Annotated in this window: 54 protein-coding genes and 6 pseudogenes (1 of these 60 only partly in view); 25 read left to right on the top strand and 35 right to left on the bottom strand. The window is 70.0% G+C overall.

The genetic code is table 11. The features are described from left to right. The 9 genes and pseudogenes from ACIBAF_RS37335 to ACIBAF_RS37295 all read left to right on the top strand — a co-directional run. On the top strand, positions 1-533 hold the final stretch of the coding sequence (locus tag ACIBAF_RS37335) for an NAD(P)-dependent alcohol dehydrogenase (protein WP_399469124.1). It extends 541 nt beyond the left edge of the window; the window shows 533 of its 1,074 coding nt (coding positions 542-1,074); its start codon lies beyond the left edge, outside the window; its stop codon occupies positions 531-533. Between the two features lie 118 nt (positions 534-651). Beyond that, positions 652-2,010, top strand: coding sequence for an FAD-dependent oxidoreductase (locus tag ACIBAF_RS37330; protein WP_399469122.1), 1,359 nt, complete (start codon positions 652-654; stop codon positions 2,008-2,010). A gap of 159 nt (positions 2,011-2,169) precedes the next feature. Next, positions 2,170-3,039, top strand: a complete 870-nt coding sequence (locus tag ACIBAF_RS37325; RefSeq protein ID WP_399469120.1) for a branched-chain amino acid ABC transporter permease — start codon at positions 2,170-2,172, stop codon at positions 3,037-3,039. A gap of 12 nt (positions 3,040-3,051) precedes the next feature. Next, a complete protein-coding gene (locus ACIBAF_RS37320) occupies positions 3,052-5,574 on the top strand; it encodes an ATP-binding cassette domain-containing protein (protein ID WP_399469118.1) in 2,523 nt (840 codons plus the stop codon). A 24-nt stretch (positions 5,575-5,598) separates the two neighbouring features. Next, on the top strand, positions 5,599-6,807 hold the full coding sequence (locus ACIBAF_RS37315; protein ID WP_399469116.1) for an ABC transporter substrate-binding protein: 1,209 nt from the start codon (positions 5,599-5,601) through the stop codon (positions 6,805-6,807). Between the two features lie 117 nt (positions 6,808-6,924). Next, a pseudogene (locus ACIBAF_RS37310) lies at positions 6,925-7,236 on the top strand (catalase-related domain-containing protein); the annotation flags it as partial. A gap of 184 nt (positions 7,237-7,420) precedes the next feature. Continuing rightward, positions 7,421-7,687 carry a transketolase C-terminal domain-containing protein gene (locus ACIBAF_RS37305; protein ID WP_399469114.1) on the top strand — a complete coding sequence of 89 codons (267 nt, stop codon included), beginning with the start codon at positions 7,421-7,423 and terminating at the stop codon, positions 7,685-7,687. A gap of 166 nt (positions 7,688-7,853) precedes the next feature. Beyond that, positions 7,854-8,687, top strand: a complete 834-nt coding sequence (locus ACIBAF_RS37300; protein ID WP_399469112.1) for a sulfurtransferase — start codon at positions 7,854-7,856, stop codon at positions 8,685-8,687. 42 nt (positions 8,688-8,729) lie between these two features. Further along, positions 8,730-10,496: a nitrite/sulfite reductase gene (locus ACIBAF_RS37295; RefSeq protein ID WP_399469110.1), complete on the top strand. Its 1,767-nt coding sequence runs from the start codon at positions 8,730-8,732 to the stop codon at positions 10,494-10,496. Here the strand turns inward: ACIBAF_RS37295 and ACIBAF_RS37290 are convergent. The 9 genes from ACIBAF_RS37290 to ACIBAF_RS37250 are packed head-to-tail and all read right to left on the bottom strand — an operon-like array spanning position 10,489 to position 18,818. Next, entirely contained in the window at positions 10,489-11,592 is a 1,104-nt protein-coding gene (locus ACIBAF_RS37290) for an MSMEG_0565 family glycosyltransferase (protein ID WP_399469108.1), read from the bottom strand. The genes ACIBAF_RS37295 and ACIBAF_RS37290 overlap by 8 nt on opposite strands. After that, positions 11,589-12,425: a carbon-nitrogen hydrolase family protein gene (locus ACIBAF_RS37285; protein ID WP_399469106.1), complete on the bottom strand. Its 837-nt coding sequence runs from the start codon at positions 12,423-12,425 to the stop codon at positions 11,589-11,591. The genes ACIBAF_RS37290 and ACIBAF_RS37285 overlap by 4 nt, the downstream gene beginning before the upstream one ends. Next, complete coding sequence (locus ACIBAF_RS37280) at positions 12,422-13,288, bottom strand: carbon-nitrogen hydrolase family protein (protein ID WP_399469104.1); 867 nt, start codon at positions 13,286-13,288, stop codon at positions 12,422-12,424. The genes ACIBAF_RS37285 and ACIBAF_RS37280 overlap by 4 nt, the downstream gene beginning before the upstream one ends. After that, a complete protein-coding gene (locus tag ACIBAF_RS37275) occupies positions 13,285-14,724 on the bottom strand; it encodes an MSMEG_0567/sll0787 family protein (RefSeq protein WP_399469102.1) in 1,440 nt (479 codons plus the stop codon). Before ACIBAF_RS37275 ends, ACIBAF_RS37280 begins: the two co-directional genes overlap by 4 nt. Continuing rightward, positions 14,721-15,806, bottom strand: a complete 1,086-nt coding sequence (locus ACIBAF_RS37270; protein ID WP_399469100.1) for an MSMEG_0568 family radical SAM protein — start codon at positions 15,804-15,806, stop codon at positions 14,721-14,723. Before ACIBAF_RS37270 ends, ACIBAF_RS37275 begins: the two co-directional genes overlap by 4 nt. A gap of 10 nt (positions 15,807-15,816) precedes the next feature. After that, a complete protein-coding gene (locus ACIBAF_RS37265; protein WP_399469098.1) occupies positions 15,817-16,341 on the bottom strand; it encodes an MSMEG_0572/Sll0783 family nitrogen starvation response protein in 525 nt (174 codons plus the stop codon). A gap of 35 nt (positions 16,342-16,376) precedes the next feature. Next, entirely contained in the window at positions 16,377-17,192 is an 816-nt protein-coding gene (locus tag ACIBAF_RS37260; protein ID WP_399469096.1) for an amidohydrolase family protein, read from the bottom strand. A 7-nt stretch (positions 17,193-17,199) separates the two neighbouring features. After that, positions 17,200-18,516, bottom strand: coding sequence for an MSMEG_0569 family flavin-dependent oxidoreductase (locus ACIBAF_RS37255; protein ID WP_399469094.1), 1,317 nt, complete (start codon positions 18,514-18,516; stop codon positions 17,200-17,202). Continuing rightward, positions 18,513-18,818, bottom strand: coding sequence for an MSMEG_0570 family nitrogen starvation response protein (locus ACIBAF_RS37250; protein WP_399469092.1), 306 nt, complete (start codon positions 18,816-18,818; stop codon positions 18,513-18,515). Before ACIBAF_RS37250 ends, ACIBAF_RS37255 begins: the two co-directional genes overlap by 4 nt. Positions 18,819-19,683: 865 nt before the next feature. Here ACIBAF_RS37250 and ACIBAF_RS37245 point away from each other — a divergent pair. Continuing rightward, positions 19,684-20,124, top strand: coding sequence for a GntR family transcriptional regulator (locus ACIBAF_RS37245; protein ID WP_399469090.1), 441 nt, complete (start codon positions 19,684-19,686; stop codon positions 20,122-20,124). A 96-nt stretch (positions 20,125-20,220) separates the two neighbouring features. Here the strand turns inward: ACIBAF_RS37245 and ACIBAF_RS37240 are convergent. From ACIBAF_RS37240 to ACIBAF_RS37230, 3 genes and pseudogenes are all read right to left on the bottom strand, one after another. Then, positions 20,221-20,711, bottom strand: a pseudogene (locus ACIBAF_RS37240) (transposase family protein); the annotation flags it as partial. A gap of 405 nt (positions 20,712-21,116) precedes the next feature. Continuing rightward, positions 21,117-21,953 carry a class I SAM-dependent methyltransferase gene (locus ACIBAF_RS37235; RefSeq protein WP_399469203.1) on the bottom strand — a complete coding sequence of 279 codons (837 nt, stop codon included), beginning with the start codon at positions 21,951-21,953 and terminating at the stop codon, positions 21,117-21,119. 277 nt (positions 21,954-22,230) lie between these two features. Then, positions 22,231-22,497, bottom strand: coding sequence for an alpha-L-rhamnosidase C-terminal domain-containing protein (locus tag ACIBAF_RS37230; protein WP_399469201.1), 267 nt, complete (start codon positions 22,495-22,497; stop codon positions 22,231-22,233). On the opposite strand from ACIBAF_RS37230, the gene ACIBAF_RS37225 reads away from it, so the two are divergent. Further along, positions 22,486-22,677 (top strand): hypothetical protein, encoded by a 192-nt coding sequence (locus ACIBAF_RS37225; protein WP_399469207.1) that lies wholly within the window; start codon positions 22,486-22,488, stop codon positions 22,675-22,677. The two genes, ACIBAF_RS37230 and ACIBAF_RS37225, sit on opposite strands and share 12 nt — an antisense overlap. A gap of 395 nt (positions 22,678-23,072) precedes the next feature. On the opposite strand, the pseudogene ACIBAF_RS37220 reads toward ACIBAF_RS37225, so the two are convergent. Both ACIBAF_RS37220 and ACIBAF_RS37215 read right to left on the bottom strand, forming a co-directional pair. Beyond that, positions 23,073-23,306, bottom strand: a pseudogene (locus ACIBAF_RS37220) (beta-galactosidase trimerization domain-containing protein); the annotation flags it as partial. A gap of 49 nt (positions 23,307-23,355) precedes the next feature. Then, positions 23,356-24,627 (bottom strand): MFS transporter, encoded by a 1,272-nt coding sequence (locus ACIBAF_RS37215; protein ID WP_399469088.1) that lies wholly within the window; start codon positions 24,625-24,627, stop codon positions 23,356-23,358. Positions 24,628-24,997: 370 nt separating this feature from the next. Between ACIBAF_RS37215 and ACIBAF_RS37210 the strand changes: the two genes are divergently transcribed. Further along, positions 24,998-25,375 carry a hypothetical protein gene (locus ACIBAF_RS37210; RefSeq protein ID WP_399469086.1) on the top strand — a complete coding sequence of 126 codons (378 nt, stop codon included), beginning with the start codon at positions 24,998-25,000 and terminating at the stop codon, positions 25,373-25,375. Positions 25,376-25,678: 303 nt separating this feature from the next. On the opposite strand, the gene ACIBAF_RS37205 is transcribed toward ACIBAF_RS37210, so the two are convergent. Continuing rightward, positions 25,679-26,245, bottom strand: coding sequence for a TetR/AcrR family transcriptional regulator (locus tag ACIBAF_RS37205; RefSeq protein ID WP_399469084.1), 567 nt, complete (start codon positions 26,243-26,245; stop codon positions 25,679-25,681). 132 nt (positions 26,246-26,377) lie between these two features. On the opposite strand from ACIBAF_RS37205, the gene ACIBAF_RS37200 reads away from it, so the two are divergent. Continuing rightward, positions 26,378-27,280, top strand: a complete 903-nt coding sequence (locus tag ACIBAF_RS37200; protein WP_399469082.1) for an alpha/beta fold hydrolase — start codon at positions 26,378-26,380, stop codon at positions 27,278-27,280. Between the two features lie 425 nt (positions 27,281-27,705). Here the strand turns inward: ACIBAF_RS37200 and ACIBAF_RS37195 are convergent, their stop codons facing one another. From ACIBAF_RS37195 to ACIBAF_RS37180, 4 genes are all read right to left on the bottom strand, one after another. Then, positions 27,706-28,407, bottom strand: coding sequence for an alpha/beta fold hydrolase (locus ACIBAF_RS37195; RefSeq protein WP_399469080.1), 702 nt, complete (start codon positions 28,405-28,407; stop codon positions 27,706-27,708). Beyond that, positions 28,404-29,216 carry a citryl-CoA lyase gene (locus ACIBAF_RS37190; RefSeq protein ID WP_399469078.1) on the bottom strand — a complete coding sequence of 271 codons (813 nt, stop codon included), beginning with the start codon at positions 29,214-29,216 and terminating at the stop codon, positions 28,404-28,406. The genes ACIBAF_RS37195 and ACIBAF_RS37190 overlap by 4 nt, the downstream gene beginning before the upstream one ends. Beyond that, the gene (locus ACIBAF_RS37185; protein WP_399469076.1) at positions 29,213-30,436 is read right to left on the bottom strand and encodes a CaiB/BaiF CoA transferase family protein; all 1,224 of its coding nucleotides are present in this window, start codon (positions 30,434-30,436) and stop codon (positions 29,213-29,215) included. The genes ACIBAF_RS37190 and ACIBAF_RS37185 overlap by 4 nt, the downstream gene beginning before the upstream one ends. Positions 30,437-30,607: 171 nt before the next feature. Next, complete coding sequence (locus tag ACIBAF_RS37180; protein ID WP_399469199.1) at positions 30,608-31,417, bottom strand: IclR family transcriptional regulator C-terminal domain-containing protein; 810 nt, start codon at positions 31,415-31,417, stop codon at positions 30,608-30,610. Between the two features lie 245 nt (positions 31,418-31,662). Between ACIBAF_RS37180 and ACIBAF_RS37175 the strand changes: the two genes are divergently transcribed. Next, positions 31,663-32,229 (top strand): VOC family protein, encoded by a 567-nt coding sequence (locus tag ACIBAF_RS37175; protein ID WP_399469074.1) that lies wholly within the window; start codon positions 31,663-31,665, stop codon positions 32,227-32,229. A gap of 49 nt (positions 32,230-32,278) precedes the next feature. Here the strand turns inward: ACIBAF_RS37175 and ACIBAF_RS37170 are convergent, their stop codons facing one another. From ACIBAF_RS37170 to ACIBAF_RS37160, 3 genes and pseudogenes are all read right to left on the bottom strand, one after another. Beyond that, positions 32,279-32,413: a hypothetical protein gene (locus tag ACIBAF_RS37170; protein WP_399469072.1), complete on the bottom strand. Its 135-nt coding sequence runs from the start codon at positions 32,411-32,413 to the stop codon at positions 32,279-32,281. A gap of 389 nt (positions 32,414-32,802) precedes the next feature. After that, positions 32,803-33,075 (bottom strand): annotated as a pseudogene (locus ACIBAF_RS37165) (transposase); the annotation flags it as partial. A gap of 70 nt (positions 33,076-33,145) precedes the next feature. Next, positions 33,146-33,994 carry a helix-turn-helix transcriptional regulator gene (locus ACIBAF_RS37160; protein WP_399469070.1) on the bottom strand — a complete coding sequence of 283 codons (849 nt, stop codon included), beginning with the start codon at positions 33,992-33,994 and terminating at the stop codon, positions 33,146-33,148. A 102-nt stretch (positions 33,995-34,096) separates the two neighbouring features. Between ACIBAF_RS37160 and ACIBAF_RS37155 the strand changes: the two genes are divergently transcribed. Continuing rightward, positions 34,097-34,804: an SDR family NAD(P)-dependent oxidoreductase gene (locus ACIBAF_RS37155; protein WP_399469068.1), complete on the top strand. Its 708-nt coding sequence runs from the start codon at positions 34,097-34,099 to the stop codon at positions 34,802-34,804. 111 nt (positions 34,805-34,915) lie between these two features. Here the strand turns inward: ACIBAF_RS37155 and ACIBAF_RS37150 are convergent, their stop codons facing one another. Genes ACIBAF_RS37150 through ACIBAF_RS37135 form a run of 4 tightly spaced genes read right to left on the bottom strand, consistent with a single transcriptional unit; the run spans position 34,916 to position 36,588 of the window. Beyond that, positions 34,916-35,041 carry a hypothetical protein gene (locus tag ACIBAF_RS37150; RefSeq protein ID WP_399469066.1) on the bottom strand — a complete coding sequence of 42 codons (126 nt, stop codon included), beginning with the start codon at positions 35,039-35,041 and terminating at the stop codon, positions 34,916-34,918. Beyond that, on the bottom strand, positions 35,038-35,460 hold the full coding sequence (locus tag ACIBAF_RS37145) for an arsenate reductase ArsC (RefSeq protein ID WP_399469064.1): 423 nt from the start codon (positions 35,458-35,460) through the stop codon (positions 35,038-35,040). The genes ACIBAF_RS37150 and ACIBAF_RS37145 overlap by 4 nt, the downstream gene beginning before the upstream one ends. Positions 35,461-35,488: 28 nt before the next feature. Further along, positions 35,489-36,217, bottom strand: a complete 729-nt coding sequence (locus ACIBAF_RS37140) for an aquaporin (protein ID WP_399469062.1) — start codon at positions 36,215-36,217, stop codon at positions 35,489-35,491. Beyond that, positions 36,214-36,588, bottom strand: a complete 375-nt coding sequence (locus ACIBAF_RS37135) for an ArsR/SmtB family transcription factor (RefSeq protein ID WP_399469060.1) — start codon at positions 36,586-36,588, stop codon at positions 36,214-36,216. Before ACIBAF_RS37135 ends, ACIBAF_RS37140 begins: the two co-directional genes overlap by 4 nt. Positions 36,589-36,693: 105 nt before the next feature. Between ACIBAF_RS37135 and arsM the strand changes: the two genes are divergently transcribed. Beyond that, positions 36,694-37,587: an arsenite methyltransferase gene (arsM, locus tag ACIBAF_RS37130; RefSeq protein ID WP_399469058.1), complete on the top strand. Its 894-nt coding sequence runs from the start codon at positions 36,694-36,696 to the stop codon at positions 37,585-37,587. Positions 37,588-37,638: 51 nt separating this feature from the next. On the opposite strand, the gene ACIBAF_RS37125 is transcribed toward arsM, so the two are convergent. After that, positions 37,639-37,767: a hypothetical protein gene (locus tag ACIBAF_RS37125; RefSeq protein WP_399469056.1), complete on the bottom strand. Its 129-nt coding sequence runs from the start codon at positions 37,765-37,767 to the stop codon at positions 37,639-37,641. A 444-nt stretch (positions 37,768-38,211) separates the two neighbouring features. On the opposite strand from ACIBAF_RS37125, the gene ACIBAF_RS37120 reads away from it, so the two are divergent. After that, the gene (locus ACIBAF_RS37120; protein ID WP_399469054.1) at positions 38,212-39,138 is read left to right on the top strand and encodes a S8 family peptidase; all 927 of its coding nucleotides are present in this window, start codon (positions 38,212-38,214) and stop codon (positions 39,136-39,138) included. A 561-nt stretch (positions 39,139-39,699) separates the two neighbouring features. Next, the gene (locus tag ACIBAF_RS37115; protein WP_399469052.1) at positions 39,700-40,953 is read left to right on the top strand and encodes an Ig-like domain-containing protein; all 1,254 of its coding nucleotides are present in this window, start codon (positions 39,700-39,702) and stop codon (positions 40,951-40,953) included. 119 nt (positions 40,954-41,072) lie between these two features. On the opposite strand, the gene ACIBAF_RS37110 is transcribed toward ACIBAF_RS37115, so the two are convergent. From ACIBAF_RS37110 to ACIBAF_RS37095, 4 genes are all read right to left on the bottom strand, one after another. Continuing rightward, on the bottom strand, positions 41,073-41,681 hold the full coding sequence (locus ACIBAF_RS37110) for a DUF4291 domain-containing protein (RefSeq protein ID WP_399469050.1): 609 nt from the start codon (positions 41,679-41,681) through the stop codon (positions 41,073-41,075). A 183-nt stretch (positions 41,682-41,864) separates the two neighbouring features. After that, on the bottom strand, positions 41,865-42,257 hold the full coding sequence (locus ACIBAF_RS37105; RefSeq protein ID WP_399469048.1) for a VOC family protein: 393 nt from the start codon (positions 42,255-42,257) through the stop codon (positions 41,865-41,867). Beyond that, positions 42,254-42,556 (bottom strand): ArsR/SmtB family transcription factor, encoded by a 303-nt coding sequence (locus ACIBAF_RS37100; RefSeq protein WP_399469046.1) that lies wholly within the window; start codon positions 42,554-42,556, stop codon positions 42,254-42,256. Before ACIBAF_RS37100 ends, ACIBAF_RS37105 begins: the two co-directional genes overlap by 4 nt. Positions 42,557-42,587: 31 nt before the next feature. Next, on the bottom strand, positions 42,588-43,652 hold the full coding sequence (locus ACIBAF_RS37095) for an LD-carboxypeptidase (RefSeq protein WP_399469044.1): 1,065 nt from the start codon (positions 43,650-43,652) through the stop codon (positions 42,588-42,590). A gap of 76 nt (positions 43,653-43,728) precedes the next feature. Between ACIBAF_RS37095 and ACIBAF_RS37090 the strand changes: the two are divergent. From ACIBAF_RS37090 to ACIBAF_RS37075, 4 genes and pseudogenes are all read left to right on the top strand, one after another. Further along, positions 43,729-44,027 (top strand): annotated as a pseudogene (locus ACIBAF_RS37090) (ISKra4 family transposase); the annotation flags it as partial. Between the two features lie 91 nt (positions 44,028-44,118). Next, positions 44,119-44,808 carry a metal-dependent hydrolase gene (locus ACIBAF_RS37085; protein WP_399469042.1) on the top strand — a complete coding sequence of 230 codons (690 nt, stop codon included), beginning with the start codon at positions 44,119-44,121 and terminating at the stop codon, positions 44,806-44,808. Continuing rightward, entirely contained in the window at positions 44,808-45,380 is a 573-nt protein-coding gene (locus ACIBAF_RS37080; RefSeq protein ID WP_399469040.1) for a helix-turn-helix domain-containing protein, read from the top strand. The genes ACIBAF_RS37085 and ACIBAF_RS37080 overlap by 1 nt, the downstream gene beginning before the upstream one ends. A 15-nt stretch (positions 45,381-45,395) precedes the next feature. Then, positions 45,396-46,454 (top strand): threonine aldolase family protein, encoded by a 1,059-nt coding sequence (locus ACIBAF_RS37075; RefSeq protein WP_399469038.1) that lies wholly within the window; start codon positions 45,396-45,398, stop codon positions 46,452-46,454. A gap of 247 nt (positions 46,455-46,701) precedes the next feature. Here ACIBAF_RS37075 and ACIBAF_RS37070 read toward each other — a convergent pair whose 3' ends face one another. Continuing rightward, positions 46,702-47,319: a GNAT family N-acetyltransferase gene (locus ACIBAF_RS37070; RefSeq protein ID WP_399469036.1), complete on the bottom strand. Its 618-nt coding sequence runs from the start codon at positions 47,317-47,319 to the stop codon at positions 46,702-46,704. Positions 47,320-47,506: 187 nt separating this feature from the next. Further along, the gene (locus tag ACIBAF_RS37065; RefSeq protein ID WP_399469034.1) at positions 47,507-47,944 is read right to left on the bottom strand and encodes a VOC family protein; all 438 of its coding nucleotides are present in this window, start codon (positions 47,942-47,944) and stop codon (positions 47,507-47,509) included. A 751-nt stretch (positions 47,945-48,695) separates the two neighbouring features. On the opposite strand from ACIBAF_RS37065, the gene ACIBAF_RS37060 reads away from it, so the two are divergent. Further along, a complete protein-coding gene (locus ACIBAF_RS37060) occupies positions 48,696-50,366 on the top strand; it encodes a purine-cytosine permease family protein (protein ID WP_399469032.1) in 1,671 nt (556 codons plus the stop codon). Positions 50,367-50,516: 150 nt separating this feature from the next. Here the strand turns inward: ACIBAF_RS37060 and ACIBAF_RS37055 are convergent. Then, positions 50,517-50,895, bottom strand: a pseudogene (locus ACIBAF_RS37055) (superoxide dismutase). 300 nt (positions 50,896-51,195) lie between these two features. Here ACIBAF_RS37055 and ACIBAF_RS37050 point away from each other — a divergent pair. Then, complete coding sequence (locus tag ACIBAF_RS37050) at positions 51,196-51,747, top strand: DUF1707 domain-containing protein (RefSeq protein WP_399469030.1); 552 nt, start codon at positions 51,196-51,198, stop codon at positions 51,745-51,747. Positions 51,748-52,232: 485 nt separating this feature from the next. Here the strand turns inward: ACIBAF_RS37050 and ACIBAF_RS37045 are convergent, their stop codons facing one another. Continuing rightward, positions 52,233-54,152 (bottom strand): ABC transporter ATP-binding protein, encoded by a 1,920-nt coding sequence (locus ACIBAF_RS37045; RefSeq protein WP_399469028.1) that lies wholly within the window; start codon positions 54,150-54,152, stop codon positions 52,233-52,235. 240 nt (positions 54,153-54,392) lie between these two features. Between ACIBAF_RS37045 and ACIBAF_RS37040 the strand changes: the two genes are divergently transcribed. Then, positions 54,393-55,181, top strand: a complete 789-nt coding sequence (locus ACIBAF_RS37040) for a hypothetical protein (protein ID WP_399469026.1) — start codon at positions 54,393-54,395, stop codon at positions 55,179-55,181. The last annotated feature ends 91 nt before the right edge of the window (positions 55,182-55,272 follow it).

The raw sequence follows: 55,272 nt of genomic DNA, 5'->3' as shown, positions 1-55,272 counted from the left end.
ACCCAGCGGCGAGCGTGATAGTGCTCGGCGTCGGCGGTCTGGGGCACCTGGCCGTCCAGATCCTGCGTGCCACGACGAACGCGCAGGTGCTGGCCGTGGACGTACGGGAGGCGGCCCTCGCCCTGGCAGAGGAGTGCGGAGCGCACTTCGGCACGCTCCTGCAGCCCGACACCGCGGCGACCCTGCGGCGCCTGACGGGCGGAGTGGGAGCGGTGGCCGTGCTCGACTTCGTCGGCAGCCGTTCCAGTCTGGAATTGGCGGTGGACGTGCTGCGGACGGGCGGAGAACTGGCCGTGGTGGGCAGCGGTGGCGGGGAACTGGCGGTCCGCAAGCCCGGGGCGCTCCCTCCCGGAGCACGGATCTCGTTGCCCTTCTGGGGGACGCTTCCCGAACTTGAAGCTGTCGTCTCCCTGGCCCACAAGGGTCTCCTGACGGTGGAAGTCGAGCGATTCCCGCTGTCGAGCGCACCGGAGGCCATCGCGAGGCTCCGCTCCGACGAGGTACGGGGACGCGCGGTGCTCCTACCCGACTGACGGTCGACCCGGCTGAAAACGCACTGCAGCACCACATGCCGACCATCCTCTCGACTCCAGAAGTGAGTTCAATTAGCGTCTTGTCTCACTCGGCTACGCGAAGGCGGTGGGACCCGCTATGGATGCGGAGACTGTGGATCTGCTGGTGATAGGCGGCGGTATGGCCGGTCTGACGGCCGCCGCCCAGGTGGCCGCCGAGGGCGGCTCGGTGGTTCTGGCGGAGAAGGCGGAGCGCACCGGCGGCTCCGCACGCTTCGCCGGTTTCGTATGGACGACCCCGACCGTCGAGGAGATGCGCCGGATCAACCCGGACGGCGACCCGGAGCTGGCCACCGCCCTGGTGGACGGGTTCGCCGACGGCGTGGCGTGGATCCGGTCGCTCGGCGTGGAGTGCCGGCCGCCGGTGCCCGTGCTCGGCTTCGGCCGCGGGCACCAGGTCGACACGAACCACTACCTCGATTCCTGCGAGCGGCTGATCCGCGACCGCGGCCAGGAAGTGCTCACCACTACTTGGACCCGCTCCCTCGTGACGGAGAACGGCGTGGTCAAAGGGGCGGAATGTGTCGCGCCGGACGGATCCGTACGCCGGATCGAGGCCGCCTGGACCCTGCTCGCGACTGGCGGCTTCCAGGGGGATCCGGGCCTGCGCGCCGAGCACATCCACCCCAGCGCCGCGGACATCGGACTGCGAGCCAACCCGCACAGCCGGGGCGACGGTCTCACCCTCGGGAGTTCCGCGGGCGCGGCGTTCGGCAAGAAGGACGCGGGGTTCTACGGGCACCTGATGCCGGCCGGCGTCTCGCTGGCCGACCCCGCGCGCTTCGTCGACCTCGCGCTCTACTACAGCGAGCACGCCCTGCTGTTCGACACGACGGGCGAGCGCTTCGTCGACGAGACGCTCGGGGACCATCTGACCACCATGGCGCTGCTCGAACGGCCACAGGCCCGCGGTCTGCTGGTCGCCGACGCGCGGGTGCACCGCGAGTGGATCAGCGCCTCGTACGTGGAGGGGATCCCCGGCGTGGACAAGTTCCAGCTGTGCCATCGCGCGGGTGCCCGAAGCGCGGTGGCGGACAGCCTGGAGGACTTCGCGGCGATGCCCGAGGAGTGGGGCTATCCGGGCACCACGATCCGCGACCGCATCAAGGAGTTCAACGCCGCCACAAGCAAGAACGGCGCCACGACGCCCGGCCGCCGCCTCGACCGGCAGCCACTCGACGAACCGCCGTTCCATGTCGTCGAGGCGGCTCCGGCGATCACGTTCACCTTCGGCGGCCTGCTGATCGACGCCGGCGCGCACACCCTGTCCGCGAACTCTGAGGGACGCACTCCGGTACCCGGCCTGCTCGCCGCCGGCGCGGACGCGGGCGGACTCTACCGGCGCGCCTACGCCGGCGGACTCGCCCCCGCCCTGGTCTTCGGCCTCGCGGCGGCACGGACCGCGCTCACCGAGTCGCCGACGGCCCTCACCCGCTGAGCCCGGCCGGTCGGCGCAAATCCCGTGCACGAGGCTTGCCCTCCCGGCACCGGAATGCCTAGCGTACTGAATTGAGTTCACTTTAACTCTGCGTGTTCGTGAGGTGATCATGCTGCTCGCATGCGTGGCGCGAACGCGCCCTTCCTCGAGGGAGGGACTGTGAGTCAGTTCCTGCTTGTCCTGGTCAGCGGCGTGGCCAGCGGAGCCGTGTACGGCCTCATGGGGCTCGGGCTGGTCATCATCTACCGGGCCACCGACGTCGTGAACTTCGCGATGGCGTCGCTCGCGACCCTGGGCCTGTATGTGGCGGTCTCGCTCCATGACCGCGGTGTTGCCACGGTGCTCGGCCTCCTCGCCGCCATCGCGATCACCGTCGCGGCGGGCCTGCTGGTGCGGGAGACGGTGATCCGGCCGCTGGGTCAGGGCCAGTTGTTCTCCGCGCTCGTCGTGACGATGGGCGTGTCCCTGATCGCGGAGAGCACGGCCGGATCGATCTGGGGCGACCAGCCCAAAGCCTTCCCCAGCCTGGTCGACGGGACGGTGCGCTGGTCGGGCGCCGCGGTGCCGGTCCAGAGTCTGGTGACGATCGCCGTCGCAGCCGTGGCGATGGCACTGGTCGGCTATCTGTTCGCCCGCACCACGCTCGGCTCGGCCATGCGCGCCGTTGCCGAGTCCGCGGACACCGCCCGTGTGGTCGGGCTGAGCGCGCAGCGCCTGGCCAGGATCTCCTGGGCGCTCGGCCTGGGTCTCGCCGCGCTCGCCGCCTGTCTGTACGCGCCGCGGTCCGGCCTGGTGCCCACCGCGCTCGTCGCGCCCCTGTTCCGGGCCTTCGCGGGAATCTTCCTGGGCGGCCTGACCAGTATGTACGGCGCCGTCCTCGGCGGACTGACCATCGGTGTCCTGGACAACCTGGCGGCGAACTACGTCTCCGCGAGCTTCCGGGACACGTTCGTGTTCTCGTTCACCGTGCTGGTCCTGCTGATCCGTCCCCAGGGCATGTTCGGCACCCGCACCTTCCAACGGGTCTGAGGGGTCGCATCCATGGTCTTCAACCGTTCCCTCCTGGCGAGGGCCGCTCTGGTCCCGGCCGCCGGTGCGGTACTCATGGCGTTCATGGCTTCCGGCGCGATCCCGGCGTACCAGATGTACTCGGTGGGGCTCGCGGCCGTGTACACGATCGTCGTGCTGTCGGTGGGGCTGCTCGCCGGCTGGTCCGGCATCTGGTCGGTGGGCCACCCCGCGTTCTTCGCCATCGGCGCCTACTTCGCCGCGTACGGCAGCGGACACGACTGGCCCCTGGAAGCGGTGGTCCTCGGCGCCGTCGCCACCGGGGCCACCCTGGGCGCCTTCCTGGGATACGCGGGCGCCAGGTTCTCGGTGCTCTACATCGCCCTGCTGACCCTCGCGTTCACCACGGTGACCCTGGAACTGGTCAACCGCTGGAGCACCGTGACCGGCGGCGACCAGGGAGTGCCGGTGATCGAGCTGCGCAGCGCCCTCGGCCTGGGCACCCTCGCGGGCGGCGGTGCCGACGCCCAGTACCTCGCGGTCGGGGCCGCCTCCGTGGTGCTCGCGCTGGCGGTTCCGGCCGCCGCCTCGGGACTGCGGATGCGGCTGGTGGCCGCCAAGTCCCACCCTCTGGCCGCCCGTACGATCGGCATCGCGCCGGAGGCGCAGTCGTCGCTGTCGTTCGCGGCGAGCGGGGCGTGCACATGCTTCGCGGGTGTGCTGCTCGGCCTGCTCACCGGGTTCGTCAGCCCGGATCCCTTCTCGCTGACCTTCGGGATCTCACTGATCGCGGCGTGTGTGCTCGGCGGGGTCGGCACCGTCCTCGGCGCGGTGGCCGGCGGGGTCTATCTCACCTGGAACCCCTCGCTGTCGTCCGCCGTCGGGCTGCCCCAGCCGGTCGTGCAGGGCCTCGTACTGATCGCCGTGCTCCTCTTCCTGCCCGGTGGAGCCGTGCCGTTCCTCGCGAGGCTCGTACGGCGGGTGCTGCGACGGCCGGACACCGAAGTCCCGTTGCCCGCCGAGGCGTCGGCGCATCTCTCGGCAACGCCGCCGCCGTCCGAGGCCACGGGCTACGGGCCCGTCCTGCTGCACCTGGAGCACCTGTCGGTCTCGTACGGCGGACTCAAGGCCCTGGAGGACGCCTCGCTCTCCCTGCGGCAGAACGAGATCCTGGCGGTCATCGGGCCCAACGGGGCAGGAAAGACAACCCTGTTGAACGCCCTGTCGGGGCTGACCGGCAACGGCCGGGTGAACGGGACCGCCGACTTCGCCGGCCGGCCGCTGCTCAAGGCCAGGGCGACCGCACGCCGGCGGCTGGGCGTCGGCCGTACGTTCCAGCACGCGGAGGTCTTCTCCGAACTCACCGTCGCCGAGAACGTGTTGTGCACCCGCCGCTGGATCACCGACCGGGCCCGGGCGGATGTCGCGCGGCTGCTGGAGTCCGTCGGTCTCGCAGACGTGGCCGACCGTCGCCCCGGCGAGCTGCCGTTCGGCCTGCAGAAGCGCCTCGACCTGGCGCGTGCGATGGCCGGGGAGCCGAAGCTGCTGATCCTGGACGAGCCGTTCGGCGGCCTCGACGCGGGTGAACGGGCGCTGCTCGCACGGCACATCAGGCGGCTGCATGCCGACGGCACCGCCGTGGTGGTCATCGACCACGTCCTCGACGACCTCTTCTCCGTCGCCCACCGGGTGCTCGCCTTCGACTTCGGCCGCACGATCGGCGAGGGCGCCCCGGACACCGTTCTCCAAGACCCGAAGGTGCGGTCGTCGTACCTGGGATCGGTCGACGGCAGGACCCGGCCGCCCGAGCACGTGGGTGAGCGGAGCATGATCCGCCTGAACGGCGTCGGCCACACGTACGGCGGTGTGGTCGCGCTGCGGGACGTCGGCCTCGACGTCCGCCAGGGCGTCGTCCTGGGCATCGCCGGCGCCAACGGAGCGGGCAAGAGCACGCTGGCCGGCATCCTGCACGGCTCGCTCCAGCCCGCCCGCGGCGACCGGGAGACGGGCGGAGTGGTCCGCACCAGCCTGGCGCCCGAGGGCCGGGCCCTGTTCAAGACGCTGTCCGTGCGCGAGAACCTCGAGGTCGCGGCGTACGCGGCGGGCATCACCGGTGCCCCGCTGCGCGAACGACTGGAGGAGACCGTCCAGTGGCTGCCGGCGCGGCTGCGCGACCGGATGTCCGCCTCCGCCGGCGGACTGTCCGGCGGAGAGCAGCAGATGCTCGCCATCGCCCGGGCTCTGATCGTCGGCCCGGACGTCCTGATCGTGGACGAACCGGCGCTCGGGCTGGCCCCCGCGCTGGTCGACGAGGTCTACGACCGGCTGGCCAGGCTCGCCCACGACGGCCTGACGGTCGTCCTGCTGGAGCAGCTCCTCAGCCGTGCCCTGTCCGTCAGCCACGAGGTGGCCGTGCTGCACGAGGGCGTCATCGCCGCCCACGGGCGGCCTGGCGACCCGGCGTTCGCGGCCCTGGCGGAAGCGGCGTACTTCAGCGGCGGCCTCGAAGCCGCCCCGACCGCGGCGGCTTCCGCCCGGACGCCCCAAGTCAACTGACATCCCTTGTGAACGAGGTGGACCGTGTACCGGATCATCAGAAGATTCCGCCGAGCCGCGGCAACGACAGCCGTCCTCGCCGTGGTGGCGCTGACCGCCAACGCGTGCGGCGGACAGGACTCCGCAGGAGCCGCCGGCAGCTCGTCCGAGATACACATCGGAGCGTGGCTGCCCCTCAGCGGCGCCGTCGCCGCGTACGGCGTGCCCCAGAAGGCGGGCGCCGACGCGTACTTCAAGATGCTCAACGCCAAGGGCGGCATCAACGGCCGCAAGGTCCGGTGGACCGTCAAGGACAACGCGTTCGACCCGCAGCAGACCGTGCAGATCGCACGCGAACTCGTCGGCCAGGACAAGGTCGTGGCGATCGTCAACGCGAACGGCACCTCCCAGGCGGAGGCCGCCTTCCCGTTCGTCCTCACTCAGTCCAAGGTGCCGATCCTCAACGAGCAGGGAGGCGCCGAATCCTGGTACAAGCCTCCGCGCACCGGCCTGTTCGGCACCCAGACCCTCTACGAGGACCAGGCAGCGGCGATCGCCGCCTGGGCGGTGCAGGACGGCGCCAAGAAGATCCTCGTCGTGCACAGTGACCCGGCCGCGTTCGTGAACGTGGCCAAGCAGGTCGAGCCCGTCGCGAAGCAGGTCGATCCCTCGGTCGAGGTGAACCGGCTGGCGGTCAAGTTCCAGACCACCGACTACACACCCGTGATCAGCAAGGTGAAGGCCGACAAACCCCAGGCGGTGATCCTGATCCTGACGTCCCCCGAGGCGGCCGCCTTCCTCAAGGAAGCCAAGCTCCAGGGACTCTCCCTGCCCACCTATGCCTACGCTCCCGTGGCAGCCGAGTCGACGGTCTCACTGGCCAAGGACGCCGCCGAGGGGCTGAAGGCCGTACAACTGGTGAGGGCTCCCTCGGACCCCGACCCCGCGGTGAAGGAGTTCCGGACCGCGATGGCCAAGTACGAACCCGGTCAGACCGCCGGATTCCTCGCCCTGTGGGGCTGGAGCAACGCGAAGGTGTTCGCCGAGATCGCGAAGACCATCAAGGGGCCCGTCACGTCCCAGTCCGTCATCACGGCGTACGAGAAGGCCTCGGCGGTCGACCCCGGGGTGTCACCGGTGATGAAGTTCAGCGCGAGCGACCATCTCGGCACCCGCAGCGTGCAGCGGGTGGTCGTGAAGAACGGCGTCTGGACGTCCGTCGGTGACTTCTACACGCCCCCGGCCCGCGGCTGAGCGCTCTCGGGGCACTGACGGAACTCGCCGGCCAGGACCCGTGCAAGCCCTCACGGAGATCGTCTCCCAGGCTGTCGGTGCGATGTGCCCGCGCCCCTGACCAGCGGCCGTCCTTGCGGCGGCCCCTTCCAGACGGACCGCCCGCTGTGGCAGTCGACTGCGAACTTCACGGCCGGCACCGGCAACCACGAGGCCCCGGTCCACACCGGGGACGACGACTTCACGCAGGCGGGCAACCTCTACCGCCTGATGTCGGAAGGCGAGAAGGAGCGCCTGATCGAGAACCTCGCGGGCTTCATCGCCAAGGTCTCGCGCGAGGACATCGCCGAACGCGCGATCGGCAACTTCCGTCAGGCCGACGGAGACTTCGGCAAGCGCCTGGAAGCTGCGGTCCAAGGCCTGCGCGGCTGCCCCCCCGGGTTGGAGTGAAGGCGCTGAGACCACGAGCCGACGTCTGGCTGCGAGTCGTCGTCCTTTCTCCGCAGGATCCGGGCGAGATCAGCGCAGCGGTCGATGCGATGCTCGGCCACACGGGACCGGTCTACACGAATCGGCGGCCCCCCTCATTCCTCAACAGTTCAACCGGGAGCCGTTCGTCATCCGCAAAGGGCGGTTGACACGAGAAGGCAGTCAGGCCTCGGTCGTCAGTAGAGGTCCCGTGACGACCGAGGCGATACGAGCGGTCGATCAGCTTCGCCTCGAGGGCATCGACCTCGACTTGGCGGCCGCGCCGTCTGCCGAGCCGGTGGACCAAGATCTCATCATGGCTTCGCCAAGCCGCGATCGGCTCCCCCACGAGCACGTCACCACCGGCGCATACCCCGCCCTTCTGGCGCGGTACGGCCTCGACGCCGCCGGCCTGTACAGAGTCTTCGCCTGAATCGACTGCGGCATCGACTTGTCACGCCTTCCAGCCAACCGCCCCACCCGACAGCTCCGCCGGACGCAGCTGAAGGAAATTGCCTGGCAGACAAAAAAATTGCCCAACAGGCAAACCTCCGTCTATACCTGCGAAAAGAGGAGCAGTGACACGCAGGGAGAACACCGTGAGCCGAACCGCCGCACTCGTCAATGCCGACTGGGTCCAGGCACATCTCGACGACCCCGCTGTCGTTCTCGTCGAGGTCGACGAGGACACGACCACCTACGACACCAACCACATCCGCGGGGCCGTGCGCATCGACTGGCGACAGGACCTCCAGGATCCGGTACGCCGCGACTTCGTCGACCAGGCCGCCTTCGAGAAGCTCCTCTCCCAGAAGGGCATCGGACGCGACGACACTGTCGTTCTCTACGGCGGCAACAACAACTGGTTCGCCGCGTTCGCCTACTGGTACTTCAAGGTCTACGGTCACCAGGACGTGCGTCTGCTCGACGGCGGCCGCAAGAAGTGGGAACTCGACGGCCGTGAGCTGGTCGCCGAGACGGTCACCCGCCCCGCCACCACGTACACGGCGTCGGCCCCCGACCCGTCGCTGCGGGCGATGCGCGACGAGGTGCTCTGCGCCATCGGCTCCCACAACCTGGTCGACGTACGCTCGCCGGAGGAGTTCTCGGGCAGGCTCAGCGCCCCGGCCCATCTGATCCAGGAGGCGGCCCTGCAGCGCGGTCACATCCCGACCGCCGTGAACGTCCCGTGGTCGAAGGCCGCCAACGACGACGGCACGTTCCGGTCCGACGAGGAACTGGCGGCCCTGTACGCGGACGTCGATTCCGGGCGGGAGACGATCGTCTACTGCCGTATCGGCGAGCGCAGCGCCCACACCTGGTTCGTGCTCAGCGAGCTGCTGGGACACGACAACGTGCGCAACTACGACGGGTCGTGGGCCGAGTACGGCTCCCTGGTCGGCGTTCCCATCACCCTGCCCACCGCCGACTGACATCCAAGCCTCGTCCCACGACGCCGAAGGAGTGGCGACACCATGGCCAACCCGCCGTATCCCCCGCCCATCGGCCCGGTCGGAGGCCGCACCGATCTCGGTCCGGTACCGGCCCGTTCCGCCACAGCAGGGGCCGGATCCCCGAGTGCGGACAGCCGGGCCGCCCGTACGCCGCGCCCCGAGGGACAGTGGGCGCTGGGTGACCGGACCCCGCTCAACGCGAACGAACGGTTCAAGCAGCACGACGACGGGCTCAACGTCCGCGACCGCGTAGAAACGGTCTACGCCTACAAGGGGTTCGCCGGCATCGATCCCGAGGACCTGCACGGGCGGCTGCGCTGGTGGGGCCTCTACACCCAGCGCCGGCCCGGGATCGACGGGGGCAGAACCGGCACCCTGGAGCCGCACGAACTCGACGACGAGTACTTCATGCTGCGCGTCCGCGTCGACGGCGGACGCCTCACCACCGAGCAGTTGCGCACCGTCGGCGAGGTCTCCCGCGACTTCGCCCGGGACACCGCCGACCTCACGGACCGGCAGAACATCCAGCTGCACTGGATCCGCATCGAGGACGCGCCGGAGGTCTGGCGGCGGCTGGAGGCCGTGGGACTGACCACCGCCCAGGCGTGCGGTGACACCACGCGTGTCTTCCTGGGAAGCCCGGTCGCCGGTGTGGCCGCGGACGAGATCGTCGACGGCAGCCCCGCCATCGACGCCATCCACGAGCGCTGGGTCGGGGATCCCGCGTTCTCCAATCTGCCGCGCAAGTTCAAGACGGCCATCAGCGGGTCGCCGCTCCAAGACGTCGCCCACGAGATCAACGACGTGTCGTTCATCGGCGTACGCCACCCCGAGCTCGGCCCCGGTTTCGACGTGTGGGTCGGCGGCGGGCTGTCGACCAGCCCCATGCTCGCCGAGCGGCTGGGCGCTTTCGCCACGCTGGAGGAGGTCCCGGAGATCTGGGCGGGCGTCGTCTCCCTCTTCCGTGACCACGGCTACCGCCGGCTGCGCAACCGGGCCCGGCTGAAGTACCTCGTCGCCGACTGGGGCATCGAACGGTTCCGCGAGGTGCTGGAGGACCAGTACCTCAAGCGCCCTCTGACCGACGGTCCCGCGCCTCCCCCGCCGGCCGGCCCGCGCGACCACGTCGGGGTCCATCCCCAGCGCGACGGCCGCTTCTACGTCGGTGCCGCACCGACGGCGGGCCGGGTGTCGGGCACTGCCCTGATCTCCCTGGCCGAGCTTGCCGAGGCACACGGATCCCGCCGTGTGCGCACCACACCGCACCAGAAGATCCTGGTCCTCGACGTGCCCGGCGAGGCAGTTGAGGACCTGGTCCGGGGGATGGAAGTACTCGGACTTCAGGCGCGTCCCAGCACCTTCCGCCGCAACACCATGGCCTGTACCGGCATCGAGTTCTGCAAACTCGCGATCGTGGAGACCAAACGCCGAGCGGTCACCGCCGTCGAGGAGTTGGAGCGGCGCCTGCCGGACTTCGACCAGCCCCTCACCGTCAACGTCAACGGGTGCCCGAACAGCTGCGTGCGGTCCCAGATCGCCGACATCGGTCTCAAGGGCCAGCTCGTTCTCGGCGCCGACGGACGCCAGGTCGAGGGTTTCCAGGTGCACCTGGGCGGCACGGTCGGCATGGAGGCCCGCTTCGGCCGCAAACTCCGCGGCCACAAGGTCGCCGCCGACGAACTCCCCGACTACGTCGAGCGCGTCGTACGGCGCTTCGACGCGGCGCGCGCTCCTGGCGAGACCTTCGCCGACTGGGTGGCGCGCGCCGACGAGGACGAGCTCACGTAGCGGCTTCGCCCGGGCCGCGGCCGGGCAGCGAACGGTAGAGGGCCAGGTGCCGACGTGCCGCCGTGTCCCAGGTGTGCCGGGCGGCGAGGTCGCGTCCGGCGTCCCGTCGGGCCGGGTCCTCCACGGTCATGGCGTGGCCGAGTTCGGCGGCCAGGGTGTGCGGGCCGTCCGCGAAACGCGCGGCGGATCCGAACACCTCACGCAGGACGGGCAGGTCCCGCACGACCAGCGGTACGCCGGCCGCCAGGGCCTCCATCGCGGCCAGGCCGAAGCCTTCCTTGAGGGAGGGGAAGGCGAAGGCTGCCGCGGCGCCCACCAGGGCCGGCAGTTCGTCGTCGGCCACCGGTCCAAGCACGACCGGCTCGACACCGAGTTCGCCGGCTCGCGCCTCCCAGCGGGCCCGGTAGTCCCGGTAGTCGAAGAGCGTCTCGCCGCCGGCGATCACCAGCCGCACGTCCGAATGTTCGCTGCGCAGCAGGGCGTAGGCCTCCAGCAGGTCGAGGGAGCCCTTGCGGGGTTCGATGCCGCCCACGGCGAGGACGTAACGGCCGAGGCGTGAGCGCCACCCCGCCCGCGCCGTCGGATCGGGGGTGGCGAAGCGCTCGTACGCCACCCCGTTGGGGATGACCTCCGCCGTCAGACCCCAGCCTTCCTTCAGCTCCTCCGCCACCGACCGTGAGACACAGATGTGTGCGTACGGCTCGACGATCGCCTTCTCGTGGCAGGCGGCGAGTTCGGGGGTGGTGAAGTGGTCGAGGTGGTGGACGGTGCGCACGCAGCGGCCGACGGCGTTGGCGCTGATGCAGTCCTGGGCGTGGATGATGTCGTAGGGGCCCGGGTCGAAGGCGGCGCGGAGGGTGTCGATGGAGCGCAGGATGCGCTCGCCGACGCTCTCACCGGACGGGCCGTCCGGGAACGGCACGATGCACAGGCGCACGGCTGGGTCGACGCGGCGGTAGAAGCCCTCGTCGCCGCCTCGGCCCAGGGTCCACACGGTCACGTCCTCGCCCAGTGCGGCGAATGCCTCCGCGAGGGCGAGGGTGTGGACGACCCCGCCACGCGGCTTGGTGGAGTAGCTGAGCAGTGCGATCTTCACGACGGGGTCTCCCGGTAGGCGGACGGCCGGCGTTCTTCGAGGTGGCGCAGGACGCGGCGGGCCCGGTCGATCTCCTCGGCGACGTCGACCTCGGCCACCGCCAGGCCCGCCTTGGCCCAGGTGCGGGCGAGGATGTCGCCGCCGGGGCCGACGACCTTGGCCTGGCCGAGGAAGCGCATGCCGCCCATGGCGCCGGTCTGGTTGGAGGAGGCGAGGACGACCTGGTTCTCGGCGGCGCGCGCCTGGTCGTAAAGGTCGAAGAGCTTGGCCTGACGGTCCTGTGCCATGCGCGGGGCGCGGTTGGTGATGCTGGTCGGCCAGGCGGAGAGGCAGGCGAGGACCTCCGCGCCGTCCAGCGCCAGCGAACGGGCCGACTCGGGGAAGGTCTTGTCGTAGTCGATGAGCATGCCGAGGCGGCCGACCGGGGTGTCGAAGGCCTCGAAACGGTCGCCCGGCATGTAGGCGGCGGTCTCCCCCGCCGGGAGGTGGACCTTGCGGTGCCGGCCGAGGACGCCGTCGCCGGACACGCAGACGGCGGCGTTGTAGCGGTCGGTGCCGCCGTCCTCGCAGTAGCCGACGCACACGACCATCTCCGCCGCGAGCTGGGCGACCTGGAGGATCAGCGGGTCGTCCGGCTTGAGGGCGGGCGGCAGGGCATCCGGGTCGGGATGGCGCAGATCGGCGAGATAGCCGCCGAGCGCGGCGTCCGGGAGCACCAGGAGTCCGGCGCCGGAGCTGCGGGCGTCGTCGATGAGCTTGGCGATCCTCGCCAGGTCGAACTCCAGGTCGCGGCCGAAGTGGGCGGCCGCGGCCGCGATCCGGATGGTGCTCATACGGTGACTGCTCCTGCGGGTGTGTAGGCGTCCGGGCGCCGGTCGCGCAGGTGCCCCATGGACCGGCGGGCGGTCTCGAGGGCCTGCGTGACGTCGATCTCGGCGACGGCGATTCCGGCCGTCACCCCCGTGTCGGCGATGATCTCGCCGCCGGGGTCGACGACCTTGGCGCTGCCAACGAAGCGTAGCGACCCGAAGGTGCCCGCCTGGTTGGCGGACAGCCACACGATCTGGTTCTCCAAGGCGCGGGCCCGGTCGAACAGGTCGAAGCGGCGCTTCCAGCGGTCCTCCTCCAGGTTGGCGACCGCGCTCGTGCGCGCGCCCGGCCAGGCGGAGACGCAGACGCCGATCTCGGCGCCGTCGAGGGCCAGGGCACGGGCCGACTCCGGGAACGCCTTGTCGTAGCAGATCATCATGCCGATCCGGCCGACGGGAGTGTCGAAGGCCTGGAAGCGGTCACCGGAGGCGTAGGAGGCGTCCTCGCTCAGTGGCTGGTGGACCTTGCGGTGGCTACCCAGGACGCCGTCGCCGGTGACGCAGACGGCACTGTTGTAGCGCCGTCCGTCGGCCGCCGCCTCGCAGTAGCCGGCCACAACGGTCATGTCTCCGGCGAGGGCGGCCAGCCGGCTGATCTCGGGCCCGTCGAGGGCGAGCGCGGGCGGGCCCTCGTCGAGGTCGCCCTCTTCAATCGATGCAGGGTTGTCGAGGCTGAGGAGATAGCCGCCGAGGCATGCCTCGGGCAGCGCCAGCAGATGTACGCCCTCCTCGCGCGCTTCCTTGATCAGCCGTTCGGCGATCGCGAAGTCCTCTTCCAGGTCGCGGCCGAACTCGGCGGCAACGGCCGCCAGGCGCAGGGTGCTCATGCAGGTCCCATCCCGGTCACCGTGGACGTGACCGCTTCAGTGATCTCTCCGTCGGGCCAACGCAGCCCGACGCCTTCTCCAGTGGTCAGCGCGCCGCACACGGCGCCTGTGGCGGGGCCGGCCGCGAGCGGCGGTCCGCCCGCCGTGCCCGCGGTGAGCATGGCGAACCCGGGGAAACAGGTCAGCCAGTCGCCCATGGTCGCCGTGCTCGGCCGGGGTACGGCGGCCACGTCGAGCACCGCACGGCAACCGCCCGCCTCGGCGAGCATGCCGAGCGTCCCGGCGATGCCCGCCATCGAGACGTCCTTCGCCGCGGCCGGGCGGGCGGCGGCCACCGCGCCGGTCATGACTCGCAGTTCGTCACCGTGCCGGTGCGTGGTGGAGTCCCACTGGCGCCCGCGGTACCCCTCGCGCCAGCCGCCGCCGAGGTCCGCGGTCAGCCGCACCAGGTGCCCCGGACGGCCGCCGCCCCCAGGCACGGGACGGTCCGTGCGGCCGAGCGCGGTCACCGACAGGGCTGCCGGGACGCCGAGTTGGGTGTGCCCGCCGAGCACTGGGACGCCGTACGCCCGCGCGGCCCGGCTCAGACCGGCGAGGATCCGCGAGGCGTGCCCCGCGTCCTTCGCGCCGACCGCGTCGAGCAGGCCGACCGGCGCGGCGCCCATGGCGGCGAGGTCGTTGACGTTGACCAGGACCGAGCACCAGCCGGCCCACTCCGGGTCACGCTCGACCATCGACGGCACGATCGCGTCGCACGCGGCGATCATGTCGGTGCCCGGCACGGGCGCGCCGTCGTCGCCGACGAAACCCGCGCCGCCGGGCGCGAGAGACGTCAGGAGGGAGCCCAGGGGGGACTTGGTGGCGGCGACGAGATCCGCGATCCGGCCGATCGGCCACCGCATCAGGACGTGGGGCGCGGCGGCGACCGTCACGTCCCGCACCCGCTGCCAGCCGAGCCGCCGGAACAGGATCTCGGCCCGGGCCTGGACGGTCGCGTCGAACCGCAGCACGCCCTCCGCCTCCGCGCGTGCGCAGGCCGCGCGGACCAGTGCCGCGCCGATGCCGTGGGCGCCACGGGCCCGCCGGTCGACGACCAGCCGCCCGCCCTGCCACCAGCCGATGTCCGGGCCGTCGTCGACCGGACCGAGCCGGACCCCGCCGATCACCGTGCCGTCCGGGGCCCGGGCGACCAGGACGACGGTCCGGGTGTCGGCGTCGCGGTCGTCGAGGTCGTCGCCCGTGAACAAGCCCTGATCGTCGACGAAGGTCTCCTTGCGCAGCGCCCGGTAGGCCGCCAACTCCGTGCTGCCGACCGCCTCTTCGACGTGGAAGGCCGGGTGGCGGGCGAGGGTGCTGCGGTCGCCGAGCAGCGCGAGGATGTCGGTCTGCTCGACCACCGCGGACGCGGCCACGTCGTCGAGGTACACGTCCCTCACCCGCCCGCGGTCTTCAGCACGCTGCACGCCCCGCAGGCCGCGCAGCCGGCCGTCTGGTCGGCGCCGCTCATCCCGGCCGCGCGCAGCTTCGCCGCCACGCCCTCGGTGACGTACCGCAGGAGGTCGGCGCTCGGGGCCCGGTCGCCGTCACGTGCGGCGAGGGTGCCGCTCATCGGGCGGAAGGGGACGACGAACGGGTAGACGCCACGGTCGATCAACTTCCCTGCCCCGTCAATGAGTTCATCCGGGTCCTCACCGAGCCCGACAAGCAGGTAGGTGGACACCCGGTTCGGGCCGAACACCCGCACCGCCTCGTCCCACGCGGCTTCGTACTCGGCCATCGGCACGGACGACTTGCCGGGCATCCAGCGCCGGCGCACCTCGTCGTCGAGGGACTCGACATGGATGCCGATGGCGGTGGCCCCGGCGTCGTGCAGGGCGCGGATCCAGGACAGGTCGCCGGGCGGCTCGCACTGCACCTGGATCGGCAGGCCCGGTACGGCCCGCAGGACCGCGCGGACGGATCGGGCCAGGTTGCGGGCGCCCCGGTCCGGGCCGGTGGTCGTGCCGGTGGTCATCACCATCTGCTTCACGCCGTCGAGGCGTACGGCGGCCTCGGCGACCTCGGCGAGCTGTGCCGGGGTCTTGGCGGCGACCGTGGCGCCGGAGCGCAGGGACTCCTCGATGGTGCAGAAGCGGCAGCGGTCCGACTCGGCGTAGCGGATACAGGTCTGGACGACGGTGGTGGCGAGGACGTCGGCGCCGTGCAGGCGGGCGATGTGCTCGTAGGGGGTGCCGTCGGCCGTGGTGAGGTCGTAGAACTTCGGGCGTCGTACGGCGCTCAGGGTGAGGCCGGTGTCCTCCTCGCCGAGCCAGACCTTGCCGTCGCGCACCCGGTAGGGACTTTCGGGGTTGGTGGGCAGCGCGGCGTTGGCGCCGTCGACGAGGACGTGTCCGTCGTCGCTGGGTCCCGCGCCGTCGGGGCGCCGTACTGGGGTGTCCAACGCCACTCCCCGCAGGGCGAGTTCGGCGCGGGTCATGATGCGGACGTCCACGGTCGTCGTTCCGGTGCCAACGCTCACGTCGTGCCCCTTACAGCTGGTAGGTGGAGTTGATGACGGCGCCCTTGCGCGCGTAGTGGATCAGCGCGTCCTGGACGTCGAGGGGGTGGGCCGGGATGACGCCCTCGATGAGGTCCTCCTCGCGGGCGCCGTGCAGGGAGAGGCCGAAGCGGCAGCAGTAGACCTTGCCGCCCTCGGCGATGAACGTCTTCAGCTGGTTGTTGATGTTGTGCTCGCCGGGGAAGGCCGAGTTGCCGACCGTCGGGAAGCCGCGGGTGGCCAGGCAGTTGAGGGAGCCGGGGCCGTAGAAGTAGATGGCGGTCTCGAAGCCCTTGCGCAGGGCGCGGGTGGCCTGCAGGACAGCGACGAAGGACACCGAGGACTCGTGGGCGATGCCGTGGACGAGGGTGAAGTAGGTCTCGCCGTTCTCCGCCTGGTAGTCGGGGAAGACCTTGGTGGAGCCGTAGATGCTGGAGCCCTCGGGCAGGGAGGGGTGCGGGATCTCGTCGAGGGACTTCTGCTCGACGTCGCTGAGCTCGGCGGGGGATGCGGACATGGCTGTCTCCTTGTGTTTACGGAAGGGGGTGGACGTCAGTCGTAGAGCGCGGCGAAGGTGTCCCGGAAGACGAGGTCGCCGAGTTCGCCACCGCCGGTCGCGGCAGTCATCCGGGCGTACTCGCCCGCGAAGTCCCCCCACGGCTGGTCGCTGGCGAAGAGCACCCGGTCGTGGCCGATGCCGCGGTGCTCGATCTCCCGGGCCAGCCAGTGCGGCAGGAAGCCGATGGCCCAGGAGAGGTCGGTGTAGACGCGCTTGCCGGCCGCGATCCAGTCGAAGAACCGGGAGCCGGCGAGCTTGATGTGGCCGCTCATCCCGCCACCGAAGTGCACGAGATGGACGGCGACCCGGTCGGCGTACCAGTCCACCAGGTGGCCGACCTCGTCGATGTCGGAGGCGGCGCCCGGGGAGGTGTGGACGTGGACCACGAGGCCGTGGCGGGCGGCGGTGGCGAAGATCCGGTCCAGCTGCGGGCGGCAGGCGGGGTCGGTGGGACGCCCGCCCAGCAGGAAGCTGAGCTTGAGCGCCTTTACTCCGGGCTCGCCGGCGAGCCTGAGCGCCTGCTCGGTGCGCTCGGCGTCCTCCGGCCGTGGCGAGACCCACAGTCCGGCGCGGATCCGGTCGTCCGTCTGGGCCGCCTCGATCGCCAGCTCGTTGAAGGAGAAGGCGATGGCGGGGTCGGGGACGCCGTAGTTGGGGATGACCAGGGCGCGTTCGGTGCCCTCCGCGTCCAGGTCGGCGATCAGCTGCTTGACCGTGGCGCGGGCGGTGGTGTCGGGGTTGACGGGCGGGCCGCCGTAGAAGGGGAAGGCGGGCAGGACGCCGATGTGGCGGTGTGCGTCGTAGACCATGGGGCTTTCAGCCGATCGGGAGCGCGGAGGCGAGTTCGCCCGGCGCGCCGGTGAGGGCGCCGCACACGTCGGCGAGGCGACGGGAGGCGTCGATGTGGTCGGCGAGGAACTCGGCGTCGCGGCCCACCGCCTCGAAGCGGCCCGAACCCCACGAGTACTGCCAGGGCAGACCCAGGAAGTACAGGCCGGGCACGTTGGTGGCGCCACGCCAGTGCATGGGGTAGCCGCGCCCGTCGAAGACGGGGATCTCGATCCACCGGTGGTCGCGGCGGAAGCCTGTCGACCAGACGACGGAGGTGATGCCGGCCTCGGCGAGATCGAGTTTGCGGGGCTGCTCGGCCGGCTCCCACACGGGTACGTACCGCGCCTCCTCCGGGGCGTCGATGCCCCGCCCGGCGATGTGGGCGTCGATGGCGTCCTTGATGCCGTCCGCCACCGCGTCCGCGTGGTCCAGGTTCACCTTCAGGTCGTCGGCGAACTCCAGGCGCTCGCCGCCGATGTCGGTGAGCCGCCCGTACAGGCGCATCCCGTCCCGGGCGAAGGAGCGCAGGTCGATGTCCCGGCCGCCGTCGCGCCCCGTCACGTAGTGGTTGACCCGCATCCGGACCGCGCCGGCGTCGTCGAACTCGTCGATCGACTTGCCGTAGTGGCCCATGTCGTCCAGCCAGGCCACACAGTCCCGGCCCCGGTAGAAACGGGCCACGCGCGGGGCGCTGCCCACGGCCAGGTGCACCTGCCGTCCCGCCAGGTGCAGGTCCTCGGCTATCTGGCAGCCGGACTGACCGGTGCCCACCACCAGCACCGCGCCCTCGGGGAGCTGCTCGGCGCTGCGGTAGCCGGAGGAGTGGACCTGCGCGACGCCGTCGGGCAGGCGCTGGGCCATCGCCGGAATGGACGGCGTGTGGTACGGGCCGATGGCGACCACCACCTGGTCGGCGGTGAAGTCCCCGGCCGTGGTGGCGAGTTCGTACGTCCCCTCCGGCGCCCGGTGCAGCCGGGTGACCGACACGCCCTCCACCAGCGGCGGCCGGAAGAAGGCGACGTAGTCCTCCAGGTACCGCACGATCTCGTCGCGGACCATGAAGCCGTCGGGGTCGTCGCCCTGGTAGGGGAAGCCGGGAAGCCGGCACTGCCAGTTCGGGGTGACCAGGCAGAAGGAGTCCCAGCGGCGCTCGCGCCACTCGTGTCCGACCCGGTTCGCCTCGATCACGACGTGCTCGACGCCGCGCTGCCGCAGGGCGTAGCTGACGGACAGGCCGGCCTGGCCGCCACCGATCACGGCGACCGGGTAGTGGGCCCCGGCGAGCTGGGATGCCGGGCTCACCGGAGGCTCCCGTCCGCGCCGGTCAGCGACTCGACGGTCACCTTCGCGCCGGAGAGGGTGCGGTACGCGGCGGCGGTCCGTTCGATCTGAGCGAGCTGGTCCGACGCGCCGGTGCAGTAGAAGCCGAACTTCTCCTTCACCCGCTCCCCGGCGATACCGAGCGCCGTACGGCTGCGCTCCACGAAGTCCGCGAGTTCGTATTCGTCGCCCGCGGTGAAATAGTCCTCGACCACGGTGGAAGGGGAATAACAGCGCTGGGTCTCGCCATCGGGCCAGCGCACGTGAAAATACGTCTCAGGCATGAGATCCTCCAGGGGAGGCACCGAGGCAGTGACCTCTCGCCGCTGCCTTATGGAGGAATACTTCAGCCGCGAGGTATTTCCGAACGGAGTCATCCGGAACAAGCGCGTGTTACCAGGGCCTCACCAGGACAGGTCGATTTCGTGGGGCACAACTCTTTGCCTCCAAGGCAATCTGACGGTTCATCTGACGGCCATGCCCCAATGACGACCGCACCGGCACGCTCTGATTCGTCGTTGTGGAGGGTGAGACCTCGGAGCGGGTGTAATGGCCGAGAGGGTCGAGTTCGAAGTGGGCGCGCGCAAAGTCGTCGCGGTCGAGTTCATCGGCCGGAACGCCGCAGCGAGACGGGGAGGAAACGGACAGTCGTACGGACTGCCGCCCTGCCGCTCGACCGCGCCGGCAAACGCGCGGCAGCCGGTGCGTCGACCTCCGGAGCGGGAACGCCAACGAGGCCGCGCGACACCGGCGGAACGGCTCTCGGCCCGTCACCCGAAGCGGCCGTCGGCGGCGCCTCCAGCTCGAAACCGCAGGACGGACGACCCGGGCTCATATCTGGCTACGGCCCCTCGGCGCCGCTGGGGCGGCCACAGCTTCCATCCATTCATGGATGGAAGCTTGTATCTATGGATGCCAGGGTCATTCCATGGCCGAAAGAGCGGGGCGCGCGTCTGCCGCGCAGACGGTGTACGCCGTCACCAAGGAGCTCATCCTCAGTGGTGAGCTGGCCGCCGGCACCCTGATCAGCGAGGGCGAGATCGTCGAGCGGGTGCAGATGAGCCGGACTCCGGTGGTGGAGCGTTCCTGCGGCTCGAGTCCGAGGAACTGCTGGCCCTGCACCCCAAGCGCGGGGCCGTCGTCGTACCCGTGCCGACGGGCGAGGCCGCGGACGTGCTGGAGTTGCGGCAGGCGCTGGAACAGTCCGCCGCGCAGAGCATCGCCCGGGACGGGCTCACCCCCGAGAGCGAGGACGGCCTGCGCGGGCTGATCGCCCGGCAGCGCGAACTGGCGCAGGACGGCGACGTCCACGCGTTCGCCGCCGCGGACGAGGCTTTCCACCGCGGCATCGTCGATGCCTCTGGGAACCGTCTCGCGGGCCGCTTCTACGCCACGCTGGGCGACCGCCAGCGCCGGATGAGCGTCTCCGCGCTGCGGCCGAGGCCCCAGCGACTGCATGTGCTGGCCGACGAGCACGAGACCCTGCTCGGCCACCTTCTGGCCAAAGCGGCCGACACGTTCGCGGAGACCCTGCGGGCGCATCTGGCGGCGACCCACGGTGCACCGGGGCGACCCGGCGGCGACCGCTGATCCCACCGGCGGCAACGGCGCCGCTGCCACTCACCCACGAGAAACCTGTCACCCTCATGCTCGAAACCCAACGGGTCGTCGAGCCGCCCGCCGTCGCGCACCCTGGCACTGCTCCGGCAGGCCGGAGCTGCGCCAGACATGGGCGTCGGCCTTGTCGCCCGGGGCCGGACGGGCTGCGGCCACCGCCAGGCGTGTGTCGGCGTCGATGATGACCTGCACGTTCGCCGAGAACCGGTAGTCGCGGCTCGAGGCGCCGACCTTGCGGCCACGGACCGGGACCAGCGTGCCGTCCACGATCCACAGCGGTCCGCAGCCCCGGCGGGACGAGAGACCGGCCCGAGCGCGAGGAGCGGCCGCAGCCGCTGGACGACCCGGCACACCGTGGCCGGCGAGACCCCGAACAGCGGCGCGAGCTGCCGCATGGTCAGGTTCGTCCGGTAGTAGACAGCCACCACCAGTACCCGGTCGGCGAGCGGCAGACACCATGGTCGCCCGATCCGAGGCCCGTCGCCGCCCCGCTCCCGCACCACCTTCAACAACCGCTCGAACTGCTCCGCCCGCAGCCCCGTGAACGTCTCCACCCACAACGGCTCAGCCCTCCCTACGTTCTTCTACCAGACCGGGCGAGCCCTTCGTGTGGTTGGCCCACCCAGGGGCGTCGGGTGTGGCTCTCAGCCCTCTGCCGGACGTGGCTCGTGTTGATTCGCCGCCCGACGCCCCACGACGACTCGGCTGCCAATTAGGAATTGCGAATGATCGCTCTGTAGGGAATCGACAGCGAGGTCGTCCGTCGGAAGGCATCAACACACCGCACCGCACGGAGGCACCATGGCCGCGATCTGGGCCGGCATCGACGCAGGCAAGACCCACCACTTCCATCCGCCGTCGAGCCGGCCCACGAACGTATCCATGCCGCCAGGTTTCCATGCACGACGCCGCAAGCCTTCGTCAGCTGCGCCGATCAGTGCATGGGGTTCAGTGGTCGTAGGCGGTCAGTGCGCGCATGACCGGCGGACCGCCGAGATCAGTCCGCCGGGCCTCTCCTCGCGCTGCGGCGGGGTGCTGATCGGGCGGCCGTAGGCGGCAGCGCGCTCGCGCAGGGTGTGGCTGTCGGCCTCCCAGCCGTGCCCGGCCAGCCAGCCCACCGGGTCGTCGGGCATCTCCGAGACCCACATGGACGCGGCCGATCCCGGAACGGCGTCCGCGCCGAAGCGCTCGATCACGCCGCGCGAGCCCAGCGTCAGCCCCATCCGACTGCCTGCCGCCGACTGCGCGCCGATCCGGGCCAGCAGCAGCTCCACCGCGTCCTCGGGCAGATAGATCAGCAGTCCTTCTGCGATCCACACGGTCGGCACGGCCGGGTCGTGCCCTGCGGCGGCCAGCGCGCCCGGCCAGTCGTCACGCAGATCCACCGCGACGGTGATCCGCTCGCAGCGTGCGACGGACCGCTCCTGGCGCAGCACCGAAGCCTTGAAGTCCAGTGGCGCGGCGGTGTCGACCTCGAACAGCCGGGTGCCCTCGGGCCAGTCCATCCGGAAGGCCCGGCTGTCCATGCCGGCGCCGAGCAGCACGACCTGCCGGACCCCGGACGCGGAGGCCTGCTTCAACAGGTCGTCGAGGAACTTCGTCCTGATGACGATGGAGAACGCCACGCCCAGTCGGCGGCGCCGCGCGGCCTCGTCGTCGGGCAGCGGCGGCGAGGAGGAGGAGGAGGGCCCCAGGCCGCCGGCGGTGGCGAAGGCCTGTGCCAGTGGGTCGCGGAACAGCGCGTTCTCCCGCTCGGTCTCCACCGCGCGCACCCTGGCCACCCCCACCGCCGTGGCCCACACTCCCGACGGCTGCACCCGCTCCTGCTCATCAGTCACCGCGCCAGCCTAGATGATCGATTCCAAGGGGGCTTGATGCGTGGAGCCAGGTTCCTGCGCGGTCAACCAGTCATGCGCGCCCACCAGTTCGTCACCGGTCGGAGAAGGCAGGCCGGAAGCCAGGGGTCGGCGACGGCGTCAACGACGCCCCCGCGCTCGCCGTCGCCCACACCGGCATCGCCATGGGGCGCGCCGAATCCGACCTCGCCCTGGAGACCGCCGACGCGGTCGGCGCCCTGGCTCAGTACGAGCGAGGGGATTTCCCTGATCGTACGGGGCGGTCGTCGGAGTGGAGGATCAGGCGGTGGGCGCCGGGTCCGAGGCGGTCGGCTTGCGTGCTGCAACGCCAGCCTTCAGGCGTACTGAACCGTCCGGTCGTGCCGGGTGGCAGCGAGACGTCCACCGTCAGCGTGGTGCCGCTGAGTGACCAGTCGACGGATGCCGTGCCGTAGGGAGTGGCGAGGGAGGCGCCGGCCGAGGTGAGGCCGGCTCCGGGGTGGGGGGCTATCTCCAGGGTGCGGTAGCCGGGGGCAGCGGCTCGCAGTCCGGCACGCTCTTCGGCCTGATGCTGGCCGCGGCGGCCATCGGCCTGGTCTGGATACCCCGCCTGCCCAAGCCGTCCCGGCCCGGAGAGCAGGCAGCGCTGCACATGGCCACGCCCGACGCGGGCCCAAGGGTCGCCAGGTGATCCGGTACCGCCGGGAGGCGGTGGCCGTTTCCCAGCGCCTGGGCGGCGACGGCCGCGCCCATCGAACCGGGGAGGCGGTACGGCCACCGTCTCGTCTCCTGGATCACTTTCAGTGCCGGAGCCACGGAGCCACGGATAGACGGTCTCCACTGATCACGGTCTGCTGTGCTCCGCCATCCACCGGGCCGTGTGAAGCGACGGCCGCATCTGACTCGCTCGGGGCCGGCACCGGCGCTTGGACCACGGCGACGCCTCCCTCGGGGACCATTCGACCCGTTCGGCTGGGATCTCGGCGCCGTGGCCTGCGTGGTCGATGAGGGAGAGGTACGTACGCCCGCCTCCCGGCCGACGCGTTCGGCGCTCGCGCCCTGCGGGGCCTGGCCGGCCAGGCCGACCGACTGACCTGGCAGCAAGGGGAAGGGCTCGTCGCCGCGCACGCCGAGGAGCTCTCGGAAGGCACCCGGGTAACCGCCGAGGCGGACACGGCAGTTCTCGTCGACGGCCCCGCTGTGGAAACCCATGGTCAGGGTGCCGTCCCGCCCGACGAACGCGGCGAGGTCGTCTGCACCCAGGGCAGTTTCAAGTTTCCGTGGTTGGGGGGCTGTCGCCGACTGGGAGCGACGTGTCAACGAGCAACGCCCCTGCCATCGGGCAGGGCGTTGCTCGAGATGGTCTGTTTCAGGATGCCTTTTGGTCGGCGGGCTTCTCGAGCTCGGTGGTCACCCGTGCCCCTCGGAAGAGCACCGGGAGCCACAGGAGACATGCCAGCAGGGGGACCGCGGCGTAGGTGGCCATGCCCACACTGGAGCCCAGCCCGTCCATGAGCGCGCCGAGGACGAGATAGCCGATGCCGATGAGCACCGACTCCACGAATGCGATCATCGACAGCAGGCTCGCCCGGTGGCGCGACGGCACGGCCTCGTTGAACACGTTGTCCACGATCACGGCGGTGATCTCGGGAATCCCGACCAGGGCCAGGAACGCGGCGATGGTGACCCAGACAAGGCCCAGGCCGCTCAGGCCAAGTGCCGCGGCGAGCGTCAGGAGAGACACCGGGACTATGACCCGATACCCGATGCGCCGGTCCGCGCGGTCCGACAGCAGCGGAGTGAGCCCGCCGGCGAAGAATCCCGCCGATATGACCACGCTGACCAATGCGGTGCCCGCTCCCTGATCGGAGAGGGTCTTCTGCGTAAAAATGATGTACGGCGTCAGAGTCGCATGCATCAATCCGGACACCACGACAAGCGTCGCGAGCGCCGGCGTGGCGACCCGAAGCATCGCCCGCCATGCTGTGGCGTCGCCGTGCTCCTCCTCGGCTCCGTCCTGCTCGTCCACCGCGTCCGCACCGCGGATCTCGGGCACCCGTGACATCAGCACCACCACGGCCAGGGCGAGGCACGCCGCCGAACCGACGTAGACGACTGCCCAGGAAATCTGCTGCAGTTGGCCGCCGAGGACGATCGCGGCTCCCGAGGTGACCGTCCCGAGCATGGTGAACCGGGACTTGATCTTGACGTAGCCGGCCGTTGCACCACGACGCACGAGCAGGTCGTACAGCAGGGCGGTGTCCGAACCGGACACACATGCCATGCCCACGCCCTGCCCGATGAACAGCGCCAGGAACACCCAGTAGTTGGAGAACGCCACCTGACCGAGCAGACATCCAGCTATCAGCATCTGGCCGATCACGATGCTGGCACGCCTGCCGATGCGGTCGGCGACGACTCCCGTCGGCAACTCCGCAAGTCCGCTGACCAGGTAGAGCAGTGTCTGCAGTAGGGCCACTTGCCCGGCGGAGAAGCCTCGCTGCTGAAGGAAGAGGACGAATACGCCGCGCTGGAACAGCGTGTTGGTGAGCACGGCGTATACGTAGAACGGGCGCGTGACACTTCGTACTGCACTGTCGACTGCAGCCGACCCGCCAAGGGCTTCCGTGGTGCCGGTCATGCTGCGGGCTCCCTGGTGACTCCGGTGATCATTAGTGTTGGGTCTCCGCCGCCGACCGGAACCCCAAGTCCCTACTTCGCGCAGGATATTGGGCCGGCGTCCAAGCCCGATGATCATGAGAGTCCCGTTCGTGCTGTTGCATCTTCCCGCATCCCTGCCGTGCTGGAGAACCTGGGTCCGCTGGACGAGGGCCGGTTCGCTGTGACGAGCTCGACCGGGCCTTCCAGGGCGCCTGCGCCCAGATCCACCAGGGCCTGCCGCTGATGTGGCGCGACCGCTGGTGGCGCATTCACGACCACGGCCCGATCACGAACTGGGAGACCGGCCGGATCGCGCTGCTCGGTGACGCAGCGCATCCCCGCTGCAGTACATGGCCCAGGGCGCCGTCATGGCCATCGAGGACGGCTGGGTGCTCGCCGAACACATGCGCGCCGGACGCCCGCAGCGGACCGGGCACTCCTCCGGCGTCGACTGGGCGGCGGCCCTCGCGGCGTACGAGGCCGTCCGCACGGAACACTGCCGCCGGGTGGTCCTCACCGCACGTGAGTGGGGCAGGCTCTGGCGCCTCGAAGGGATCAAGCGGCTGCAGCGCAATGCTCTGCTGCAATCACGCGACCCGTACGACTACGGCTTCACCGACTGGGTCTGCGGCCCCACCGCGCTGACTCCCGACCTGCCGGACCTCTACCCGGCGGTCGCCCTGGACTCGGTGCAGGTGCCAGTGCCGCGACCCGCCCGCGCGGCCTGAAGTCGCTGAGAAGCCGCGAGGCTTGAGGGATGCCGCAGAACTCGGCCGACACCGCGCAGGCAGGGCAGTCCGGTTCCGTGGCGATCGCCTCAGTGGAGGCGTCGTCCACCGTCGCCGACTGCGAGCATCCGCCGGTGCGCCGTCCAGCGCGGCGGGCACGCCGGGGACGCGGGGGCACTGGGCATGTCGTCGGTCAGGCGGGCCACTGGGCGAGCGCTCCCCAACGCCGACCACCGTCTCCCATGCCCCTTCGCGGGCCAGCCCAACGGAATCAAGGCCCACCAGAGCGGACGCGCGGCTGCTTCAGACGCGGATGCCCTGCAGCATCACGCCCAGGTAGCGGCGGCCGGAGTCGAGCCGGGTCTCCAGGTCGTCGGCGTGGACCTGGGCGGCGTAGGCGATCCCGCACATGAGCGGCCGCAGGTCCTCCCAGGTGACCACGCCGCGCACGGTCCCCGCAGCGTGCGCGCGTTCCAGCATCCGGCCGGCCAGAGAGTCCATCGTGGTGGCGAGTTCCGTTGTGCGGGGCAGGACGTGTTCCGGTGCGGAGCGCACGGCGGTGATGGAGGGGTCGGTCAGCTGCGCGTCCAAGGTGGTGTCCAGGAAGTCCGTCAGGGCCTGCCAGGGGTCGTCCTCCTCCAGTGCCTGTTCGGCGCGGGCCACCAGGGCTTCCAGTCCGGGCGTCGCCACGGTCTCCATCAGGGCTTCGGGTGTCGGGAAGTGCCGGTAGACGGTCGCCACCCCCACTTTGGCGAGGCGGGCGACGTCGTTGAGCTGCAGCGGGACGCCGTCGTCCACGAGTTGCCGGCCCACGTCGACGATGCGCTGCCAGTTACGGGCAGCGTCCTTGCGCATCGGTGCTGTGGTCATACCCACAGCATAACCGGATAGGTCATCCATTTATGCTACGGTCAAATGGATACGTTATCCGTTTCAATATGACGCCGTTGTGCCCAGGCACCGCTGAGCCCAGGCACACATGCGTCACCAGGAGGCCCCACCATGCCGTTCACCGTCAACGACGTGCCGAACCTGCCCGCCGGGTTCACCGACACGTTCACCAGCCGCACCGTCACCACCAGCGAGGGCCTGACCCTGCACGCCGTCGTCGGCGGCAGCGGCCCGGCGCTGCTGCTCCTGCCCGCCTGGCCCCAGTTCTGGTACAACTGGCGCCTGGTCATGCCCGCGCTGGCCGAGCACTTCACCGTCGTCGCCGCCGACGTCCGCGGCACCGGCGCCAGCGACAAGCCCGCCACCGGCTACGACGGCGCCACCGCCGCCGACGACATGGCCGCCCTGATGACCGGCCTGAGCCACGACCGCTTCGACGTCGCCGGCTACGACTACGGCCTGCTCGTCGGCCACGCCCTCGCCGCCAAGTACCGCGACCGCGTCACCCGCCTGGTCGTCGGCGAGGCCATCCTGCCCGGCTTCTCCCCGTCGCCGCCGCTGATGTCGGACCCGGTCACCAACGAGTTCCTGTGGCACTTCGCCTTCAACCGGCTGGCCGACATCAACGACCGCATGGTCGCCGGCCGCGAGGAGATCTACTTCGGCCACCAGTTCACCTCCAAGGCCGCCCGGCCCGACGCCATCCCGCAGCACGCCGTGGACGTCTACGTCGACGCGCTGCGCGACCCGGCCGCCCGGCACGCCAGCTTCGAGGTCTATCGCCGCCTCGACGAGACCGCCGAGCAGTTCCAGCACTGGAACAAGGAGGGCGGGCCGCTGACCATCCCGGTCCTGGCCATCGGCGGCGAGTACAGCACCGGCACCGCCCCGGCGGACGACATGCGCAAGGTCGCCACCGACGTCACCGGAGTCGTCATCCCCGGCTCCGGCCACTTCCTGGCCGAGGAGGTTCCGCAACCGCTGACGAAGGCACTGCTGGACTTCCTCCTCTGACCAGGCACGGCAGCAGCCGCCCCCGCTACCACAGAAGCGGCAGACCCTCCGCCGACCCCGTGGAGAGGCCGGTACCGCTGCGCGTGGACCGTGCCCGGGCACCGGCCTCGTAGCCGATGGAGGCGGGCCCGCGGCCGGCAGGACGAACTCGAACACGGCGCCGTCCGCACTGCCCTCGGTCCGCTCGAGGCGCACGGCGAGGCTGGGCGCTGCGCCGAGGACAAGGTTCGTGGTGCGGGCCCCGAACGTGGGGCCTCTCCTGTCAGCGCTCGCAGGGCGGCCTCGGCGTCGGCGTCGAGGAAGCCGCCGGCGTGCTCGTTGGTCGGCAGCATGCCCCCGCCGACAACATCGGCTGGGGCGAGGTCCTCCGGGCGGTCATGGTCGATCCCGACGGCCATGAGTTCCCTGTGCCGCGCCCGTGACAGTCAGATGGTTGCCGCTATGGCGGCCTGCGCGGCGAGGAACTGGGCCAGGGCTTCGGGCGCGGAGTAGAACGGCGAGTGGTCGCAGTCGAGTTCGAGGCGGGTTTCGGCGCGAGCGGCGCAGGCGCGCTGGGCCTCGGGGAGGACGGTCCGGTCGGCGGCGCACACGACGTATGCGCTCGGGACCGTCAGCCATGCCGGGTCGTCCAGGGGCTCCTGCGGTACGCGGCTGCGCATCGGCCGCCAGAGTGCCACCGCTCGGTCGGCACGGTGGGGAGGCGTGGCGGAGTAGAGCGCGTCTCGTGCGGTCGGCAGCAAGGTCACCGTGCCGTCGGCGGCCGTCCGGGCGGACCGGCGGAAGGCAGGGTCGTTCCAGCGGGGTGTGAGCCGTGCCGGGGACTCGCCGGGCAGGGGCATTCGTGCGGCGACGTACACCAGGCGGGCGGCCTCCTGCCCGCCGGCCGAGGCCGGCAGCCCGCCGTAGCTGTGCGCGACCAGGAGGACAGGCCCTTGTCGTGCGCCTTCGCTTACCGCTGCGCGCACCGCTTCCGTGTCGTCGGTGAAGGAGGTGAGGGGGAGGTCGATGGCGTGGCTGCGGACGCCGGCCGCCCGCAGACGTTCCGTCACTTCCTCCCAGCACGACGCGCCGTGATGGGCTCCGTGCACGAGCAGCACGAACGGCTCGCGCGCGGGCGGCTCGGTCATGGGCGGTTTCCGGGGTACGGGTCGGGGGCGACGGGACGGTTGTTCAGATCGACGGAGAGGAAGATGTCGTTGGCGACCGGGTTACGAATCTCCTCGGCGAGTTGGCCGATCAGTCCTGCCGCACGGGCCAGCAGCGCGAAGCCGCGCAGCAGCGGAATGGGCAGGTGAAGGTCGGCCAGGGCGGCTCCGCACGCTCCGGCCCCGTTCAACGGGAGGGTCTTGCCCAGGACCTGGGGATGTGTCCGCCCGATCGCGGCGAAGAGTGACAAGTGGGGGCCGAACTGTTCCTCCTCCGCCGCGATCTCCATCAGCCGGGGCGTACGAGGGTCGCCGTCCTTGTGGACATGGTGGCCGAGGCCGGGCACGAACCGGCCGGCCGTGCGGCTCGCGTGGACGGTTTCAAGGGCAAGCGCGTCCCAGTCGGCGTCGCGGGTCGGCAGCGGGCCGGGATGACCTTCCAGCACCTCGTGCAGGAAGGTCCCGGTGTCCTCGGTGACGCCGAGGAAGCGGGAACCTCCGCCCAGCAGCCCGGCCGCGAGCGCACCCTGTACCGAGTCCGGCGCCGACAGGTAGGTGAGGCGGGTGACGATGGCCGTCGGGGTGAAGCCGTGGTCGGCGAGCGCCGCCAGTACGGCCTCGAAGACCCGTACCTGGCCGGGGGTGGGGCGGCGCTGGGTTGCGAGCCAGTAGGCGAGTTCACCGAAACCCACTTCGCCCATGACGTCGTGGGCGAGGTCCTGGCCGAGCAGGGTGATCGCGGTGCGGCTGGAGGCGCCGAGCGCGGTGGGGTACGACGGCTGGTCAGTCACCGAAGGCCTCCCGTGCCGCGTCCGAAGGCCTCCCGTGCCGCGTCCGAAGTCCGCGGTGTCGCGAGCCACTTGCGCAGTTCCGGGCCGTGCTCGTCCAGTTCGGGGGGCGGCAGCTCGTAGCGGGCCGGGGTGGTGGAGAAGGCGATGGGATGCCGGGCCATGGGCACCGCTCGCTCGCCCTCGCCGACCTGGACCACCGGGTCGAGTCCGAAGTGCTCGGCCAGAGCGAAACCACCGTCGATGGTGTTGATGGGCGCGGCCGGGACCCGGGCGTCGACCAGGGCGTCGAACCACTCGGTCGCGCCACGGGCGGCCAGCCGTTCGACCAGCAGCGGACGCAGTTCCGCGCGGTGGGCGGTGCGATCCTGGTTGTGGGCAAAGCGTGGGTCGTCGGCCGTCTCGGGGATGCCGAGCACCTCGCACAGACGTCGGAACTGCCCGTCGTTGGCGGCGGCGACGATCAGGTCGCGGTCAGCAGTGGGGAGAGGCTCGTAGGGGAAGACGCTGGGGTGGGCGTTGCCCATCCGGTAAGGCACAGTGCCGCCCGCGAGATACGCGGAGCTGTGGTTCACGAGGCCGGACAGCGCCGAAGAGAGCAGGTTGACCTCGACGTGCTGACCGTGGCCGGTCGCGTCGCGGTGGCGCAGCGCGGCGAGGATGCCGATCGTGGCGTGGTTGCCGGCCATCACGTCGAAGACCGAGATACCGGCGCGGTAGGGCTCGCCCTCCGGGTCGCCGGTGAGGCTCATCAGGCCGGAGATCGCCTGGACCATCAGGTCGTAGCCGGGTACATGGCGGCCGGCGCCGGACCCGAAGCCGCTGATCGAGGCGTAGACGACGCCGGGGTTGGCCGCCGCGACGCTGTCGAAGTCCAGACCGAACTTGGCGAGTGCGCCGGGCCTGAGGTTCTCGATCACGACGTCAGCGCGATGGGCCAGCTCACGCGCCGCCGAGGCGTCCTCCTCCTCGCGCAGGTCGAGCGAGATGGAGCGCTTGTTGCGGTTGACCCCCAGGTAGTACGTGGATGTCTCGCCGCGGGTCGGCGGCATCCAGGTCCGTGTCTCGTCACCGCCGGGCGACTCGACCTTGACCACCTCGGCGCCGAGGTCCGCCAGCAGCATGGTCGCGTACGGGCCCGCGAGTACCCGGGAGAAGTCGGCGACCAGCACCCCGGTCAGCGGCCCGCCGCCCCGGCCGGGCGCTGCCGATCCTGTAGACATCTCCACTGAACCACTCCTTCGACCGCCTGACGGACATCTGTCCGCTGAGCGACGATTGTGGCACGCCCCCGTTCTTCGCGACGAGGGCTCCGGGAGGAATTGCGAGGCCCTCGACACCGACCCGCCGGCCCGGCCCGGGCATGCGCCTGCGTACACCCGGGCCGAAATCCGTCAGGACAGGGGGCCCACCACCGCATGCGGCACGGCCGCCAGCCGGGCGAAGTCCCCGCTGATCTCGCCCGCCGTCTGCAACAGGAGCGGCAGGTGCTCGTCCTGGAGCTTGCTCACCGAGGTCTCGGCCGCATGCGCGTTGACGTTGATCGCCGCGATGACCCGGCCTTCGCCGTCACGCAGCGGCACCGCGACCGAGCGGATGCCCAGCGCCAGATCCTCGTCGGCCAGAGCCCAGCCCCGGGCCCGTGCCTCACGCAGGACCGCGTCTCGTTCCTCGCGGCGCGGCTGCCACAGCGCAGTGAGCCCGGACCGGGTCGGCTCCGCCAGCGTCTTCTCCAGCCGTTCCGGGTCCAGCGCCGCCAGCAGCACCTTGCCCAGCGAGGTCGGGAGCGCCGGGAAGCGGGTGCCGATCTGCACCGAGAGAGTCACGATCTTCGGTACCGCGACCCGTGCGACGTAAACGATGTCGCTGCCGTCGAGCTGGGCGATCGAGCAGGACTCGCGCGTATGTGCCACCAGTTGTTCCATGTGCGGCCGGGCGACGTCCCAGAGGCCGAGCGAGCGGACGTAGGCCGTGCCCAGGTCGAGCACGCGCGGCGTCAGCGCGAAGCCCTTGTCCGAGATGCGGACGTAGCCGAGCTCTTCCAGCGTCAGCAGGATGCGTCGCGCCGTCGGCCGGGCCAGACCGGTCGCCGTCGCCACCTCCGACAGCGACATCACCGGCCGTTGCGGAGCAAAGGCCGTGATCACGTCCAGCCCTCGGGCCAGCGCTTCGATGAAATCCGGCCCGGTGCCCGTACGCGGCATGGACCTGCCTCTCGCGTCGTACGACTGGTGGTCGCCCAAGGTTACTGCCGCTTCTCCGATGTCCCGCCCTTCTTCCGCAGCGGGGTCGACTGCCCCCGAGCGGGCCTTCCCAGACCTTGACGCCGGGGGCGTCAGGCAAGAAGGTATCCAACAACGATCGTACAGCGGACAAGTGTCCGACGATTTCCCGCTGATCCGCTTCCCGTGACCTGTCAGTCAGGGAACCGCGCAAAGGAGAGTCGACGATGGCCCAGGTTTCCCCTGCACCCACGTCCGCAACGGCCATCGCGTCCCTGCCGTCGCGGTTGCACCACAATGCCTACGTCACTCGTGACCAGGAGGCCACCCGGGCCTTCTACGAGGACCTCATCGGCCTGCCGCTCGTCGCGACCTGGAAGGAGTCCGACGAACTCTTCGGCGCGGTACGCACGTACTGTCACACCTTCTACGGCCTCGGCGACGGCAGCGCGCTCGCCTTCTTCCAGTTCGCCGACCCCGAGGACCAGAGGCAGTTCGGCCCCGAGATGCCGCACTCGCCGTTCCAGCACATCGCGCTCAAGGTCACCGAGGCGGTGCAGACCGCGATCGCCGAGCGGCTGAAGACGGCCGGCTGGCGGCCCGATGACACGTACGTGCTGGAGCACGGTTACTGCCGCTCTCTCTACACCAGCGACCCCAACGGACTGCTCCTCGAATTCACCCTGGACGCGCCCGGCATCGAGGCGAGCGACGCCGAACGCCGCCGCACCGCCCACGCCGAGCTCGCCTCCTGGCTCAAGGGCGATCACACCAGCAACAACACCTACCGCTGACCGGAGAAAGAGCCGGACCGTAAGGACCGGGTCGCCTCTCAGGTGAGGCTCACGCCCGCTCGGCGCTCGGACACAGGCTCTCGAACAGGACCATCCCGGCCGCCGTGTTCGAGGCGCGTACGTGGTAGCCGTTGCAGGCGCGCGGCCAAGGGCCAGAGTCGGAGCAGTACACCGAGTGCGGCATGGTCAGACCATGATCGATGTCGGGTCTCTCATACACCGCGAGGCCGAAGGACGCCTCGACCAGGCTTTCGACCAGGCCCTCGACCAGGGGCTGTCCTGGCGATCACACACTGGTCTGGGATCCGCAGTCGCGATCACCACACCCCGCCACCGACTCTGGCCCGGCCGGGGCGGGTCTTACGGTCAGGCCCATGACAAGCACGAGCACTTGACAGACCTGGGTCAGCTGCCTGTGACGTTCCACGGACTCTGGGACGCCCCTGGGACGCGCGCCACAGATCGCGGAGAGGCGCGGTCTGCGCGGAACGTGATCTTTGATCGCCGAGAGCTTCCGTCAGCGCCCGGCAGCGACGCCCCGATCATCGGAGACGTCTGGCAAGGAGCACCACTTCAGCTCACCGATGTTCTCGGCCGCGAGTTCGTCGTCAGACAGCTCCCCGCCAGGCTCGAACAGCACAGTGCCGTGCAGGCGATGCCGGCGAAGGCCAGGAAGCGGCCGGCTTTGCGTTCGTAGCGGCGGTGCAGACGTCGGCATCCGACGAGCCCGGCCATGGTGCGTTCGACAGTCCAGCGGTGCCGGCCCAGCCGCTGGCTGGAGTCCATGCCCTTGCGTGCGATACGGGGCGTGATGCCGCGACCGCGTAACCATCGCCGCAGGACTCGGGCCTGTCAGTCCCCCCTGTTTCCGCGCTAGTCCTCCAGGGATCAATCTTGATCTCTGGTTGTGGGCGTGTCAGTTGGCGGGGTCGGCGAGGGTCTGGGTGCCGAGCACCGTCAGCAGGGCGAGGCGTTCAGCGTCCTCGGTGCCGAGTTCGGCCGTGTAGATCATGATCCGAAGGTCGCTGCCCGCCACGGTGAGTATGTCGCAGTCCAGTTGCAAGGGGCCTGCATGTGGGTGGTCGATGGTCTTGCGTGCGGCCTCGTGGTGGCCGACGGTGCCGGCATCCCACAGCGCGGCGAATCGGTCGCTGGTCGCGCGCAGTTCCGCAACCAGTCGCTGCAGCCGCCGGTCGGCCGGGTAACGACCGGCCGCCGTGCGCAGGTCGGCGACCAGCGCTGCCTCGAAGTCGCGCAGGGATTGAGGCGTGTGGCGGGCCCGGGTGCCCGGGCCGAGGAAGTGTCGCCACACAGCGTTGCGCTCGTTGTCATGCCAACCGGACGGATCCCCCATCAGGGCCGCGTACGGCGCGTTGGCCATGAGGAGGGTCCAGGACGCGTCATAGACCGCCACGGGTGTCCCCGCCAGTCTGTCGAGCAGCCGCTGGACACTCGGGGTGATGTGCGCCGGCACGGTCTGCGGGCCCGGCGGTGCGAGTCCGGCCAGTCGGAACAGGTGGACGCGCTCGTCCCCCGACAGCCGCAGTGCCCTGGCCAGTGCCTCGACGATCTGCGGCGAGGGGTGGGTGGCGCGGCCCTGTTCGAGCCGGGTGACGTAGTCGACGGAAATCCCGGCGAGCATGGCCAACTCCTCGCGGCGCAGCCCGGTCGTGCGCCGAGGCACGCCGACAGGCAGCCCGGCCGCCTCGGGTGGCATTCGATCGCGCCACCGCCGCACCGCCTGCCCGAATTCCGTCGTCGCCATGCCTGCCAGTGTGCACCGCCGTCGTCTGTCCTTCCTGGCACTGCCAGTCCCAGGAAGGACAGACGCCTGGCTGATCGAATGATCCCGAAGCACGGTGGAGACATGACGAGAACACTGATCACCGGAGCGAACAAGGGTCTCGGCTTCGAGACCGCCCGCCGCCTCATCGCCGCAGGCCACACCGTCTACATCGGTAGCCGGGACGCCGAGCGCGGTCGCCGGGCCGCCGAGCGGCTGGGCGCGCGGACCGTACAGCTCGATGTCACCGACGACGCCTCCGTCGCGGCCGCGGCCAGGACCATCGAGGCGGACGGCGGACTGGACGTGCTGGTCAACAACGCCGGCATCGAAGGGAGAAACGAGGACAACGGGGTGATCGGCGCCGCGGACGTCACCGCCGACATGATGCGGCAGGTGTTCGAGACCAACGTCTTCGGCACGGTGAGGGTCACCCACGCGTTCCTGCCGCTGCTGCAGCGGTCCGCTTCCCCGGTCGTGGTCAACCTCAGCAGCGGTCTTGCCTCCCTCGCCCGGGTCACCACCCCCGGCACCCCGACCCACGCCTACCCGGGCGTCGCGTACCCGGCGTCGAAGACGGCACTCAACATGATCACCGTGCAGTACGCGAAGGCGTTCCCGCACATGCGGATCAATGCGGTGGAGCCCGGTTACACCAAGACGGACCTCAACGGGAACACCGGCATCCAGACCGTCGAAGAGGGCGCCGAGATCATCGTCCGCATGGCGCAGGCGGGCCCCGACGGTCCCACTGGAGGCTATTTCGACGCGCAGGGGCCCTTGCCCTGGTAAGCCCCTGCACCCAGACGATCACGGCAGGGTGCCTGAGCGCTTCACGTTGCGCATGCCGCCAGCAGAGCGCGCAGTCACATGGGGCAGCTGGTCTGCCGTGAGTCTGCGAGGTCAGGCAGTCAGGTCGACGATGAGGTGACGGCGGAGGATCTGGAGGTCCTCGACGTCGAGTTCGAAGCGGTGGCGGCCGGCGACTCGCCGCGGCGGCATGAGCGCGCCGCCCCGCCCCGCGGTCATGCCGCTGCCGGGATGCCGAGTTCGGCGAGCAGACCGCGTACGCGCTGCTCGATCTGATCCCGGATGGGCCGCACGGCGTCCACGCCCTGGCCCGCCGGGTCGTCCAACTGCCAGTCCAGGTACCGCTTGCCGGGGAAGACCGGGCAGGTGTCCCCACAGCCCATGGTGATCACCACGTCCGAGGACTGCACGGCCTCGGTGGTGAGGATCTTCGGCTGCTGGGCGGAGATGTCGACGCCGACCTCTCTCATGGCTTCGACCACGGCCGGGTTGACGGTGTTCGCGGGCGCGGAGCCGGCCGAACGGACGTCGACCTGCCCGCCGGCGAGGTGAGTGAGGAAGGCGGCGCCCATCTGGGAGCGGCCGGCGTTGTGGACGCAGACGAACAGCACCGACGCGCGCGGGGTGGGAGCGCTCATGGCAGGAGTCTTTCTCGACAGGGGCGGGTCAGGGGGAGGCGAGTTCGGGTTCGCCGTGCGGGACGACGATCTCGTCCCCGGCGGGAGCGGGGCGGCCGTAGACCACCGTGACGGCGCTCAGTCCGAGCGCGGCTCCGAGCAGTTGGGCCGCGATGAAGGGGAGGACGGAGGCTGGGGCGATGCCGGCGAAGGTGTCGGTGAAGGCGCGGCCGATGGTCACTGCCGGGTTCGCGAACGAGGTGGAGGAGGTGAACCAGTAGGCGGCGCCGACGTAGGAAGCCACCGCCGCGGGGGCGAGCGCGGCGCGGCCGATCCTGCCCAGACCGAAGATCAGCAGGATCAGCCCGGCCGTGGCGACGACTTCGCCCAGCCACAGATGGCCGGCGGACCGGTCGTGGGTGGAGAGCTTCACCAGCGGCCTCGCGAACATCGCGTCGGCCAGGATCGCCCCGCCGATCGCCCCGGCGATCTGGGCGGGCACGTACGCGGCGACGTCCCGCAGGGTCAGGCCGTCCCGGTCACGACGGCCGGTGAACCAGGCCGCGAGGGTCACGGCGGGGTTGAAGTGCGCCCCGGAGACCGGTCCGAACAACGCGATCAGCACGCCCAGGCCGGAGACGGTGGCGAGGGAGTTTGCGAGCAGTTGCACGCCCACGTCCTGCGTGAGTTCGGTGGCCTGGATGCCGGAGCCGACGGCGACCAGCGACCCGGTCCCCAGGGCTTCGGAGGCCATGCGGCGGCCGAGTGGGGCGCTCACGCGGTGGCTCCTGCGGTCTGCGGCGTGGTCAGGAACGCGGCCAGCTGGTCCAGGGCGCCGGGGAGCGCCCAGTAGTACACCCAGGTGCCCCGCCGTTCGCAGTCGATGAGGCCGGCCTGGCGCAGCAGCTTGAGGTGGTGGGAGATCGTCGGCTGGGAAAGGTCGAAGGCGGGCGTCATCTCGCACACGCAGACCTCGCCGCCCTCACGCGAGGCGATCATCGACAGCAGCCGCAGCCGGACGGGGTCACCGAGGGCCTTGAACACCTTCGCCAGCTGCGCCGCGCGCTCCTCGTCCAGCGGCGCGGACGCGAGACCGTCGCAGCAGCCGTCGGCGTCCTGGCCGACCACCTCAAGCTCTTGTTTCGACATGGCTCTATGTTGACGTTTTTCGATTCAAGGCGCAATGTTGCATCAAAGAACGTCAATACAAGCTGTTCCGGGGCATCCCCATGCCCCGTCGCCCAGGAGTGAGTCATGAGCGAGCAGTCCACCGACCTGCGTGAAATCGTCCGCGAGCGCTACGCCGCGGCAGCCGTGAAGGTCACCGAGGGCGGCACCGCCTGGTGCGGACCGCAGCCCGTCGAGGTCGACGAGAACTTCGGCTCCACCCTCTACGCCGCCGACGACCGCGACGCCCTGCCGGCGGAGGCCGTCGCCGCCTCCCTCGGCTGCGGCAACCCCACCGCCGTCGCCGAACTCCGCGAAGGCGAGCGTGTCCTGGACCTCGGCTCCGGCGGCGGCATCGACGTCCTGCTCTCCGCCCGCCGCGTCGGCCCGTCGGGGAAGGCGCACGGCCTGGACATGACCGACGAGATGCTCGCACTGGCCCTCGCCAACGCCGCCGAAGCAGGCGCGACGAACGTCGAGTTCCTCAGGGGCACGATCGAGGCGATCCCGCTGCCCGCGAGCACCATCGACGTCGTGATCTCCAACTGCGTGATCAACCTGTCCACCGACAAGCCGGCCGTGTTCGCCGAGACCTTCCGCGTGCTCAAGCCCGGCGGCCGGATCGGCGTCTTGGACGTCGTCGCCGACGACACCCTCACGCCCGCCCAGCGGGGCGAGCGGGGCGACCATGTCGGCTGCGTCGCGGGCGCGCTGTCCTTCGCCGAGTATCGGGAGGGCCTTCAGGCCGCGGGGTTCACCGACATCTCGATCACCCCGACACACGCCGTCGCCGACGGCATGCACTCCGCCATCGTCCGTGCCGTCAAGCCGGTGGCCGCAGCCACCCCGTCCGAAGCGACGGAGTCGGCCGATGCCTGCTGCGGTGTGAACGCCTGCTGCACCCCGGCCGAGACGTCCGCCGACCCCGCCCTGACCGTCACCGAGGCCAAGAGCGCCTCCGGGTGCGGCTGCCAGGGCTGACACGGCGGCGGCTGCCGGACCGCCGACGTCCGGCAGCCGGCCGACTGGACGCTACCGGGGCAGAGCCTGGGTGACGCGCCACAGCCGGCGCGGCAGGTCGCCCTCCTCGAAGGCGTGAACTTCCTCCAGCATCCAGCCGTCTGCGAGGGCATCGACCAGGGCGTGGTCGAAGAAGTGCACCGCGAAGCCGCCGTGCTCGACGAGGCCGCCCTGCCGCAGTGTTCACCGAGGTCGGCCGGCTTGGGCGGTGGCGCCGCGCGGCAACGGAACCGATCGGCGGCGCTGCACGGCGCTCCTGCCACGCGCCACCGGGATCGTCTCCGGTGAGCGCGTGAACCGCCCCACCCGCACCTCGCTGCAACCGTCCGCCCCCTGTAGTCGTCTTGTGCGCTGACTGTGTACGAAAACGGGCATGTGGGGGACGTTGTGACGCGGAACGTGACGAAGGCCGGTCTCATGGCGGTGGCCATCGCATCACTGCTCGGGGCCTCGGCCTGCGGCGGGAAAGCCGGCGCAGCGCCCGCGGAGAGCCACGGAACCCTCCCCGCATACGGGAAGGGGGAGTCCGCCGCGTCCGCCGGCGAGGGGGCTGGGTCCGGCTCGGCAACGACATCTCCCGGCACCGTGGGGACGTTGTCCGGTATCGCGCAGGCCGCGGCGTCGCCCATCACCCGGCACGTGCCGTGGAACCTGGACATTCTGGACCAGCGGTCGCGGCCGCTGAACGGGAAGCTCACCACCACCGCCACGGGCAAGGGCGTGCACGTCTACGTGATCGACACCGGGATGGACATCGCCCACAAGGAGTTCGGCGGACGCGCCCATCTCGGCGCCGACTTCGTGGGCCCGAAGGACTCCGGTGACTGCTTCAACGAGGAGGGGACCGGCCACGGCACGTTCGTCGCGGGCATCATCGGCGGGGCGAAGTACGGGGTGGCGCCCAAGGCGGAGCTCGTACGGGTCCAGGGCATCCTGTGCGAGAGCGAGGGCGGCGGCTCCCCGGCGGCGGCCGAGGCGGCCCTGGTGAAGTCGGTCAACTGGGTCACCGCGCACGCTCAGAAGCCGGCGGTGGTGAACATGTCGCTCAACCTCGACCACCGGTCGGCGGCCCTGGAGTCCGCCGTGAAGAAGATGGTCGACGCGGGGATCCCGACGGTGGTGTCGGCCGGCAACTTCCATGACGACGCCTGCAAGCACTCCCCGGCCGGCGTCCCCGGCACGATCGTCGTGGCGGCCTCCACCTCCAACGACCGCGCGTGGAGCGACGGCGGCTCCTACGGATCGGGGTACGGACGGTGCGTGGACCTGTACGCCCCCGGCCAGAAGGTGACCGCCGCCCTCGCCGGCGGCGGCACGACCACGCAGAACGACGGCGCCACGTCCTGGGCCGCCCCGCACGCGACCGGCGTGATCGCGCTGTACCTGTCGGCACACCCCCACGCCACGGCCAAAGAGGTCCACGTCTGGCTCGACCACACGGCCACCCGCGGCGTCGTACACGACGTCCGCTCCGACACTCCCAACCGGCTGCTCAACACCGGCGGCCTCTGACCTGACCCGGCCGACCCGGGCGCATGCCCACCCAAACCGCCCCGCCCCACTGAAATGGCGGGCCCAGCCGCGCGACCACCGCACCCACCTCAGGCGAGCTCCTCCGCAGGCCCGCCCAGGCGGCCCTGTCGACGGCCGAGGAGCCGTGGGCAACCCGCTGCTGCCCCACTTCGGCGCAACCCATGACCGTGCGCTCGCCGCCGAGGCCCGAGGCCGGCAGCCTTTTCGGTGGGGAGTGTCCGGATCCCAGCCACGCGCCGCCGTGTGACGTGTCCTCAGGACAAGCGTGGCCTCGGCGCCGCGTCAGCCCGCTCGTCGTCTGCACGGTGTCGTGCGCGAGACCCGGCCGGTCACGGTGAGCGCGGCCGCTGCCGGACGGTTCGAGGAGCCGGCGGAGCAGTAGCAGTTCCGGATCGAACGCGATGTATCTCGACGACGCGCCCGACAATGCGTGGGGTTCACCACAATTTACCCATTTATGGACAGAGGCATGTCTATAAGTGATGGGAAAGCTGGTTGCACTCCTGCGGCGATCAGCACAGGGATGCAGAAGACCAGTGGTTGGAGAAGCGGTTGATCGCGCTGTGTAAACGACGCACCGGACTGGTGGCTACGGCCGGCGTACTCGGCGGGGTACTCGCAGTCACAGCCTTCGGCGGTACCGGCAACGCGGCCGCCAGCGGCAACGATGCCGGGAACCAGCCGAAATCGCAGGCGGGGGTAAAGCAGGCGGACGCCCAGGAAGCCTCCGACGCCCGAATAGAGATAACGCCCGGGCAAGGCGCCTACGCCGTCGGGATCAACGGCCCGGTCAGTGTCACCGTCAGCAACGGCAAGCTCACCAAGGTGACCATGACCGCCGTCGCGACGGGCGCCGAGATCCCGGGCACCCTGTCCGCGGACGGTACCTCCTGGAAGCCGAACGGCCAGCTGGACCGTGCCACGAAGTACCAGATCGCCGCAGAGGCCGAGGACGCCAAGGGCCGCTCCGCCACCGCTGGCGCCACGATCACCACGGTCTCCCCGGCCAACGACTTCATCGGGCACCTCTCCCCCGAGGACGGCTCGACCGTCGGCGTGGCCATGCCGGTGACAGTCGATTTCGACAAGGCGATCAGCGACAAGGCCACCGTGCAGTCGGAGATCCAGGTCAGCTCCAGCAGCGGCCAGTGGGTCGTCGGCCACTGGCTCAACGACCACCGCCTGGACTTCCGCCCCAGGAATTACTGGAAGCCCGGCTCCATCGTCACCGTCACGCTCAACCGCCACGGCATCCAGAAGACGGTCACGTTCAAGATCGGCCGGAGCCAGATCAGCACCGTCGACGCGAAGACGAAGCAGATGACCGTCGCCCGGAACGGCAAGACGATCAAGACCTTCCCGATCTCGGCGGGCAGCTCCGAGCACCCGACGTACAACGGCCAGATGGTGATCTCCGAGAAGTTCAGGCACATCCATATGAACGGTGCGAGCGTCGGCCTCACGGAGAAGGACGGCAAGCCCTCGTACGACATCAAGGCCGTACCGCACGCCATGCGCCTGACCGACTCGGGCACGTTCATCCACGGCAACTACTGGGGCGCCGACTCGGTCTTCGGCAAGGTCAACACCAGCCACGGCTGCATTGGCCTGAAGGATGTCAGGGGTGGCGGCGACGGCAGGCAACCCGCCACGTGGTTCTTCGACCACTCGATGATCGGCGACGTCGTGATCGTCAAGAACTCCCAGGACAAGACCATGCTGGCCCCGGACAACGGTCTCAGCGATTGGAACATGCCGTGGAGCGAGTGGGTCGCGGGCAGCCCGAGCACCTGACATCAGGCCGCTCTCCACGCAGACGAACCGGCGTCCGAACAGCCCTTTGGCCTGGGGCCCCGCAGAAGAGATCAAGGCCCTCGGTTTCACCGGCATTTTGAACCTCCCGCACAGGTACATCAACCAGGGCCGCGCGGATGCTGACCGCAGCCAGATCTCCCCCATCTACCCGGGGAAAGGATGTGTTCCAGTGTCCGTGGCAGTGGATACACCCGCTCTGCGGGGAATAGCCGCTGGGCTTTGGCAGCGTGCCCGGTTTGTGTCAGTGCCGCGGCCTTGCGGACCTGGGGGGTGAGGTCGGTGAGGCTGACGATCCAGTCGTCGGTGAAGGTGCGGATCAGATTGCGGCCGATGCCGACCTGGATGCTGTAGTGGTTCAGTGCCGCTCCGCGCAACGAGCGTTCCGGGTCCCACTGGACATGCACGGCTGCCTGTGCAACAACTGCCGGATCCGCGGTCGTGAGCACAGCCTGGGACAGAGCTTCCTCCCAGCCCTGCCGGGTTATCCGCACTGCGAGCACGCGCTCTTGACCGGGTTTGCGGGCCCAGTTGCTGCGGTGCATGAGCCACAGGAATGAGGGCTTGATCCATGTCATCCTGTGGAATGAGAACGGCGCAACGAAGCGGCCCGCTCGCAGTGCTGCATCGGCAATGACAGGCGCGTATGCCTGGTAGACCACGATCGTGTCAGCATCGTAGTCTGCGCGGATCTGGTACCGGGGTGCCATGCGCCGCACCCTGCCACTGGGTCCACCCGCCTCGCGAAGCATTTTCCCCACCCCCGCCCTCGGCCGTGGCGGGCGCGTCGACAGGTGACCAACGGGGTGTTGTGGCGGTTGCGGACCGGGCGCGAACTCCAGGGCGAGGGTTCGGTCGCTGCGGCGACCGGGCGCTCGCGCGAGGCTGACCGCTTACCGCGGCTGGGTCGCGATCTGGATCAGGTTGCCGCAGGTGTCGTCGAAGACGGCGGTGGTGACAGGGCCCATCGCCAGGGGCTCCTGGGTGAAGCGAACGCCGAGGCCGCGCAGACGCTCGTACTCCGCCTCTACGTCGTCGACGGCGAACTGGGCGAGCGGGATGCCGTCCTTGACGAGCGCGTCGCGGTACGGCTTGACGGCCGGGTGGCCGGCGGGCTCCAGGAGGAGTTCGGTGCCGCCGGGCTGGTCGGGCGAGACGACGGTCAGCCACCGGGCCTCCTCGCCCAATGGGACGTCGTGCTTCTTCACGAAGCCGAGGATCTCGGTGTAGAAGTGCTCGGCCTTGGCCTGGTCGTCGACGAAGACGCTGGTCAGATGGATCTTCATGGAGCGCTCTTCTCTGGTCCGGAGGGGTCGGGCACGGGCCATCGCTCGGCTATCTGCCGCAGCGGGGCCGTGTTCAGGTCGTGGACCTTGTAGCGGCCCTCCCGTCTGGTCTCGACGAGGCCGGCAGCCTCCAGCACGGCGAGGTGCTGGGAGACCGCCTGGCGAGAGATGCCGAGCTGGTGCTTCATGCTCAGTCGGGAGCAGATCTCGAACAGTGTCTGTCCGGACTTCTCCGCGAGCTCGTCGAGGATGGTGCGGCGGGTGGGGTCGGCCAGTGCTTTGAAGAGGTCGTCGGCCACAACACAGGATAGGCAAGTGTTCACTTGCCTATCAAGTCGGGGACGGCGGCCTGCGGCGGGCGAAGCCGTGCTCGACCGGTCCCGTCATCGTGTGCGGCCGTACCGCCGGTTCGAGCAGCGACAATGTCCGCTGCTGCGCGTCGAGGCCCACCCGGATGCCGACCGGCATCGGCAGATTCGGGCCGGCGTGTCCGAACTCGACGTTGCCCAGGACGGGGATGTCACGGTCGCCGAGGACGTCGAGGACTATCTCGCGCAGGCTCGGGGACGCGTCGGGCGCGCCTGCCCCGAGTCCGTCGATCCCGTCCGGGACGCCCACGACCATGCCTGCGATCCGATCGAGGATTCCGCAGTGCCGCAGCACCTGCAGATAGCTCCACACATACGCGGCCAGACCCCCCGCCTCCTCCCAGAACAGCACCGCACCGTCGAACCACTCCAGCGGCAGCGCGTACGGCGTCGCCTGCGCAAGCACGATGCGATTGATCACCCCGCCGATGAGGCGGCCTTCGGCCCGACCGGGACGCCAGCACTCCCACGACGGGGTGGCCGGCAGCGCACCGATCGCCTCCGTGCCGGTCAGCAGCGTCGAGTAGAGCCTCTCGAGCTCCGCTCTGCGCGCCGCGGGCGCGGTCTGCCACGCCCCGCCGAGACCGGGCGTGGCCAAGTCGGTGTGGAACCCGACCAGGCCCGTGCGCGCGTAGAGCACCAGATGCAGCAGCGAGATGTCGCTGTAGCCGAGGATCGGCTTGGGGTCGGCAGTGATCGCCTCGACGTCGATCAGGTCCAGGTAGCCGAGCGCCGTCTGCCCGCCGTCGTGCGCGATGATCGCGCGCACCTCGGGATCACGCAGGAGAGTGTTGAGCTCCTCGGCGATCTCCGCCGGCCGAGCCGCGCTCCACCAACGGTGCCGCCCCGCTTCGAGCAGCGGCGCCCGACACACACGGAATCCCATCCGCACGAGTACGACCACGGCCTGTTCGAGGTCGGGCTCGTAAGCGGCATGGAGCGGCCCGGACAGCGACGCGATGACTACGAGATCTCCGGGTGCCAGGGCACGAGGTCGAAGCAGTTGAGGCAGTGCCGTATGAATCACCGAGGCAGTGTCGCGACACCCGTGACAACAGGCTACTCATTTACCGATGGGTGCGGCTCCTCCGAAGGGAACGTGGGCCGTCGACGCCTGCGTCGGCTATCTCCCCGGCCACCTCGACCAGCTTGGCTACGACACCGCTCTGGCGCGGGCCGGCCGATCGCCCCCGGCGCGATCGAGGGCGCCTGCCGCCGCCTGATCGGCGACCACCTCGACGTCACCGGCGCCCGATGGGGTCTGGCTGACGCCGAAGCCGTCCTCGGACTCCGCGCCCCGAACGACGACGGCGACTTCGCCGAGTAGTCGACCTTCCACCTCGCCCGGGAGCATGAACGTCTCCACCCCACCCCCGACCAGCACGATGACCGACTCACGGCCCGACCCACGGACTTCCCGGAGCTGGAGCTACACCCAACTCCCATCGTTCGTTATAGTGAACGTAGCGTTCATCGAACTTAGCGAGGGTGTCATGCAGGTTCCCGCCTACTATGCGGACACGTACGAGGGGCAGGCCCAGACCCAGGTCGCTGCCATAGGCGAGCACGACGGCACACCGTGGGTGGCGGTCGAGCACTGTCTGTTCCACCCCCAGGGTGGCGGTCAGCCGGCCGACCGCGGTTGGGTGGACGGTCACGGGATCGTCCCCGTGCGGGATCACGACTCCGGGCTCGTCGTGGCCGTGGCCTGCGGTGAGACGGTGCTGCCGGTCTTCTCGGCCGGGCAGCCGGTCGAGGTTCGCATCGATCTTCCGACGCGCCTCGCGCATGCCGCCCTGCATACCGCCGGCCACCTGATCGAGGCGGCCGGACGGGCACAGGGCTGGGTGCTGGCTGCCAACAACCACTTCCCCGGCCAAGCCCGGATCGAGTTCACCGCGCCGACGCCCGACGCCCGCTTGGACACCCCGGAGGGCAGGGAGGAGGCCACCGAGGCCCTGCGGACGGAGGTCGCCAAGGCTATTGCCGAGGACCTGCCCGTGACCTGGGAGAGCGACGCCGAGGGGCGTCGCATCGTGCACCTGGCCCACCTGCACTCGGCTCCGTGCGGGGGAACCCATGTGCGCAGCCTCGGTGACCTCGCCGACGTCGTACTGCCGACACTGAAGGTCAAAAAAGGCCGCATCCGCGTCTCCTACAGCGCCACCCACCGGGAGCGGTGATGCCGCCGCCTGGGGAGCGCCGGCCCGCCAGCAGCACCGCAATCGCGGTCGGTGCGCAGATCCGCCAGCGCCGCGAGCAGCGCGGCATGAGCAGTGCCGAGCTGGCCCGCAGGGCGGGCCTGGGCAAGGCGACGCTGTCGAAGCTGGAGGCCGGGCGGGGAAACCCGACCATCGAAACCCTCGACGCGCTCGCGATCGCCCTGCGCATCCCCTTGACCGACCTTCTGACCCGCGACACCGACCCGGGGCCGGTGTTCCTGCCCGGCACCGACCTGGCCGACGGCGAAGTGGGACGCGAGCTGCTGCGCCGTATCAGCAGCGGCAACAGCCTGGAGATCTGGCGGCTGCGCATGCCCCCCGGCACACACCTGGACGGCGTGCCGCACGCGACCGGCACCATCGAGCACCTGCTCGTCTCCGCCGGTCACCTCACCGCCGGGCCCGCCGACGCTCCCACCGACCTGCACCCCGGCGACCTGCTCGCCTTCGCGGGAGATGCCCCGCACGTCTACCGCACCGGCCCCGAGGCGGCCGACGTCACCGTCGTCATCGCCTCCCCCATCATCACCTGAAAGACACCCCTGCACATGAGCGTCCCCGCCCCCATCACGCCCCAGCGGACATTCACCAGCGACAACACCGCCGGCACCTGCCCGGAGATCGTCCAGGCCGTCACCGCGGCAGCCGCCGGCCAGGATCTGCCCTACGGCGCCGACCGGTTCACCGCCAGCGCCGGCGCCCGTTTCGCCGAGGTCTTCGAACGCGACGTCGACTTCCTGCCCGTCTCCACCGGGTCCGCAGCCAATGCCCTCAGCTTGGCCGCCCTCACCCCGCCGTGGGGCAGTGTGCTGTGCCACCGCGACAGCCACGTCAACACCGACGAGTGCGGCGCGCCGGAGTTCTTCACCAACGGCGCCAAGCTTGTTCCGCTGTCCGGCGACGACGCCCGAATCGACCCCGCCGAGCTGCGCACGGCCGCGACGCGGAGGATCGGCGACGTGCACAGCGTGCAGCCTTCCGTGCTCAGCATCACCCAGGCCACCGAGACCGGCGCCCTCTACACCCTCGCCGAAATCCGGGATCTGGGCCGCATCGCCAAGGACGCGGGCCTGTACGTCCACATGGACGGAGCCCGCTTCGCCAACGCCGTCGCCGCCCTGGGCTGCACCCCGGCCGAGCTGACTTGGCAGGCAGGCATCGACGTCCTGTCCTTCGGGGCGACCAAGAACGGCACCATGACCGCCGATGCCATCGTCGTCTTCGACCGCGCCCTCACCCCGGAACTGTCCTTCAGGGCCAAGCGCGCCGGCCAGCTCACCTCCAAGATGCGCTTCCAGTCCGCCCAGCTCGACGCCTACCTCACCGACGGCCTGTGGCTGCGCAACGCCGCCCACGCCAACACGATGGCCGAACGCCTGGGCAACGGGCTCAAGGCCATCCCCGGCGCCGATCTGCTGCATGCCGTCGAGGCCAACCTCCTTTTCTGCCGCCTGCCCCAGCCGGTCATCGACCAGCTCCTGGCCGAAGGATTCGCCTTCTACCACGACCGTTGGGAGCCGGGTGTCTGCCGCTTCGTCACCTCTTTCTCCAACACCGAGCACGACATCGACGCTCTCCTTGAGGCCGTACGCCGCCTCGCCACCTGATGACTCCTGGAAGTCGAAGGCTGACGCGATGGCAGAGCGTCTGCCGTGCAAGCCTGCCGCCGAACCAGCATCGAAGGCATCGCATCGTCTTCAAGCGGCTGGTCGACGCCTGCCACCCGTCGGCGCGGCCTACTGCTCGGCAGATACGACGACGGCGTTACCCCTGTTGGTACGCGGGCCGCACCGCCAACCTCGCCCAGTGGGCCAGCGGTGCGCTCGCCGGCCTTATCGCCCCGGCCCGGTGCCGTCATCCGTGAACGGGCTGGTCGTTCTCCGCCGGGTGGGGCAGCCGATCGTGATGTTCGTATCTGATCCGCGGCTTGTCGTCGGCGACGGCCGGCTTGGGCTCGGGGCTGCTGGCGGCGTCGCCAGGTGGCTGGAGGTCGCGCTGGTACCAAGTGCCTGACTTGCCGCCGAGATCGGCCGGGGTGGCAGGGCCAACCGGGACGAACCCAGCCTTGGCCAAGACTCTCTGGGACGCGGCGTTGTCGTGGGAGGTGGCCGCCCGCAGTGTGCGCAGGCCGTGCATCGCCGTCGCCATCCGGCACAGCTCCCGGACGGTCGCGGTCGCCACGCCGCGGCCGGCGACCCGCTCCGCGACCCGGTAGCCGAGTCTGGCAGTGCCGTCCTCCGAGTCGTACAGGTTGAACCTGCCGAGTACCGAGCCGTCCTCGGCGACGAGCACGTAGAAGGCGCAGACGCCGGCCTCCTGCTCGGCCAGCGAGGCGTTGTACCGGTCGGTGAACTGGTCGAAGAAGCCGTCGCCGCGGTCGGAGATCGAGGCAGCGAAGTAGGTGCGGTTCGCCAGCTCGAAGGCCAGGACCGCCGGGGCGTGGCCGGCATGCAGCCGCTTCAGCTCGGGCATTGCCCGACTCTATCCAGATCGTGCGCTGAGGCCACCTGAGTTTGCGCCAGTGCCAGACAGTCCCAGCAATCCTCATTCTCGCTGGTCAGAGGCAACCAGAGCCAACCAGAGGCAATTTCTGCGTTCTTGACCACCATTGGGACAGCCCACCGCGTGAAAGCGCGAGGCTAATCGACCCGATCAGCCGTCAGTTCTTCTTCAGCTCCTGGGCGAGCATCACAAGGATTCCGCTGGGGCCGCGGACGTACGTGAGTTTGTAGACGTCCTCATAGGTCGCCACACCGCGAAGCGGACGGCATCCGTGCTTTGCGGCTGCCTCAAGGGCTTTGTCGATGTCGTCAACCGAGAAGGCGACGCGATGCATGCCGATCTCGTTGGGAAGAGTGGGCCCCGACTCGATCGCTTCGGGGTGGATGTACTCGAAGAGCTCAAGGCGACCGTGACCGTCTGGCGTCTGGAGCATCGCGATTTTGGCGTGATTGCCATCAAGGCCGACGGCGGTGTCGGTCCACTCACCACTGACCGTGTCACGGCCGACGACGGTGAGGCCGAGGTCGGTGAAAAAGGAGATCGTTGCTTCGAGGTCGCGAACGGCGATGCCGACGTTCTCAAGTTTGATGGCCATGCGTTGCATGCTACCGAGCCGCGCCGCTCGGGTGCTTCTGGCAAGGATGCATTCGAGTACCAGGGCACCTGGAAAGTGCCTCCGACGGTGGCGGGAACAAGGACCTCAGAAATCCTCATGATGCCCGGGGGAACGCGCCGCAACGCATGCACTGTGCGCACCGAGTGGGTCGCGTCAGCGGCAGGAGGCGCCCACCGGGGTGAGTCCAACTCCTCGATCGTGCGGTCGAGATGCAGCAGACGGTCCATAGGGCGGCCTATGTTCACCGAAACAGGCAGGACTCCCAGCATCAGGTCACCACCACTTCGCGGAATGTGCTCGCACCGGACATCGCCCCCGTCGCCTACAGGCGCCTTGGACGTGGCTCGTGTATTGCTTCCTCACCTGGCCTGCAGGGTCCCGCAGCCGCCTCCCGAGAGCCTTCCGAAACGCTACCTTCATCCCGGAAGCATGTAGGGGTAACGACCGCCTCCTAGCGTCCCCCGTCATGGACATGAAGGTCTGTACGCCCCCGCCCGCCGGCCGGATCCACAGCGACTCCCGCACCTCGCGCCGGTCTCCGTGACATCACCTGAGGAGTTCTGAAGCGACCGGATCGCCCGCCCCACGGACCACCCGGGCTGTCCCGCCTCCGCTCTCTGCTCCCCCACTCCCGCTCAGCCAACGTTGTCACACGGGCCCGGCGCCCTCGCCCATCTCCGATGTGAGGCACCCCCACAGCAGTCCCCGACCCGCAGCAAGGAGGCGCGGTATGAGCACCGAGCCACGACTGGCAGAAGTCACCGAGCAGGAACCGGCGCAGAAGGCAGCGCCCGGTACCGACCAGGCCGTCAGGGAGACCCTGGAGGACTACACCCTCCGCTTCGCGCCCCGCAGTTACCGCCGCTGGACCCCCATGGTCGTGGCGACCACCGCCCTCGGCGGCATCGCGTACATGGCCGACTTCTCCATCGGCGCCGGCATCGGTCTGGCCCACGGCACCGGCAACGCGCTCGTGGCGATCGCCGTCGCCGCCGTCGTCATCTTCGTCACCGGCTTCCCGCTCGCCTACTACGGCGCCCGCTACAACATCGACCTCGACCTGATCACCCGCGGCTCCGGCTTCGGCTACTACGGCTCGGTCCTCACCAGCGTCATCTTCGCCAGCTTCACGTTCATCTTCTTCGCCCTCGAAGGCTCGATCATGGCCCAGGGCCTCAAGCTCGGCCTCGGACTGCCGCTCTGGCTCGGCTACGCGGTCTCCACGCTGATGGTGATCCCATTGGTGATCTACGGCATGAAGGCGCTCAGCAAACTCCAGGTGTGGACGACACCGGTCTGGCTGGTGCTGATGGTCGCCCCGCTGGTCTATCTGATCGCCACGGACCCGGGCACCGTGGACCGCTTTCTCTCCTACGCCGGCACCGACGGCGAAGGCGGCGTCAGCACCGCGTCCGTGCTGCTCGGCGCAGGCGTCTGCCTCTCTCTGATCGCCCAGATCGGCGAGCAGATCGACTACCTGCGCTTCATGCCGCCCAAAACCGAGGCCAACAAGCGCACTTGGTGGACCGCCGTCATCATGGCCGGACCCGGGTGGGTCGTCCTCGGCGCGCTCAAGCAGGCCATCGGTGTCTTTCTCGCCGTCTACATCCTCGCCAAGGTCGGCGCGGACGCCGCGCCCGAGCCGATCCAGCAGTTCCGCGGCGCCTTCGACGCGATGATGCCGTCCTGGCTGGTCGTCCCGCTGGCCGTCGCCCTCGTCGTGATCAGCCAGATCAAGATCAATGTCACGAACGCGTACTCCGGTTCGCTGGCATGGACCAACTCCTTCACCCGGGTCACCAAGCACTACCCCGGCCGCATGGTCTTCGTCCTGGTCAACCTCGGATTCGCGCTCGCCCTGATGGAAGCCGACATGTTCAGCTTCCTCAACGACATCCTCGGCTTCTACTCGAACTGCGCGATCGCCTGGGTGGTCACCGTCGCCACCGACATCGGCGTCAACAAGTACCTGCTGAAGCTGTCCCCGCTCCAGCCGGAGTTCCGCCGCGGCATGCTGTACGCCGTCAACCCGGTGGGGGTGGTGGCCTTCGTCGCGGCCTCCGGACTGTCGATCGCCCTGTACTTCCACGCCCTCGGCGACACCCTCCAGCCATACTCCCCCGTCGCCGCGGCCCTCATCGCGTTCGTCCTCACCCCGCTCATGGCGGTCGTCACCAAGGGCAGGTACTACCTGCGCCGCACCGACGACGGCATCGACGAGCCGCTCCTGGACGAGGACGGCAACCCCAGCGCCGTGACATACCAGTGCCACGTGTGCCGACAGGATTTCGAGCGACCCGACGTGGCCGCCTGCGTCACGCACGACGCCGTCGTCTGCTCGCTGTGCCTGAGCACCGACAGCGTCGGCGACCACGTGCTGTCGGCTGTGCCCACTGCCTGACGCCCCGTTACACCGCGGAAAACGAAGGGCTCCCGCAGGTCACGTCCTTGCGGGAGCCCTTCGTTGTGCCGCCTGCAGGTGAAGGTTGAGAAGACGATCACAAGCAGGACATGTGCGGAATGCAGCCGATGCGCGGTCGCGGCTACGGCGTCAGGGTGCGAGCAGCAGACTGTCGCCGCGTTCCTTGGCGGCGGCGTAACGCCGGGCGAGGTCCTGCCAGTTGACGACGGCCCACATGGCGTCGATGAAGTCGACCTTCTGGTTCTTGTACTGGAGGTAGAAGGCGTGCTCCCAGGCGTCGAAGGCCAGGATCGGGGTGGAGCCCTGGCCGACGTTGCCCTGGTGGTCGTAGACCTGCTCCACGATCAGCCGACCGCTCAGCGGCTCGTAGGCGAGGACGCCCCAGCCGGAGCCTCTTGGCGTACGCCGTGTGGTGCTTGTCGTGGTGCAGCTCGATGATCTGCGGGTTGATGACCGGTTCGAGCGCCGCGTAGTCGCAGGGAAGCTCCGGGAGCGTGTAAAACGCCATGTCCAACGCCCTCCGACTCTATTGCAACTAATATGCAGTTGCATAATAACAGCAGAAGAGTCCGTTTGCCGATCAGGCGTTGGTCCTGGGACCCGGTCGCGTCGCGCGCCACCGGCCGCCGCGACGACTGCCCGAGCAGGTGGCCGAACTCGCGGCCGCCGTCAGTCTGATCCGGAGCTACCCGCGCGCCACGGCTGGGCCATGTAGACCCGCAGGTAGTTGGTCTTGGTGCTCTCGGAACCCGGCCGGCCGCGTCGTTCGATCGGAGGCAGGCCGCCCGCTCGCAGGTAGAGTGACAATGTGACTTCCTTGCCGGAAAACCCGCCGTCACTGTTCAGCGAAGACGACCGCGACAGGGCCGTGCAGCGCCTGCAAGGGGCGTACGCCGAAGGGCACATCTCGCACGAGCAGCTGGACGAACGCCTCCATCAGGCGCTCACCGCCAGGACGAACAGCGAACTCGTAGCGGCGCTGGACTCGCTCCCGGAAGTCCCTGGGGAGAACGCCGGCACCACGTCGACGATCGCCGCTGCCGGCGGACGGATCAAGCGCAGCGGCGCATGGCGGGTACCTCGGATTCTCAAGGTCGAGTCCGCGTACGGAAGGGTGCGCCTGGACCTGTCCCGGGCGGTCATCGAGCATCCGGTGGTCGACATCGAGCTGCAACTCGGCACCGGCGGGGCGAAGATCACGGTGCCGCGCGACGCGATCGTAGAGTACGAGGATCTGCACACGGGGTGGAAGGACACCCGGTACAAGCCACGGCCGAGCTCCGGCCCCGGCGGGCCGACGATCCGGATCCTCGGGACGATGGGTTTCGGGCGCTTGACGATCCGCCACGCGCGACGTTGAGACCGCCACAGTCACCGTCTTCCGCGGAAAGTGGACGAACTGCGGTACCTGCGGCCCCGGTCTGGGGTCGGGCGAACCGTGGAGGCGGCGGCTGCTCCGGCGGCGAGGCTGTAGGTGAAGGCGCGCTCGGCAAGTCGACCTGACAGCGGCTCAGATCGCGGACCTGCATCAGAGTCCACTCGTTTTTCGACCCCGTCCTGTTGGCGGAGTCCTGCGAACTGCCGCGGGCACCACCCGGCCGGCTCCTTGTACCGCTCCCGGAACCGGTCCGCGGTGGCGCCCGCGGGGTCGATGACTTCACTGCGGCTGACGAGGGCGAGGCCGGTCGGTCCGCGTGGCTCCCGGAGCAGGGCGTGGCGGACTGCCCCGGGTCGAGCGGTGGCAGCGGTCGTTCACCCTCGTCCCGACGTTTCGCGGTTTGCCGCATGCGACGGACGTATCAGCACGACACCGTCAGCGGGCACGGATCTCCGTGACCGACTCGGTCACGTGGACCCGGTGCTCGTACGAGCGTGCGACGACGTCCTGCGGTCCCCGTCCGGTGCCGGGTCGACCGGTCCGGGCAGTCCGGCGGGACCGGCTCCCGGGACCGGGCATCCGAGGGCCGACTCGGTGCTCTCGCCGAGGAAGCCGCCCGACTGGTGCTGCCACAGCTTGGCGTAGGCGCCGTTCGCCACGAGCAGCTCCTCGTGGCTGCCCTGCTCAACGACGCTTCCGCGGTCGAGGACGACGAGACGGTCCATGCCGGCAACGGTGCTCAGACGGTGGGCGACCACGAGGGCCGTGCGTCCGTCCATCAACCGCCACAGGGCGTCCTGGACGAGGAGTTCGCTCTCCGAGTCCAGCGCGCTGGTCGCCTCGTCGAGCAGCAGGACCGGGGCGTCGCGCAGGATGGCCCTGGCGAGGGCGACGCGCTGGCGCTGGCCGCCCGACAGTTTCACTCCCCGCTCCCCCACCAGAGTGCCGAAGCCGTCGGGGAGTTGGTCGGCGAACTCCGTGACGTGCGCGGCCGCGGCCGCGGCGTGGATCTCCTCGTCGGTGGCGCCGGGCCGGGCGAAGGCGATGTTGTCCCGCAGGCTGCGGTGGAACATGGCGGGCTCCTGCGGGACGTAGGCGATCAGTGAGCGCAGGTCGGTCTGGCGCAGCCGGCTGATGTCCTGGCCGCCGATCAGGATGCGTCCCTCGTCGATGTCCGACATCCGCAGCAGGAGCCGGGTGAGTGTGGTCTTGCCGCCGCCGGACCTGCCGACCAGACCGATACGTGCGCCTGCGGGCACGTCCAGGGCGAGTCCCCGGAAAATCGGCTTCGCGCCCGCATGGGCGAAGGTCACCGCCTCGAAGCGAATGCCGGTGTCCCGCGATGCGAGCGGTTCGGGTTCCGTCGGGTCGAGCACGGTGGGCGGATCCAACAGCAGCTCGGTGAACTGCGCGGCCTCGGTCATCGAGCTTTCCAGACGCCGGTAGATCTGGTTGAACTCGAACATGATCTGGGTCGCGTTGGAGTAGTAGGTGAAAGCGACGACGACCTCCTCCACTCCCTGGCCCGGGCCGCCGAAGGCGATGGCGACCAACAGGCCCAGCACGTTGGTCAGCACGGACATGGGGGCGATCAGCGTGTCGACGCGCAGATTGCCGTAGTCCCAGGACCTCAGCGTCAGACGCCGGGAGTCCGCGACACGGCAGCGGTGTTCGTCGGCCTCCCGCCGCTCGGCCGCGAACGCCCGGATGGTCTCCATGTTCATGAGGCTGTCGGCGACGTGGCCGGAGACCCGGGCGATCGCCGCCTCACGGTCGTTGACGAGCCTCTGCCGGCGACGGATCAGAGGTGTCGCGGCCACCACGGTCAGCGCGATCATCACCAGAAGGCCGACGACGAGCATCGGTGCATAGCTCCACAGCACCACGGCGCCGAACACCAGGGGGACGAGACTGCCCACGATCCGGTACGTCACCGTGTCGACGAAGTCCTCGAAGCGCTTGCCGAAGCTCAGCACCCGTTTGGTCAGGGAGCCGGCGAAGTTGTCGTGGAAGAACGCCGCGTCCTTGGCGAGGAGTTCGTCCATGCCGCTCACGTACAGGTGTTCCATACCGAGGGCGTCCACGCGGTTCAGGCAGTGCTGCCCGACCCGCCACACGGCCTCGGCGAGCAGCAGCGTCACGCCGAAGCCCAGCACGTACGGCAGCGCCGAGTTGAGGGTGAGGCCGCCGTCGTCGGCGGCCTGTCCTGCCAGTTTGGCGATCAGTAGCGGGGCGACGTAGCGGGTGCCGATGTTGCCCAGGGCCGGCAGCAGCAGCGCGGGCAGGGCCAGCCGCCGTAGTCGCAGCAGTTCCCGTCCGTAGCGGCGCAGCGCCAGAACGACCGCGCTCCTGCCCGGCGTGGGCCCTCGCATATCTGTGGTCCCCATCACACTCCCGGTAGTTCGGAAGTCGGAAGTGTCCCGTTGAGGGAGGGTCTCAGTCCAGGCATTTACCGCGGACCGGCGAGAACCGGACACTCCGACTAACGCAAGCTCACCACCGGATACGTCCGCTGCGTAGATCGTGTGACGAGCGCGAAAGGTGTATTTCGCGTCTCTCTTGCCGCCGAAGGTAACCAGCAGCGCAGTTTCGCCTTCTTTAAGGGTGACCGACCTACTGGGGGAACGATGAACTGGTCCAGGGCCGTGGCCGTCACAGCGGCCGGTCTCATGTTGTGTGGGTGCGCCACCGCGGCGAGCACGGCCGGAGCGGCGCCGAGCACGGGCGCCTCCGCGCACAGGACCGCGTCCACCACCGCCGGCAGTCCGGCGACCACGCGCGGCAAGCCCGATCTGATCCTCAACGGCGAGACCGATGCCCGCCCCGGGCAACTGGTCCACATGATGCTCTACGGCGTCAGCCGCGCGCAGGGCGGCGACGCGGTGACCGCCCAGTCCCCCGCGTTGAGCGGCCCGTTACGGCTGCGATGGGAGGGCGACCACTACTGGGCCCTGGCGACCCTCAAGATGACGGACAAGCCCGGCTGGTATCCGCTGACGGTCGCAGTCCATGGCCGCACCGTGGCCCACGACAGGATCCAGGTCGTACGATCCGAGCGGCCCTCCTTCACCCTGCCGGCCTCGTGGGACGTGACCCGCCCCGGGGAGCCGGTGTGGATGGGTTTCGACGACCTGTACCCCGGTGAGCGGGGCACCGACTTCACCGTGCGGTCCGCGGCCCTGTCCGGGCCCGTGCGGCTCGTCCACGACGCGACCATGGACTTCTACAACCCGCGGGCCTTCTCGGCGCGGCCGGAGCTGAAGCCCGTCCTGGCGGACGGCACGTACACGTTCGAGCTGTACGGCCCGCACGGCCGCCGCATCGCCGAGAAACGCCTGAAGGTCCGCGCGTCCCGGCCCGGCGACCGCGACTACCTGGGCAAGGCGTACGGCCCCGAGTTCTACGATCCGGACTGAGGTTCCCCCGTCATGCGGGATGTGCTGATCAGCTGGTCAGCAGGGGTTGATGGGTGTTCAGATTCGTTGGTTCGGCCGTCGCCTGTTCGGC

Origin of the sequence: Streptomyces sp. NPDC051677, from assembly GCF_044453465.1 — a bacterium.
Lineage (GTDB): Bacteria > Actinomycetota > Actinomycetes > Streptomycetales > Streptomycetaceae > Streptomyces.
Note: the sequence above shows the minus strand (reverse complement) of the source record. Positions and strands in the feature narration are given on the sequence as shown.

Bases quoted from the DNA above. Each gene is read 5' to 3' on its own strand.
- ACIBAF_RS37330 (WP_399469122.1), top strand. From the start codon at position 652: ATGGATGCGGAGACTGTGGATCTGCTGGTGATAGGCGGCGGTATGGCC.
- ACIBAF_RS37320 (WP_399469118.1), top strand. From the start codon at position 3,052: ATGGTCTTCAACCGTTCCCTCCTGGCGAGGGCCGCTCTGGTCCCGGCC.
- ACIBAF_RS37295 (WP_399469110.1), top strand. From the start codon at position 8,730: ATGGCCAACCCGCCGTATCCCCCGCCCATCGGCCCGGTCGGAGGCCGC.
- ACIBAF_RS37285 (WP_399469106.1), bottom strand. From the start codon at position 12,425: ATGAGCACCATCCGGATCGCGGCCGCGGCCGCCCACTTCGGCCGCGAC.
- ACIBAF_RS37280 (WP_399469104.1), bottom strand. From the start codon at position 13,288: ATGAGCACCCTGCGCCTGGCGGCCGTTGCCGCCGAGTTCGGCCGCGAC.
- ACIBAF_RS37265 (WP_399469098.1), bottom strand. From the start codon at position 16,341: ATGTCCGCATCCCCCGCCGAGCTCAGCGACGTCGAGCAGAAGTCCCTC.
- ACIBAF_RS37260 (WP_399469096.1), bottom strand. From the start codon at position 17,192: ATGGTCTACGACGCACACCGCCACATCGGCGTCCTGCCCGCCTTCCCC.
- ACIBAF_RS37250 (WP_399469092.1), bottom strand. From the start codon at position 18,818: ATGCCTGAGACGTATTTTCACGTGCGCTGGCCCGATGGCGAGACCCAG.
- ACIBAF_RS37215 (WP_399469088.1), bottom strand. From the start codon at position 24,627: ATGACCGGCACCACGGAAGCCCTTGGCGGGTCGGCTGCAGTCGACAGT.
- ACIBAF_RS37210 (WP_399469086.1), top strand. From the start codon at position 24,998: ATGGCCCAGGGCGCCGTCATGGCCATCGAGGACGGCTGGGTGCTCGCC.
- ACIBAF_RS37205 (WP_399469084.1), bottom strand. From the start codon at position 26,245: ATGACCACAGCACCGATGCGCAAGGACGCTGCCCGTAACTGGCAGCGC.
- ACIBAF_RS37200 (WP_399469082.1), top strand. From the start codon at position 26,378: ATGCCGTTCACCGTCAACGACGTGCCGAACCTGCCCGCCGGGTTCACC.
- ACIBAF_RS37195 (WP_399469080.1), bottom strand. From the start codon at position 28,407: ATGACCGAGCCGCCCGCGCGCGAGCCGTTCGTGCTGCTCGTGCACGGA.
- ACIBAF_RS37185 (WP_399469076.1), bottom strand. From the start codon at position 30,436: ATGTCTACAGGATCGGCAGCGCCCGGCCGGGGCGGCGGGCCGCTGACC.
- ACIBAF_RS37180 (WP_399469199.1), bottom strand. From the start codon at position 31,417: ATGCCGCGTACGGGCACCGGGCCGGATTTCATCGAAGCGCTGGCCCGA.
- ACIBAF_RS37175 (WP_399469074.1), top strand. From the start codon at position 31,663: ATGGCCCAGGTTTCCCCTGCACCCACGTCCGCAACGGCCATCGCGTCC.
- ACIBAF_RS37170 (WP_399469072.1), bottom strand. From the start codon at position 32,413: ATGCCGCACTCGGTGTACTGCTCCGACTCTGGCCCTTGGCCGCGCGCC.
- ACIBAF_RS37160 (WP_399469070.1), bottom strand. From the start codon at position 33,994: ATGGCGACGACGGAATTCGGGCAGGCGGTGCGGCGGTGGCGCGATCGA.
- ACIBAF_RS37155 (WP_399469068.1), top strand. From the start codon at position 34,097: ATGACGAGAACACTGATCACCGGAGCGAACAAGGGTCTCGGCTTCGAG.
- ACIBAF_RS37150 (WP_399469066.1), bottom strand. From the start codon at position 35,041: ATGACCGCGGGGCGGGGCGGCGCGCTCATGCCGCCGCGGCGAGTCGCC.
- ACIBAF_RS37145 (WP_399469064.1), bottom strand. From the start codon at position 35,460: ATGAGCGCTCCCACCCCGCGCGCGTCGGTGCTGTTCGTCTGCGTCCAC.
- ACIBAF_RS37135 (WP_399469060.1), bottom strand. From the start codon at position 36,588: ATGTCGAAACAAGAGCTTGAGGTGGTCGGCCAGGACGCCGACGGCTGC.
- arsM (WP_399469058.1), top strand. From the start codon at position 36,694: ATGAGCGAGCAGTCCACCGACCTGCGTGAAATCGTCCGCGAGCGCTAC.
- ACIBAF_RS37110 (WP_399469050.1), bottom strand. From the start codon at position 41,681: ATGGCACCCCGGTACCAGATCCGCGCAGACTACGATGCTGACACGATC.
- ACIBAF_RS37105 (WP_399469048.1), bottom strand. From the start codon at position 42,257: ATGAAGATCCATCTGACCAGCGTCTTCGTCGACGACCAGGCCAAGGCC.
- ACIBAF_RS37085 (WP_399469042.1), top strand. From the start codon at position 44,119: ATGCAGGTTCCCGCCTACTATGCGGACACGTACGAGGGGCAGGCCCAG.
- ACIBAF_RS37080 (WP_399469040.1), top strand. From the start codon at position 44,808: ATGCCGCCGCCTGGGGAGCGCCGGCCCGCCAGCAGCACCGCAATCGCG.
- ACIBAF_RS37075 (WP_399469038.1), top strand. From the start codon at position 45,396: ATGAGCGTCCCCGCCCCCATCACGCCCCAGCGGACATTCACCAGCGAC.
- ACIBAF_RS37070 (WP_399469036.1), bottom strand. From the start codon at position 47,319: ATGCCCGAGCTGAAGCGGCTGCATGCCGGCCACGCCCCGGCGGTCCTG.
- ACIBAF_RS37065 (WP_399469034.1), bottom strand. From the start codon at position 47,944: ATGGCCATCAAACTTGAGAACGTCGGCATCGCCGTTCGCGACCTCGAA.
- ACIBAF_RS37060 (WP_399469032.1), top strand. From the start codon at position 48,696: ATGAGCACCGAGCCACGACTGGCAGAAGTCACCGAGCAGGAACCGGCG.
- ACIBAF_RS37045 (WP_399469028.1), bottom strand. From the start codon at position 54,152: ATGGGGACCACAGATATGCGAGGGCCCACGCCGGGCAGGAGCGCGGTC.
- ACIBAF_RS37040 (WP_399469026.1), top strand. From the start codon at position 54,393: ATGAACTGGTCCAGGGCCGTGGCCGTCACAGCGGCCGGTCTCATGTTG.